Raw genomic sequence first — 56,586 nt, 5'->3', positions numbered from 1 at the left:
GTGGCGCACCCTGATCGCGGAACCGCGCGATTGGCAGGCGGCCGATCCGGCCCTGCTGGGCGCGATGCTGACGCAACTGCACTGGATCCGCGCCTTCGAGGAAACCGTGCTGGACCTGGCCGCCGTCGGGCTGGTGCATGGTCCCGCCCACTCGTCCATCGGCCAGGAGGGCGGCGCCGTGGGTTCGGTGCTGGCGCTGGGCGCGGGCGACCAGGTGAACGGCTCGCACCGCGGCCATCACCAGTTCCTGGCCAAGGCCTTGCAGCACGTGGCGCCTGCCGGGCTGGACCCGGCCGCGCCGCTGACGCCGGAGGTGGATACGGTGCTGCAGCGCACGCTGGCCGAGATCATGGGGCTGTCGCAGGGCTACTGCAAAGGCCGTGGGGGCTCGATGCACCTGCGCTGGCTGGAAGCCGGCGCGCTGGGCACCAACGCCATCGTGGGCGGCGGCGTGCCGCTGGCCGCCGGCGCGGCCTGGGCACACCGCCACGCCGGCACCGGCCGCGTGGCCGTCACGTACTTCGGCGACGGGGCCATCAACATCGGCTCGGTGCTGGAGTCGATGAACCTGGCCGCCGCGTGGAAGCTGCCGCTGTGCTTCTTCGTCGAGAACAACCGCTACGCGGTGTCGACCACGGTGGAAGAGGCCACCGCCGAGCCGCGCCTGTCCGCGCGCGGGCTGGCCTTCAACATCCCGGCGTGGCACGTCGACGGCATGGACCCGCTGGCCGTGCACCTGGCCATGAGCGAGGCCGTCGCGCACATGCGGGCCGGCAACGGTCCCACGCTGATCGAGGTCGACGTCTACCGTTATTTCCACCAGAACGGTCCCTTTCCGGGCAGCGCGTTCGGCTATCGCCCCAAGGACGAGGAAACGGCGTGGCGCGCCCGCGATCCGCTGGACATGCTGGCCGCGCGCATGATCGAGCGCGGCCTGATCGACGCGCCGCGCGTCGATGCCTTGCGCAGGCAGTGCAAACGGGTGATGGAAGAGATCGCGCAGCGCCTGACCGAGCCCCTGGCGGACGGCAAGCGCCGCATCCGGCCCGAGCTGTGGCCCAGCCCGGATTTCCGCGACGTGGGACTGCGCAGCGACATGTCCGAGTTCGATGGCATGCGCGTGCTGGAAGCCGCCGATCACACGGGGCAGACCGTGCCGCGCAAGCTGGTGGATGCCGTGGCCGACGTGCTGGGCCGCCGCATGGAAACCGACCCGGGCGTGGTCGTGCTGGGCGAAGACGTGCACCGCCTGAAGGGCGGCACCAACGGCGCCACGCGTGGCCTGAAGGACCGCTTTCCGGATCGGGTGCTGGGCACGCCGATTTCCGAGAACGCGTTCGCGGGCCTGGGCGGGGGGCTGGCCATGGACGGGCGCTACAAGCCCGTGGTCGAGTTCATGTATCCCGATTTCATGTGGGTGGCGGCCGACCAGATCTTCAACCAGATCGGCAAGGCGCGCCACATGTTCGGCGGCGACATCGACGTGCCGCTGGTGCTGCGCACCAAGGTGGCGATGGGGACGGGCTACGGCTCGCAGCATTCGATGGACCCGGCCGGCATCGTGGCCACGTCGCCCGGCTGGCGCATCGTGGCGCCGTCCACCGCGCACGACTACATCGGGCTGATGAACACGGCCTTGCTGTCGAAGGATCCCGTGCTGGTGATCGAGCATGTGGACCTGTACGCGTCCGTGGACGAGATTCCCGCCGGGGACCTGGATTTCCACATCCCGTTCGGCCGCGCCGCGGTGCGGCGTTCCGGCGGCAAGGTCACCATCCTGACGTATCTCGCCATGGTGGCCAGGACGCTGGCCGCGGTCGGGGCCAGCGGCGTGGACGCCGAGGTGATCGACCTGCGCACGCTGGACCGCGCCAGCCTGGATTGGGACACCATCGGCGCCAGCGTGAAGAAGACCAACAACGTGCTGATCGTGGAGCAGGGCGCGCGCGGCACGTCGTATGGCGCCATGCTGGCCGACGAGATCCAGCGCCGCCTGTTCGACTGGCTCGACCAGCCGGTGAAACGGGTGACGGGCGGCGAGGCTTCGCCCAGCATTTCCAAGGTGCTGGAGCGCGCGGCCTTTGCCGGCGAGGAAGAAGTGATGGCCGGCCTGAGGGACGTGCTGGCGGACCTGGGTGAAGCGGATGCGGGCACTGGCGCGCAAGGAGCGAGTCGTGGCTGAAGTGATCAAGCTGCCCGCCGTGGCGGCCGACAGCGCGGGCGGCGCGTTGTCGCGCTGGCTGAAGCAGGAGGGCGAGGGGGTCCGGACGGGGGACGTGCTGGCCGAGATCGAAACGGACAAGGCGGTGGTCGAGATCGCGGCGGAGCAGGGCGGTGTGCTGGCGCGCATCATCGTGGCCGCGGGGCCGGCGCAATTGAACGTGAATACCGTGCTGGGCGTGATCCGCGCGGAGGGTGAGCAGGACGAGGACGTCGAGCGGGCGCTGGAGGAGGCGGGCGTAGGCAGGGAGGGCGCCAAGGCGGCTTCCGCAGGCCCGTCTCATGGCGCAGCCGCAGCGGCGGCCAACGTGTCCGAGGTGGCATTGGTTGCCTCGTCAGCGCAGAACGCCTCTGCCTCATCATCGGGTGGCGAGGATAGCGGCCAGCGTATCCACGCCAGCCCGCTGGCGCGCCGTTTGGCGCTGGAGCGAGGCATCGAGCTGGCAAGCCTGGCGGGCAGCGGCCCGCGTGGCCGTATCGTGAAGCGCGATGTCGATGCCGCCGGGACGATGGCGGCTACCGGAGACGCTGCGCACACGGCACGGGCCGCAACGGCATCGGCCGGCGCGGCACCGATCACGGCCGCATCGGGCGCGGTATCCCACGCGGGCGCAGTCCCCGCGGGCGCGTCCGTATCCGGTGCGCCAGCCACCCGCATCCCCCACACCAACATGCGCCGCACCATCGCGCGCCGGCTCGGCGAAAGCAAGCAATCCGTCCCGCACTTCTACCTGACAGTCGATTGCCGCATGGACGCCTTGCTGGACCTGCGCGAAGCGGTGAACAGGCAAGCGGCCCGCAAGATCTCGGTCAACGACTTCATCGTCAAGGCCGCCGCGCGGGCCCTGGTCGAAGTGCCGGACGTGAACGTTTCGTGGGAGCCGGACGCGCTGTTGCGCCATGCCTCGGCGGACATCAGCGTGGCCGTGGCCACCGAGGGCGGCCTGACCACGCCCATCGTGCGCGATGCCGGACGCAAGTCGCTGGGCCAGGTGGCCGACGAGATCGCCTCTCTGGCGGCCAGGGCGCGTGAACATCGCCTGCGCCCCGAGGACTACACGGGCGGCTCGATGACCATCAGCAATCTCGGCATGCATGGCGTGCGCGAATTCGCGGCCATCATCAATCCGCCGCAGGCCGCCATCCTGGCGGTGGGCACCGCCGAACGCCGCGCCGTCGTCGGCGAGCAGGGCGCCGTGATCGCCGCGCGTGTGATGACCGTGACGCTGTCCGCCGACCACCGCGCCATCGACGGCGCCGTCGGCGCCCGCTGGCTGGCCACCTTCCGCGGCCTGATCGAAAACCCCTTGCGCATCCTGCTATGAGCCAAGACCGCTACGACGTACTGGTGATCGGGGGCGGCCCGGGCGGCTACGTGGGCGCCATCCGCGCGGCGCAACTGGGGCTGCGCACCGCGCTGGCCGAGCGCGCGGCCCTGGGTGGCATCTGCCTGAACTGGGGCTGCATTCCCACCAAGGCCCTGCTGCACAGCGCGGCCGTGTTGCGCACCTGCCGCGCGGCGGCCGAAGCAGGCGTGTCCATCCAGGGCAGCATCGAGCCCAGGCTCGATGCCATGGTGGCGCGGTCGCGCGCCATCGCCGGGCAATTGGGGCGAGGCGTGGCGCATCTGCTGAAGAAGCATGGCGTCACCGTCATCCAGGGCCGGGCCTCGCTGCTGGGCGAGGGGCTGGTGCAGGTTCAGGACGGCCCGCGAATGCAGGCGCAGCACATCGTGCTGGCCACCGGCGCGCGCGCCCGCGCCTTGCCCGAATTGCCGCCCGGCGAACGGGTGTGGACCTATCGCGAAGCGCTGGCGCCCTCGTCTTTGCCCGCGAGCCTGCTGGTGGTGGGGGCGGGCGCCATCGGCATGGAGTTCGCCTGCTTCTACCGGGCACTGGGCAGCGACGTGACCGTGGTCGAGGCCGCGCCGCAGGTCCTGCCCCAGGAGGATGCCGAGATCGCGGCGGTGGCGCGCAAGGCCTTCGAGGCGCAGGGCATCCGCATCCATACGGGCTGCAGGGTGGCGTCCTCGCGTGTCGACGCGCAGGGCTTGCGCGTGGCCTTCACGGGCGATGCCGCGCCAGCCGCGCTGTATGTCGAACGCGCCATCAGCGCCGCGGGCATCGTCGGCAACGTGGAAGACCTGGGCCTGGAGCACACGCGCGTCGAGGTGCGCAATACGCACATCGTCACCGACGGCCTGGGCCGCACCGCGCAGCCCGGCGTGTACGCCATCGGCGACGTGGCGGGCGCGCCGTGGCTGGCGCACAAGGCCAGCCACGAGGCCGTGCGCTGCATGGAGGCCATTGCGGGCCTGCCCGCGCATGCGCTGGACACGCGCCGCATCCCGGCTTGCACGTATACCTTTCCGCAGGTGGCCAGCCTGGGGTGGACGGAGGCGCGCGCCCGCGAGTGGGCGCGCGAGCATGGCCGCGAACTGCGCGTCGGCCGTTTCCCGTTCGCGGCCAATGGCCGCGCGCTGGCCGCGGGCGAGGGCGCAGGGCTGGCCAAGACGATCTTCGACGCGGCGTCGGGCGAACTGCTGGGCAGCCACATCGTGCATGCCGAGGCATCCGAACTGATTGCGGCGCACGGCGTGGCGATGGGGCTGGAGGCGACCGAGGCGGACCTCATGGAATCGGTCTTCGCGCACCCGACGCTGGGCGAGGCGCTGCATGAGGCCGTGCTGGCCGCGCAAGGAGCGGCGCTGCATGTCTGAGACCGGAATCCGCCGCGACATGCCGGGCGGGCCTCTTGCGAGGGGCATCCTGGCCGGTCGCCTCGCCCGCTTTAGGGAAATTACCAATTCGGTATGGGAAGACCTAATTTAGACTTGGGCGGCTAGGGTCTAAATAAATACATCATATATCATATATTTTAATAAGACCCGCCGTACGAGGGGTATGCCGTTTTCCAAACGAGACAGGAGCGAGACAAATGTTCAAAGTCAAAAAACTGGCACTGGCGATTGGTGCTTGCAGCATGCTGGCCAGTGGGGCCGCGCTGGCCGATATCAAGATCGGGGCGTTGTTCCCCTTCAGCGGCGGGCTGGCCCTGCTGGGCCAGGAAAGCTACCGCGGCCTGGAACTGGCCGTGAATGAAATCAACGCGGCCGGCGGCGTCAACGGGGAGAAGATCCAGATATTGAAGGCCGACGCGGTGGATCCCACCCAGGCCGTGTCGGAAGCCAAGCGCCTGACGTCCTCGGGCGTGATCGGCGTGTTCGGCAGCTATGCGTCGGGCATCTCGTACGCCGCCTCGCCGGTGACCGAACTGGCCGGCATCCCGTACTTCGAGCTGGGCGCCACCGCGCACAAGATCACCACGCGCGGCTACAAGTACCTGTTCCGCACCAACCCCAACACCGCGCTGTATGGCGTGGCGGTGGTGGATGCCCTGCACGACATCATCGCGCCGGGCATGGGCATGGATCCCAAGAGCATCAAGATCGGCATCATCCACGAAGACGGCCCCTACGGCACCGACGTGGCCGCCACCGAGAAGAAGCGCGCGGCGGAACTGGGCTATACCGTGGCCGAAGTGCTGCCGTACTCGGCCAAGACGGTCGACCTGTCCTCGCTCATCCTGCGCCTGAAGGGCGCCGACGTGAACGTGGTGCTGCAGACGGCCTACCAGAACGACGCCATCCTGTACTTCAACCAGGCCAGGTCGGCGGGCTTCGCGCCCAAGATCGTGATCGGCGCGGGCGGCGGCTATTCGCTGGCCGACACCGCGAAGGCCGTGGGCGAGGGCATGAACGGCGTGTTCGACCTGGACTTCCCGCAGTCGTCGATCAATCCGGCCGGCGCGCCCGGCCTGGACAAGTTCCTGGCAGCCTACAAGACCACCTACAAAAGCGATCCCCAGTCGGGCCACAGCCTGACCAACTACGTGGGCGCCAAGGCCATCTTCGAAGCCATCGCCAATGCCAAGTCGACCGATCCGGACAAGATCCGCGCGGCCGTGCTGGCCTACAAGAAGCCCGGCGGCCAGACCGCCAACGGCTGGGGCTTCGAGTTCGGCGAGGACGGCCAGAACAAGGCCTCGACCTTCTACGTCATGCAGTGGCAGGACGGCAAGCTGGTCACCATCGCGCCGAAGGGGCTTGCCCAGGGCAAGCCGGTCTTCAACAAATAAGAACGACAGACAGGTGCGGGTCGGGCGCTGCCGGGGCAGCGTCCCGGCTGCCCATGCTTGCGAGGCAGCACAATGGATATATTCGTTCAATTGCTCATCAACGGGTTGTTGCTGGGCGGTGCCTACATCATCATCAGCCTGGGACTGACGCTGATCTTCGGCGTGGTGCGCGTGGTCAACTTCGCGCACGGCGAGTTCCTGATGGTGGGCATGTATCTCGTCTACCTGATCGCCACGCACCTGGGTGTGCATCCCTATGCCGGCCTGGTGCCGGTGGCGGTCATCCTGTTCGCGCTGGGCGCGCTCACCCAGCGGGTCATCATCCAGCCCCTGCTCAACGCGGATGAGCACATCCAGATCTTCGCCACGGTGGGGCTTTCCACCATCCTGTTCAACCTGGCGCTGGTGGTGTTCGGCGCCAACGTGGTGCGCGCGCCGGCCCAACTGGGCACCTCGGTGCTCTCGGCGGGCGGCTTCACGCTGGTCAGCGGGCAGCTCATCACGTTCCTGGTGGCCATCGTGCTGACGGTGCTGCTGCACCTGTTCATGCATCGCACCTACCTGGGCCGCGCCTTGCGCGCGGTGGCGCAGCACCGCTATGCCGCCTTGCTGATGGGCGTGAACGTGAACGCGGTGTACGTGATCGCGTTCGGCCTGGGCACCGCCTTTGTGGGCGTGGCCGCGGGACTCCTCGCGCCGCAGTATCCGGTGTTCCCCACCGTGGGCACGTACTTCGTGCTGACCGCCTTCGTGATCGTGGTGCTGGGCGGCCTGGGCAGCCTGTACGGCGCCGTGGCCGGCTCGCTGATCATCGGCGTGGTCGACACGCTGGCCGGCTACTACATCGCGCCCGACCTGAAGGAAGTCGTGTACTTCGGCATCTTCCTGTTGATCCTCACCCTGCGGCCGACCGGACTGTTCGGCACCGTCACGGAATAAGGAGACCGACGTGCTACCCGATTTCCGCAGCCCCAAGACCTACGTCGGCCTCATCCTGCTGGCCGTGATGTTCTGCGTGCCCATCGTGCTGGGCTCCGCCTTCTGGCTCAACCTTTTCGTACTGCTGTTCGTCTTCGCCGCGCTGTCCACCGCCTGGAACATCGTGGGCGGCTATGCCGGCCAGCTGTCCCTGGGCCACGCCGTGTTCTATGGCATCGGCGGCTACACCGCCGTGCTGCTGACGCAGAACTTCGCCATCACCCCGTGGATCGGCATGCTGGCGGGCGCCGTCATCTCCGGCCTGGTGGCGGTGGTGATCAGCTACCCGACCATGCGCCTGAAGGGACCGTTCTTCGCGCTGTCCACCATCGCCATCCTGGAAGTGGTGCGCCTGCTGGTCATCCACGAGGAGAGCTGGACCGGCGGCTCCAGCGGCATCAGCCTGCCGCTGAACATAGGCTGGAAGTGGATCGTGTTCCGCGACAAGGTCAACTACCTGATCATCGCGTTCGGGCTGTTCCTGTTCGCGCTGTGGGTGTCGTGGATGATCCGCAAGTCGCGCGCGGGCCACTACCTGATCGCGATCCGCGAACGCGAAGAGGCCGCGCGCGCCGTGGGCGTGCACACCGTCAGGATGAAGATCATGGCGGCGGTGGCCTCGGCGATGCTGACCAGCATCATCGGCACCTTCCACATCACGTATCTCACCTTCGTCGATCCGGCCTCGGCGTTCTCGCTGGAATTGTCGATCCAGCTGGCCATGTTCGCGCTGATCGGCGGGCTGGGCACGGTGGCCGGCCCCATTGCGGGCACGTTCCTGGTGTTGCCGATCGCCGAGCTGGCGCGCGGCTGGCTGAGCAGCGTGGGCAACGGCATGCACGGCGTGGTGTACGGCGTCATCCTGGTGATCGTGGTGCTGACGATTCCGCGCGGCCTGGCCGGCGCGTTCGGCCCGACCGTCGAACGCTGGGTCAACAGCCTGCCGTACCTGGGCACGCGCAAACCCAAGCCAGCCCCGCCGCCCGTTCCCATGGGCATGCACCGCATCGACCTGGAGAAACCGGTGCTGCAGGCCAAGAACCTGTTCAAGAATTTCGGCGGGCTGCGCGCCACCAACGACGTGTCGCTGACGCTGTACCAGAACGAGATCCTGGGCATGATCGGTCCCAACGGCGCCGGCAAGACCACGGTGTTCAACCTGATCTCCGGCTTCATCCCGCAAGACAAGGGCACGGTGACGATGCTGGACCGCGACGGTGCCTGGGTCAGTTGCAGGACGCCCGACGAGCTGGCGCACAAGGGCATGGGGCGCACGTTCCAGATCGCGCGTCCGTTCACCGGCCTGACCGTGCTGGAGAACATCATGCTGGGCGCCTTCATCGGGACGTCCGATCGGGACGAGGCCGAACAGATCGCCTTGCAGGTGGCCGGGCAGACCGACCTGGGCAAGTCGCTGCACATCGAGGCGCGCAACCTGACGGTGGGCGGCATGAAGCGCCTGGAAGTGGCCCGCGCGCTGGCCACCCGGCCGCGCATCCTGCTGCTGGACGAGGTGATGGCGGGCCTGAACCCGGCCGACATCGAACGCGCCATCCAGATGATCCGGCGCATCCGCGATTCCGGCGTGTCCATCCTGCTGATCGAGCACATGATGCAGGCCACCATGGCGCTGTCGGATCGCATCATCGTCATCAACGAGGGGGCTGTGCTGGTCAGCGGGCATCCGAAGGAGGTGGTGGAGAACCCCAAGGTCATCGAGGCCTATCTGGGCAAGGAGTACCAGGATGCTTAAGGTATCGGCATTGAGTTCCGGCTACGGCAAGACGCAGGTGCTGTACGACCTGGACTTCGAAGTCCGCCCCGGCGAGATCGTCACGCTGATCGGCGCCAACGGCGCCGGCAAGACCACCACGCTGAAGACCCTGTGCGGCGTGATTCCCGCCACGCAGGGCAAGGTGGAGTTCAACGGACAGGACCTGACCAACCAGGCGCCGGGCAAGATCGTGGACGCGGGCATCACCATGATTCCCGAGGGCCGCCAACTGTTTCCCAGCTTCACCGTGCGCGACAACCTGGTGATGGGGTCGTACAAGGGCGCCGCGCGCGCCGACGCGGCCAGACGCATGGAAGAGGTGCTGGAGATCTTCCCGCGCGTGCGCGAGCGCCTGGCGCAGCGCGCCGGCTCGCTATCGGGCGGCGAGCAGCAGATGGTGGCCATCGCGCGCGGCATGATGGCCGACCCGCGCCTGCTGGTGTTCGACGAGCCGTCGCTGGGCCTGTCGCCGCTGCTGGTGCAGCAGATGTTCGACGTGATCCGGCGCGTCACCGAGCAGGGCGTGACCGTGCTGCTGGTCGAGCAGAACGTGTTCCGCACGCTGCGGCTGGCTGATCGCGGCTACGTGCTGGAGAACGGTTCCATCGTGTTGAGCGGCACCGGCCAGGAGCTGCTCAACGATCCCCACGTGAAACGGGCCTATCTCGGCCATTGAGCCGGATGCCCAGGAGGTAGCGACGACATGTCCCAGACGTTCAGTTTCATCGATCACGGCAAGGGCGGCGGGCCCGAATGCCTGCATGTGGCGCAGCGCGAGCGCGTTGCGCCAACCGGCCGCCAGGTCGAGATCCAGGTGGCCTATGCCGGCGTCAACCGGCCCGAGGTATTGCAGCGCGCGGACGCGTACCCACCGCCGCCGGGCGCCTCGCCGTACCTGGGGCTGGAAGTCTCGGGCGTCATTTCGGCCGTGGGGCCGGAGGTCCAGGACCGCAAGGTGGGCGAGCCGGTCTGCGCGCTGACGCCGGGCGGCGGCTACGCGCAATTCTGCCTGGCCGACGAACGCCACTGCCTGCCGGTGCCGAAGGGCATGGACCCGCGCGCCGCGGCCTGCCTGCCCGAGAACTACTTCACCGTGTGGACCAATGTGTTCGAGCGCGGTGCCCTGAAGGCGGGCGAGACGCTGCTGGTGCACGGCGGCTCCAGCGGCATCGGCCTGACGGCGATCCAGCTGGCCTCGGCCTTCGGCGCGCGCGTCTGGACCACCGTGGGCAACGCGGCCAAGGCCGAGGCCTGCCGCGCGGCGGGCGCCGAGCGCACCATCCTGTACAGGGAAGCCGACTTCGCCGACGAAGTCCGCACGCTGACCGGCGGCAAGGGCGTGGACGTGATCCTGGACATGGTGGGCGGCGAGTACATCGACCGCAACGTGCGCAGCCTGGCCGTCGATGGGCGCCTGGTGCAGATCGCCTTCCTGGAAGGCAGCAAGGCGACGATCGACGCCATGCCCATCATGGCCAAGCGGCTGACCTTCACGGGCTCGACGCTGCGTCCGCGCTCGGTCGAGGACAAGGGAAAGATCGGGCAGGCGCTGGTGCGGCACGTGTGGCCGCTGCTGGAACAGGGCCGCTGCCTGCCGGTGATCCACGCGGAGTTCCCATTGGAGCGCGCCAGCGAGGCGCACGCGCTGATGGAAAGCAGCACGCACATCGGCAAGATCGTGTTGAAGGTGGCGGCATGAACATGAAGCGCCAATGCCCCTTCAGCGCAGCGGCGGGCGGTGTCGGGGGGACGGCATGAGCGGCTTCGAGGGGCTTTCTGGCAAGACCGTATTGCTGACGGGGGCGGCGGGCGGCATCGGCTCGGCCATCGCCCATGGTTTCGCCCATGCCGGCGCGCGCCTGGGCCTGGTCGACTTCGATGCCGGCCGCGGCAATGCCTTGCGCGATGCGTTGCGCAAGGCCGGCGCCACCGCGCATTTCGCGCAAGCCGACGTGTCCACTTTCGCCGCCTGCGAACGCGCGCATGCCGAACTGACGTCGGAGCTGGGCGGCATCGACATCCTGGTCAACAACGTCGGCATTTCGCCCAAGACCAACGGGAAGGCCCTGCGCGTGTGGGAGATGCCGCCCGCCGAATGGGACGGCGTGGTGGCCGTGAACCTGAACAGCGCGTTCTACATGGCGCGCCTGTGCGCGCCGCACATGGTTCAACAGCGCGGCGGACGCATCGTCAACATGTCCTCGGTGGCCGGCAAGGCCTACTGCGACATCGTGGCGGCGCACTACGCGGCGACCAAGTCGGCGCTGCTGGGCCTGACGCGCCATTGGGCCGCCGAGCTGGGCGAGTTCGACGTGACCGTCAACGGCCTGGCGCCCGGCCGCATCAGCACGCCGCTGCTAAAGAGCGTTCCCACGGAGATCAACGACGCGGTGGCGCGGGTCACCGCGTTGCGCCGCCTGGGCACGCCCGAGGAAGTGGCCGATGCCTGCCTGTTCTTCGCGTCCGACCAGGCGCGTTTCGTGACGGGGCAGGTGCTCGATGTGGCGGGCGGCTGGCTGATGACCTGATGCCGCGGCGGCGCGCCCGGCTGGAAAACAAAGGAGACGAGACCATGTTCGAGGATGTGCAGTTCGCGGGACGCAAGGTGCTGGTCACCGCCGGGGCCGATGGCCTGGGCCTGGAGATGGCGCGCGTGTTCCACGCCGCCGGCGCCACGGTGTTCGTGTGCGACGTGAACGAGGCCCGGCTGGCGGACCTCAGGCAGGCGTTTCCGGATATCCACGGCCTGGTGGCCGACGTGTCGGACGAGGCCAGCGTGGCGGCCCTGTTCCGGCAGGTCGAGCAGCGCATGGGCGGGCTGGACGTGCTGGTCAACAACGCCGGCATCGCGGGTCCGACCGGCGCGGTCGAGACCCTCAGCAAGGCCGACTGGGACCGCACGCTGGCCGTGAACGTGACGGGCCAGTTCCTGTGCGCGCGCCTGGCCATCCCGATGCTGAAGGCCTCGCCGGCCGGCGTGATGATCAATCTGTCTTCCGCCGCCGGCCACCTGGGCTTCGCGGGCCGCTCGGCGTATTCGGCGTCGAAGTGGGCGGTGATCGGCTTCACCAAGTCGCTGGCCATCGAGCTGGGCCAGTTCGGCATCCGCGTCAACGCCATCCTGCCGGGCGCGGTGGAAGGCCCGCGCATCCGTGCCGTGATCGCCGCCAAGGCCGAGGCGCTGGGCGAGCCGGTGGCGGAGGTCGCCGCGCGCTACGAGCACCAGGCCGCGCTGGGCCGCATGGTGACGGCGCGCGACATCGCCAACATGGTGCTGTTCAACGCCAGCGACGCGGCGCGCAGCGTATCCGGCCAGGCCATCGTGGTCGATGGCTTCACGCAGAAACTCTACTGACCGGAGGCGCGATGTCCACCGTTGCCATCATCGGTTGCGGATTGATCGGGCAGGGCTGGGCGATCGTGTTCGCGCGCAGCGGCTGGCAGGTGCGGCTGCATGATCCGGACGCCAACGCGCGCGCCGAGGCTCCCAGGCTGGTGCGCCAGCAATTGCTCGCCCTGGAAAAGCACGGCTTGCTGCAAGACGCCCAGAGCATCGCGCTACGCGTCCACGTGGCGGAGACCCTGGCCGACGCGCTGGCAGGCGTAGACTACGTGCAGGAGAACTCGCCCGAGCGGCTGGAGGTCAAGCAGGCCCTGTTCGCCGAACTGGACCGCCTGGCGCCGCCCGAGGCCGTCATCGGCAGTTCCACGTCCAGCATCCCCACCAGCGCCTTCACGGAAGCGCTGCCCGGACGCGCCCGTTGCCTGGTCGCGCATCCGGTCAATCCGCCGTACCTGGTGCCGGTGGTGGAACTGAGCGGCGCGCCGTGGACGGACGCGGCCGCCATCGAGCGGGCCGGCGAGATCATGCGCGCGGTGGGGCAGAAGCCCGTGACCGTGCGCCGCGAGATCGAGGGCTTCGTGTTGAACCGCCTGCAGGGCGCGCTGCTGCAGGAGGCGTTTCGCCTGGTGCAGGCGGGCATCGCCAGCGCCGAGGACATCGATGTGACGGTCAAGGACGGCCTGGGACTGCGTTGGTCCTTCATGGGCCCGTTCGAGACCATAGACCTGAATGCGCCGGGCGGCATCGCGGATTATTGCGCCCGTTACGGCGGACTGTATGCCTCCATCGGCGCCACGCAGCAGCCATGCGTGCCCTGGGAGGGCGAGCTGGTCGGCGAGCTGCAACGGCAGCGGCGCCAGCAACTGGACGCGTCGGAGCTGCCGGCGCGGCGATTCTGGCGCGACGACGCGCTGATGCGGTTGTTGCGGCATAAACAAGAACGGAGAGACTAATGGCAAAGCCCAGGAACAAGGTCATCATCACCTGCGCCGTGACGGGCGCGATCCACACCCCCAGCATGTCGCCTCACCTGCCCGTGACGGCGGACGAGATCGCCGACGCCGCCATCGGCGCGGCCCAGGCCGGCGCGGCGGTGCTGCACCTGCATGCGCGCGATCCCTTGACCGGCAAGCCGACCCAGGGCCCGGCGTACTTCGAGCCCTTTCTCAAGCGCATCAAGGCCGAGACCGACGCGGTGATCAACATCACCACCGGCGGCAGCCCGCACATGACGGTGGAAGAGCGCATGAAGCCCGCCACCACCTTCGCGCCCGAGGTGTGCTCGTTGAACATGGGATCGATGAACTTCGGCCTGTACCCGATGCTGGACCGCTTCAAGGAGTTCGAGCACGAGTGGGAGCGGGCGCACCTGGAGAACAGCCGCTCGCTGGTGTTCCGCAACACCTACCAGGACATCGAGACCATCCTGAACCTGGGCAATGCCAACGGCACGCGCTTCGAGTTCGAGTGCTACGACATCAGCCACCTGTACAACCTCAAGCACTTCGTCGACCGCGGCCTGGTCAAGTCGCCGCCTTTCATCCAGTCGGTGTTCGGCCTGATGGGCGGCATCGGCCCCCATCCCGAAGACCTGATGCACATGCGCCGCACCGCCGACCGCCTGTTCGGCCACGACTACGAGTGGTCGATCCTGGGCGCCGGGCGCAACCAGATTCCGCTGGCCACCCTTGGCGCGGCCATGGGCTCGAACGTGCGCGTGGGGCTGGAGGATTCGCTGTGGATCGGTCCGGGCGAACTGGCGGCATCCAACCGCCAGCAGGTCGAGAAGATCCGTACGGTGATCGAGGCCTTGAGCCTGGAAGTCGCCACGCCCGCCGAGGCGCGCGAGAAGCTGGGGCTCAAGGGTGGGGACAACGTCAACTTCTAGGCAGATGCCAGGGCCCTGAACGGACCCGCCCGGGCCAGGCTCAGCCCGCGTGCCGCTGCAACGCCCCGGCCAGTTCCGCCACGCCGAGCTTGCGCGGGAAATTGGCGGCATGGCGCGCTTTCAGCGTCAGGTCGGCGCACAGCGTGAGTTCTGCCTGGTCGATGCGCGTGGCGCCCAGTTCGCGCAAGGTGCGCGGCAGGCCCACGCGGCCATACCATTCGAGCAGTTCTTCACGCACGCCGTCATCGCGCGCTTCCAGGTCGAGCTGAACCAACAGGCCCAACGCCACCTGCATGCCATGCAAGGCTTTCTCCACGCCCGCTATCTTCGACAGGCCGCGCGTCAGCGCGTGCGCGATGGACAGGCCGCCGCTCTCGAAGCCCAGGCCGCTCATCAGGATCATGGCTTCCACGGCGCGCTCGAAGGCCGGGCTGGTCTGGCCGGTGCCCGCGGCCGCCAGCGCCGCCTCGCCATCGGCCAGCAGCGTGGCCGCGCAGCCGTCGGCAATCCGTTGCGCCGTGACCGTGGGGGCGGCGTCGTACATGTTCAGTCCGCCGTTGGCGGCGCATTGCGCGGCCTCGAACTTCTTCGAGATGGCATCGCCCAGGCCGGCGCGGAAGAACAGCGGCGGGGCAGTGGCGACCACCGCGGTATCGACCAGCACCAGCGTGGGATTGAAGAGCATGTGCTCCACCGCCAGCAGATTGTGGTGCTCGTCGTACAGCACGTAGTTCTTGCTGGTGGGCGCGTCGTTGGAGGCCACGGTGGGAACGGTGATCAGGTGGCGGTGCAGGTGCCTGGCCACGGCCTTGCCCGCGTCCAGCGCCTTGCCGCCGCCCACCGCGATGACCATGTCGGCGCCCAGCGCGCCGGCCTGGCCACGCAGCCGCGCCACCACGTCCGGCGTCAGGTCGCCTTCCAGCACCAGCGCGTGCAGGGCCACGCCGTTCGCCTGGCACAGCGCCGCGAGCTTGCCGCCCAGCACGCCGTGTACATAACCGTCTATGACCAGCGCCGCATGGCGGCCGAACACCGCCGCCCAGCGGCCGAGTTCATCGATCGCGCCCGGTCCCTGGTAGTACCGGCTGGGCGCGCCAAACGCCTTCAACATCCTGTCGTCTCCTCATTTGCGAGCGGCGCGGGCGGCGGGCTCGGGCCGGGCCTCGCCGTCGGCCTGCTCTTTTTCCCGTGCGATCAGCCAGTCGATCATCATCTTGCCGCCCCAGCGCAGGTCGTCCTGGAGGGCCTGCGAGGCCGCCTGCGAATCGCGCGCGCGCAGCGCCTCGATGACGGCTTCGTGGCGGTGGCGGTCTTCGGAATAGTCCAGGCCCGCCGTCTTCACGTGGAAGACCTTCAACAGCGGGCCGGTGATGACCCAGAACGACTCCACCGTGTTGCGCAGCGTGGGCATGCGCGCGGCTTCCAGGATGGAGAAGTGGAACTTGCGGTTCAGGTAGCTGGCGCGCTTGGGATCGGTGGCCGTGTTGGCCAGGAAGTCGCGCTGCAGCGACACCAGGTTGTCCAGTTGATGCGGCGTGATCTTCTTGGCGGCCTCGGCCGCGCCCAGGCCTTCGAGCTGCAGGCGGATCTGGTAGATCTCCCACAGGCGCTCGGAGTTGACGAAGGGCACGTACACCGCCGTGGCGGCCTGCATTTCCAGGCCCTGTTCGCTGATCAGGCGGAAGATGGCTTCGCGCACGGGCGTGATGGACACCCCCAGTTCAGCCGCCAGTTCGCCGATGATCAGGCGCTCGCCGGGCTCGTACTGCCCGTCGATCAGGGCATTGCGCAGCTCGTTGTAGACCTTGACGGACAGGTTCTCTTTTTTAACGGGCTTCAGAGTGGTCATGGGGGGCGGGCAGGAAGGAAAAGATGCGGCGTGGGCACTGATTCTAGCTTGGCGAACCCCAATTCAAGCCGGGTAGGTATATTATATATGATATATCTTCAACCACAAGGAACAGCGCCATGACGCATGTACCGGCATATCCCACCTCGGAGGAGATCGAGCGGTTGCGGGAAAAAGCCCGCTTCGTCCGGCTGGAGACGATCCGATTGATCGAGATCGCCAAGGTCGGCCACTACAGTTCGGTATTTTCATGCGCGGAGATCTTTGCCGCGCTGTACTACGACGTGATGCGGCTGCGCCAGGGCGAACCCGCCTGGGCCGGCCGCGACCGCTTTCTCATGGGCAAGGGCCATGCCGCCGTGGGCCTGTTTCCCATCCTGGCCGACCTGGGTTTCATCGGCCGCGAACTGCTGGATGGCTATACCCGCCTGGGCAGCCCGCTGGGCGACCACCCCGACATGAGCAAGGTGCCGGGCGTGGACTTCAGTTCGGGGTCCATCGGCCACGCGCTGTCCAACGGCGTGGGCATGGCGATGGGCGGGCGGCTCGACAAACTCGACTACCACACCTTCGTCATGCTGGGCGATGGCGAGATGCAGGAAGGGCAGGTGTGGGAAGCGGCGCTGTTCGCCGCGCACAACAGGCTCAACCGGCTGGTGGCCATCGTCGACCGCAACGGCTATCAACTGGACGGCAAGGTCGACGACGTGATGGGCATCGAATCGCTGGGCGAGAAGTGGCGCGCCTTCGGCTGGGACGTGCACGAGGTCGATGGCCACGACCTGCGCGAGCTGACCGCGCTGCTGCGGCGCCTGCGCGCCGATGCGTCGCGCCAGCGTCCGGCCTGCGTGATCGCGCGCACGCTCAAGGGCAAGGGCGTGTCGTTCATGGAAACCGAGCCGGGCTGGCACCTGGGCTATCTGGCGCCGGCCGATGCCGAGGCCGCCATCGCAGAGATCATGTCGCGGGAAATCTGAAATGAGCCATACCCTTCTTTCTTCCGATTCTTGGCAGTACCGCGCGCTGAACGCCATCAACCCCGGCCTGGACTATCTGTCCAGGGGCCTGATCGCGCTGACCGAAGCCGGCCATCCCGTGGTGGCGGGTTCCGCCGACCTGCAGTATTCCAACGGCCTGAACCGCTACGCCGAGGCCTATCCCGAGCGCTACGTGCAGTTCGGCATCTCCGAACAGAACATGGTGTCGGCCGCCGCCGGCCTGGCGGCCTGCGGCCACATGCCCTTCGTGGCGACGTTCGCCTCCTTCCTGGGGCTGTTGTGCTGCGAGCAGATCCGCATGGACGTGGCCTACACCAGGCTGCCCGTGCGCCTGATCGGCCATCACACGGGCATCAGCCTGGGCTTCTACGGCACCTCGCACCATGCCACCGAAGACATTTCCACCATGCGCGCCATCGCCGGCCTGACCGTGGTGTCGCCCGCCGACGGCCCGCAACTGACGGCCGCCATCGAGGCGTCGGCGGACTGGCCCGAACCGATCTATTTCCGCATCGGCCGTGGCCGCGATCCGCAGGTGTACGCCGACGGCACGCCCTTCGTGTTCGGCCGCGCCATCGTGCACTCGCAGGGCAGCGACCTGAACCTCATCGCCTGCGGCATCACGCTGCATGCCGCGCTGGAGGCCGCCGCGGCACTGAAAGAGCAGGGCTATTCGGTGGGCGTGATCGACATGCCCACCATCAAGCCGCTGGATCGCCAGGCCGTGCTGGCCGCGGCCGGCCAGTCGCGCCTGCTGATGACGGTCGAGGAACACAACGTACTGGGCGGCCTGGGCTCGGCGGTGGCCGAGGTGCTGGCCGACGCCGGCACGGGCACGCGGCTGGTCCGCCATGGCATCCACGACGAATACAGCCTGATCGCGCCGCCCACCACGCTGTACAAGCACTATCAGCTGGATGGCGAAGGCATCCGCCAGGTGGCGTTGCGCCAACTCGAACAATCTTCCTGAGACCGATCATGAGAGAAATCACGGGCTATACCAAGGTGATGGCCATCCTGGCCGATCCCATCGAACACGTGAAAACGCCGCAGCGCATGAACGAGCACCTGGCGCGCCTGGGCTACGACGGCGTGCTGGTGCCGCTGCATGTCCGGCCACAGAACCTGGCCACCGCCCTGCAGGCCATGCGCGGCATGGAGAACCTGGCGGGCAGCATCGTCACCATGCCGCACAAGACCGCCATCCTGGAACTGTGCGACGAGGTCACGCCAGTTGCCCAGAAGATCGGCGCGGCCAACGTGATCCGCCGCGAGGCCTCGGGCCGGCTGGTGGCGCACATGCTGGATGGCGAAGGTTTCGTCACCGGCCTGGCGCAGGCGGGCCTGGACCTGAAGGGCAAGAGCGCCTACCTGGCCGGCGCGGGCGGCGCGGCCAATGCCATCGCCTTCTCGCTGGTGCAGGCGGGCGTCAGCAGCCTGACCGTCTATAACCGCACGGCGTCGCGCGCCGAGGACCTGAAGGCGCGCGTGCTGTCCCTGTATCCCCAGGCCGATGTGCGCATCGGCACCTACGATCCGGCGGGCCTGGACGTGGTGGTCAACGCCACGCCGCTGGGCATGAAGCCGGGCGATGCGCTGCCGGTCGATGTCCAGCGCCTGGACCCGGCGCAATGGGTGTGCGAGGTCATCATGCAGCCGGCCGAGACGGCGCTGATGGCCGAGGCGCGCGCGCGCGGCTGCAAGGTGCAGCCGGGGGGGCCGATGCTGGCCTGCCAGATCGAACTGATGGCGCGCTTCCTGGGCGTCGGCAACGGCGCCGGCGCGGCGTAGCGCGAGGCGACCCATGGACCAGCAAGCCAGCGGGTTCGACTACATCGTCGTCGGCGGCGGCACCGCCGGCGCCATCCTGGCCAACCGCCTGACGGCGGACGGCCGCCACCGCGTCCTGGTGCTGGAGGCGGGCGAGCATGCCTCCAGCATGTGGATCTCGATACCGGCCGGCTTCAGCAAGCTGCTGACCGATCCGCGCTTCAACTGGCGCTTCGCCACCGAGCCCGAGGACAACACGCGCGGCCGCGTGATCTCGGTGCCGCGCGGCAAGGGGCTGGGCGGCTCGACGCTGATCAACGGCATGATCTACGTGCGTGGCCAGCCCGGCGACTACGACGCCTGGGCGCGTGCCGGGGCCACGGGGTGGGGGTGGGCCGATGTGAGGGACGTCTTCCGGCAGATCGAGAACTACGCGCCAGGCGACGCCTCGCGCGGACATGACGGCCCGATGCACCTGGAGCAGGTCGCCGAGCGTTATCCGGTGTCCGATGCTTTCCTGCGGGCCGCGCGGCAGGACGGGCAGACGCTCAACCCCGACTACAACGGCGCCAGCCAGGAGGGCTTCGGCTACTACCAGGTGCTGCAGCATCGCGGCCAGCGCTGGAGCGTGGTCGACGGTTATCTGAAGCCCGCCCTGAAGCGGCCGAACCTGGCCGTGGAGTGCGGCGCGCAGGTCACGCGGCTGCTGTTCGAGGGCACGCGCTGCGTCGGCGTGGAATACACGCAGCGCGGCAAGACGCTGCAGGCGCGCGCGGGCCGCGAGACCCTGCTGTGCCTGGGCGCCGTGCAGACACCGCAACTGCTGGAGCTGTCCGGCGTGGGCAACCCCGAACTGCTGCGCCAGCATGGCATCGGCGTGGTGCTGGCGCGCAGGGGCGTCGGCGAGCACTACATCGACCACTTCGCCACGCGCATGAACTGGCGGGTGCGCAACGCCGTGACGCTGAACGAGATGTCGCGCGGCCTGCGGCTGGCGCGGCAGGTGGCGCGGTACTACGCGATGCGCAAGGGGATCCTGACCCTGGGAACGGGATTGGTGCACGGCTTCGTGCGCACGCGCGTAGACCTGCCCACGCCCGACGTGCAGTACTTCTTCGTGCACGCCAGTTACGCCAACGCGGCCGAGCGCATCCTGGACCGCGAGCCGGGCATGACCATCGGCGTGGCGCAACTGCGGCCCGAATCCATCGGCAGCATCCACATCAAGTCGAAGGATCCCCTGATGGGGCCCTCCATCCGCCCCAACTTCCTGGCGGCCGAAGAAGACCGGCGCAGCCTGGTCGAAGGCATGAAGCTGGCGCGTCGCATCGTGTCGCAGCCCGCCTTGCGGCAGTACGTGGCCCACGAGATGAGCCCGGGCGAAAACGTGCAGGGGGACGACGAATGGCTCGACTTCGCGCGCGCCAACGGCCAGACCATCTACCATCCCATCGGCACCTGCCGCATGGGATCGGATGCGGATGCCGTCACCGATCCGCGCCTGCGGGTCAACGGCATCGCGGGGCTGCGCGTGGTGGACGCTTCGGTGATGCCGTCGATGGTGTCGGGCAATACGCAGGGCGCCGTGATGATGGTGGCGGAGAAGGGCGCGAGGATGATTCTGGAGGACGCCTCGGGATGAGGCGAGAGGGCCCGGCCCATCATCATGGCGGGCCGTGCCATGTCACGCTTTCAGCCGGTGGTTACTGCCACGGCGGATGGGCTTCCCGTCCCGCCGGGAAGCCCATGTCCGCCAGCGAGAGACCGGGTGCGGAAGGAAAGCGTCCGGCAGGCGACAGAGCCTGGCCGGCCACGCTGAATCCGGACCGATCGCTCGCTTAAGATGCGACAGGCCCTAGCTCACGTCGCCCAGCCGCGCCAGCGGCGGATTGGCCGTGAAGTAGCGTCCGATGCCCGTCATGATGGCCTGCGCCAGCTTCTCCTGGTGCGCTTCCGAGCGCAGCAGTTTCTCTTCGCGCGGGTTGCTGATGAAGGCGGTCTCGATCAAGACCGACGGAATGTCCGGCGCTTTCAGCACCGCGAAGCCCGCCTGCTCGACTTCGTTCTTGTGCAGGCGGTTGATCTTGCGCAACTCGTCCAGCAGCGCGGTGCCGACCCGCAGCGAGTCGTTGATCTGCGCGGTGGTCGACAGGTCGAGCAGCACCTTCTGCACCTGGCGGTCGTGCGAGCCCAGGTTGACGCCGCCGATCAGGTCGGCCGCGTTCTCCTTGTTGGCCAGCCAGCGCGCCTGCGTGCTGCTGGCGCCGCGTTCGGACAACGCGAAGACCGAGGTGCCGCTGGCGGTGGGCTTGATGAAGGCGTCGGCGTGGATCGACACGAACAGGTCGGCGCGCACGCGGCGCGCCTTCTGTACCCGCACGTGCAGCGGCACGAAGAAATCGTCGTCCCGGGTCAGGTAGGCGCGCATGTAGGGCTGGGCGTCGATCAGCGTCTTCAGGCGCCGCGCGATGCGCAGCACCACGTCTTTCTCGCGCAGGCCCGAGCCGCCGATGGCGCCCGGGTCCTCGCCGCCATGGCCGGGATCGAGCGCCACGGTCAGCATGCGCTTGCGGCCGGCCGCCGAGCGGGGCGTGGAGGGCGTGACGGGCGGCGCCACGGCCACGGGCGGACGCGGCGTGGGCGTGGGCAATACCGGCGCCGTTTCCTGGCCCTTGGCCAGGGGGACGCCGCCATCGCCGCCGCCCTGGACTGCGCCGTTGCGCGCGATCTCGTCCAGCACGCGCGCCAGCGGATCTTCGACGTCGGGGCCGCCCTGCTTGTTCAGGATCGCCACCAGCGGGTCTTGCGCGATCTTGGGATACAGGTCGAGCACCAGGCGGTACTGGTAGTCGGCGACGGGCTTGAGCGTGAAGACCTGCGGCGCCACGGACTGCTTCAGGTCGAACACGATGCGCACGACGTTGGGGCGGTTCTGCGCCACGCGCAGGCCGCTGATGTAGGGATCGTCGGGGCGGACCTTGCGGACCAAGTCGTTCAGCGCGGCGCTGACGGAAAGGCCTTCGATATCCACCACCAGGCGGTGGGGATTCTCCAGCGTGAAGTGCTCGGCCTTCAGTTCGTGGTCGAGTTCGAGCGTGACGCGGGTGTATTCCTCGGCCGGCCAGGTACGCACCGCCAGGATGGTGGCCGCCTGCGCCAGCTTGGGCAGCACCGGCAGCACCAGCAGCGTGGCGGCGACACTGATGAGGCGCCGCCGCTTGGGGGAGCCTACGTCGAGGGCGGGGTGTTGATCGCGTTCAACCATGTTTGTCCTCGAGCGGTGTAAGCGGTCAGGCCAGCATCACGCCCCTGGCCGGCATACTCCAGGGCGATCAGCAGATCGGGGGGCGGTAACACGTCCCCGGCACGCTCGGGCCATTCGACGAGGACGACCGCATCGTCCCTCAATAAATCCCTGAACCCGGCGTCCAGCCATTCGCGCGGATCGCTAAATCTATAAAAATCAAAGTGATAGAAGTATAAGCTAGAAATTTTATAAGATTCAAGCAATGCATAGCTCGGGCTCTTGATCCGGCCCTGAACGCCGCATGCGCGCAACAGGGCCCGCGCCAGGGCCGTCTTGCCCGCCCCGAGGTCGCCCGACAGGTGGATGCGCCCCCCCGCAGGCATGCCGGCACGGCCGTCCAGAAGGGGGGCCAGTTGCCGCGCCAGGGCTTCGGTGGCGGCTTCGTCGGGCAGGTGCAGCAGGCGCGGGGCGTGCGGAGGGGATGTCATGGCGGAATCCAGGCGCGGTGTTAAAACCGGGAGAGTGCCCGCGATTATAGGAAGCGCGCTTTCTGCTACGCTTCCATTGATATCGATTCTCGTTCTAATTTTCCCGGCAGGGCCGGGATCGCCGCAACGGAGCTGCACCGCCATGAAGACGCGTACCGAGAAAGACACCTTCGGCCCCATCGAGGTCCCCGACGATCATCTGTGGGGCGCGCAGACGCAGCGCTCGCTGCATTTCTTCGCCATTTCCACCGAGAAGATGCCGGTGCCGCTGGTGACCGCCATGGCCCGCCTCAAGCGCGCCGCCGCGCAGGCGAACGCCGGCCTGGGCGAACTGGACGGGCAGATCGCCGGGGCCATCGCGCAGGCCGCCGACGAAGTCATCGCGGGCAAGTGGCCGGACGAGTTCCCGCTGTCCGTGTGGCAGACCGGCTCGGGCACGCAAAGCAACATGAACATGAACGAAGTGCTGGCCAACCGCGCGTCCGAGCTGCTGGGCGGCGAGCGCGGCGAAGGCCGCAAGGTCCATCCCAACGACCACGTCAACCGCGGCCAGTCGTCCAACGACACCTTCCCGACCGCCATGCACGTGGCGGCCGCCGTCGAGGTCGAGCAGACCCTGCTGCCGGCCCTGAAGGCGCTGCGCGCCACGCTGGCCCGGAAGAGCGCGGACTTCTACGACATCGTGAAGATCGGCCGCACCCACCTGCAGGACGCCACGCCGCTGACGCTGGGGCAGGAACTGTCGGGCCACGTGGCCCAACTGGACCTGGCCGAGCAGCAGATCCGCGCCACGCTGCCGGGCCTGCACCAGTTGGCCATCGGCGGCACCGCCGTGGGCACGGGCCTGAACGCCCACCCCGAATTCAGCGCCCGCGTGTCCGCCGAACTGGCCCGCGACACGGGCAGCGCCTTCGTGTCGGCGCCCAACAAGTTCCAGGCCCTGGCCTCGCACGAGGCGCTGCTGTTCTCGCACGGCGCCCTGAAGACCCTGGCCGCGGGCCTGATGAAACTGGCCAACGACGTGCGCTGGCTGTCCAGCGGTCCGCGTTCGGGCCTGGGCGAGATCAGCATTCCCGAGAACGAGCCGGGCAGCTCCATCATGCCGGGCAAGGTCAACCCGACGCAGTGCGAGGCCATCACCATGCTGGCCGCGCAGGTCATGGGCAACGACGTGGCCATCAACATCGGCGGCGCCAGCGGCAATTTCGAGCTGAACGTCTACAAGCCGCTGGTCATCCACAATTTCCTGCAGTCGGTGCGCCTGCTGGCCGACGGCATGGCCAGTTTCGACCGGCACTGCGCCGCGGGCATCGAGCCCAACCGCGAGCGCATCGCCGACCTGGTGGACCGCTCGCTGATGCTGGTGACCGCGCTGAACCCGCACATCGGCTACGACAAGGCCGCGCAGATCGCCAAGAAGGCGCACAAGGAGAACCTGTCGCTGAAGGAATCCGCGCTGGCGCTGGGCTATGTGACCGAAGACGAGTTCGCGCGCTGGGTCGTGCCGGCGGACATGACCAACGCCAGGCGTTGAGGATGTGAAGGGCGGGGCATCGATTGGCGAGGCCCCAGCCTGAACAGGAAAACCGCGCGCTCAGCCCGTCACCATCAGCCAGAACGGGATGGTGGCGGCCGACAGCAGCGTGCCCAGCGAGATCAGCACGGCCACCATGCGGCCGTCGCCGCCCATGCGCATGGCCAGCACGTAGGCCGCCGAGGCCGTGGGCAGGGCCGCGAACAGCAGCAGCATGCGCGATTCCAGCGGCGGCAACCCCAGCAGTGCGGCGGCGCCCAATGCCACCGTTGGCAGCAGCAGCAGCTTGACCACGATCATCCACGCGATCAGCTTCCCTTGGCCGCGTCCGCCCTCCCACGACAGGCTGGCGCCCACGCAGATGATGCCCAGTGCCAGCGCGGCGGCTCCCAGCCGGCTGAACACCGTATCCACCGGGCCGGGCAGCGACAGGCCCGCCAGGTTGCACGCCAGTCCCAGCAGCGTGGCCAGCAGCAGCGGATTGCGCAGCAGTTCCTTGAACACGTTGCCGCCGCCGTGGCGCGCCAGCGCGTACACCGCGGCCACGTTGGCCATCGGCACCGCGAAGCCCACGATCAGCGCCATGGTCGATTGGCCTTGCGGGCCGCCCAGGCTGGCCGCCAGCGCCAGCCCGATATAGGTGTTGAAGCGGTAGCCGCATTGCGCGGCCGAGGCATGGGCCATGGGCGCGCAGCGCAGGGCCGGCAGCGCCAGCCAGGCCAGCAGCACGCCCACCACGATCACCAGCGCCGTGGCCTGCAGCAGCAGCAGGGCGCTGCCGGCCGAGATGGGCGTGCGCAGCACCGACTGGAACAACAGCGCCGGGAACAGCACGAAGTAAACCAGGCGTTCGGTGCCGGCGAAGAAATCGCGCGAGTATCCCAACCTGTGGCGCAAGGCCCAGCCCAGTGCTACCAGAAGAAAATCGGGCAAGACCAGCAAAGCGACCGACATGTGGGGGCCAAAGGGGTTGATTTTCGGGAAAGCAGCGATGTGCGCTGCGGAAATTTGCTGCTATTCTTCGTCGTCCAGGCGCAGCCGCGGACCATGTATCCGCGACGCACGCTCATAAGATCGCACGGCATATCTCAGCACAAAGCGGCTTTTTTTGACCGCAGCCGCATTCTAGGAGGAAACACCCCATGCTTAAAGTCCGCACCCTGGCCCACGCCATCGCCCTGGCCAGCGGCGTCGCCGCTGTCGCCGCCGCGTCCGTCGCCAATGCTGCCGGCTATCCCGAGCGTCCGATCCGCGTGATCGTGCCGTTTGCGCCCGGTGGCTCCACTGACATCATCGCCCGCCTGGTCACCACGCGCATGAGCCAGGAACTGGGCCAGCCCATGGTCGTCGAGAACAAGGGCGGCGCCGGCGGCGCCATCGGCGCGGCGGAAGCCGCCAAGGCCGCCGCCGACGGCTACACGCTGTCGATCGCCACGGTGTCCACCATGGCCGTCAACCCGGCCTGCCGCCCCAACGACCTGCCCTACGATCCGATCAAGGACTTCCAGCCGATCACCAACTTCGCCAACACGGCCAACGTCGTGGCGGTCAACCCGAAGTTCCCGGCCAAGGATTTCAAGGAATTCCTCGAAGTCCTGAAGAAGAACCCCAACAAGTATTCGTACGGCAGCTCGGGCACTTGCGGCGTGCTGCACCTGATGGGTGAATCCTTCCGCATGGCCACCGGCACCGACATCGTGCACGTGCCGTACAAGGGTTCGGGCCCGGCCATCGCCGACGCCGTCGGCGGCCAGATCGAAGTGCTGTTCGACAACCTGCCGTCGTCGATGCCGCAGATCCAGGCCGGCAAGCTGCGCGCCATGGCCATCGCATGGCCCGAGCGCATCGCCGCCATCAAGGACGTGCCCACCTTCGCCGACGTTGGCCAACCGGTGCTGAACCAGCCCGTGTGGTACGGCCTGCTGGCCCCCAAGGGCACGCCGATGGACATCGTGAACAAGCTGCGCGATGCCGCCGTGGTGGCCCTGAAGGACCCGAAGGTCATCAAGGCGCTGGACGACCAGGGCTCGGCGCCGTCGGGCAACACGCCCGAAGCGTTCGCCAAGGAAATCCAGGCGCAGTACGACTGGGCCAAGGACGTCGTGAAGAAGCAGAACATCAAGCTGGACTGATCGCTCGATGCGATGACGCGGTAGCGTCGTCGAGAGAACGCCCCGTCCGGGTTCGTGAACGGATGGGGCGTTTTGCATTTGTGGTTGGCAAAAGGGGTTTGCATACCGTGAAGACCCGGCTCTGGTGCTTGAGGTCATCAACAGCATTCTCGAAGAAGGCGACCAAGGAGAATTGCTTGTGGTATTGCGCCAGTTGGCCCAGGCGTTCGGTGGGGTTCAAGCAGTTGCCGAGCATGCGCAACTCAATCCAACGCAGATCTACCGCACGTTGTCGTCCAGGGGCAATCCAGCAGTGAGCAGTCTGGCGGCCATACTCAAAGCAATGGGTTTACGACTGGCCGTGCTGCCTGTCAGTGCCGGTCAGGCTTCGGCTGCCTGAGGACTGTCCAATTTTATTTCGGCCGGCGCAGCGTCAGGTGTTCTTCCGCCTTGATCTGGTCCACCGAGGTCACCCCCAGCATCGCCATGTCGCGCGACACCTCCTGCGTCAGCAGCCGGATGCCGTGTTCCAGCGCGGGCAGGCCGCCGACGGCAGCGGCGTAGCCGAAGGGCCGGCCCACGAAGGCCATGCGCGCGCCCAGGGCCAGGGCCTTCAGCACGTCGGTGCCGCGCCGCACGCCGCTGTCGATCATCACCGGGATGCCGGGGCAGGCGCGCACCACCTCGGGCAGCGCGCGCAGCGGCGCCACCGCGCCGTCCAGCTGGCGGCCGCCATGGTTCGACACGATGATGCCGTCCGCGCCGCAGTCCTGCGCGCGCCGGGCATCGTCGCCGCGCAGGATGCCCTTGACCACCAGCCGGCCGCGCCACAGCCGGCGGATGTTGCGCAGGTCGTCCCAGTGCAGGTGGCCGCGCTCCGAAAAATCGCGCATCACGGACGGCGAGAGAATGGGGGCGCCGCGCGTGGCGTAGTTGTTCTCGAAGTGCGGCATGCCGTGCTTGACCAGCGTGCGCAGAAAGGTGCCGCACAGCCAGCGCGGATGCGTCAGGCCCTGCCAGGCCAGGCTCAGGCTGGGCCGCAGCGGCGCCGAGAAGCCCATGCGCACGGTGTTCTCGCTGTTGGGCGGCACGGGCGTGTCCACCGTCACCACCAGGGTCTTGAAGGCGGTGCGCGACACCCGGTCTATCAGGGCTTCCAACGCGGCGCGGTCGCCGGGCAGGTACGCCTGGAACCAGGCGCCGGGATGCTGTTCGGCCACGTCCTCCAGGCGGATCAGCGAGGAGCCGCTCATGATCATCGGCAAGCGCGCGGCGCGCGCGGCCTGGGCGATGACGACGTCGCCGCGATAACTGGACAGCGCGGTCAGTCCCAGCGGCGAGAAACCGAAGGGCGCCGCGTAGGTTTCTTCGAACAGCGTGGTGGCGGTGCTGCGCCTGGACACGTCCACCATGACGCCGGGCCGGAAGCCATACTCGGCGTAGGCCGCGCGATTGTCGTCGAACGAGGCGCCCGTTTCCGCCACCGCGCTCATGTAGCCGTACACGGGGCGGGGCAGATGGCGGCGCGCGAGGGTCTCGAAGTCGTCCAGCGACAGCACGCCGCGCAGGCGCCGGGGCGGCCGGGCCGCGGGGGCGGCAATGGGCTTGGGGGCGGCGGACAGGTCCGGCATGGCTGTGCTGGGATGCATACGAGGACTTCCTTCTGTGCGTTTATTCCGGCTTGATGCCGGACTTCTTGATGAGACCGCCCCACTTGACGCTCTCGGCTTGCATGTACTGGCGGAACGCGGCGCTGTCGCGGCCCTCCAGCGTGGCGCCCTGCTCGGCCATCTTGGCGCGCAGGTCGGGATCGGCCAGGGCCTGCTGCACGCCGGCCTCCAGTCTGGACACGGCCGCTTGCGGCGTGCCGGCGGGCGCGTAGAGGCCAAACCACGTCAGGGCCTCGAAGCCTTGCAGGCCGGATTCGCTGACGGTGGGAATCTCGGGCGCGCTGGGCGAGCGCCGCAGGCTGGACACGGCGATGGCGCGCAGCTTGCCGCTGCGGATGTGCGGCAGCAGGGTGGGCAGGTTGCTGAACATCAGCGGCACCTGGTTGCCCAGCACGTCGGTGATGGCGTTGGCCTCGCCCTTGTACGGGATGTGCACCATCCGCGTGCCGGCCATGGCGTTGAACAGCTCCATGGACACGTGCTGCGGGCCGCCCAGGCCCGACGAGGCGTAGCTCAGCTCGCCCTTCCGGTCTTTTGCGTACTGGATGACGTCCTGCACGGTGTGCAGCGGCAGCGAGGGATGTACCACCAGCACCAGCGGCACCGAGGCCACCAGCGACACGGGCACGAAGTCCTTGATCGGATCGAAGCGCAGGTTGGGGTACATGCTGGGCGCGACCACCATGGTCGACTGCGTGCCCAGCAGCAGCGTGTAGCCGTCCGGCTTGGCGCGCGCGGTGGCCTCGGCGGCGATGGTGCCGGTGGCGCCCGGACGGTTCTCGATCACGTAGGGCTGGTTGAACTGCTTGCCCAGCGCCTGGCCCAGCTGGCGCGCCACCAGGTCGACCGCGCCGCCCGCGGAGAAGCCCACCATCAGGGTGGTGGAGCGGCTGGGGTAGGCATCCTGCGCCCAGGCGCCGCCGGCCAGGGTGGCCAGGCCACCCGCCAGCAGGGCGGAAAGGGTGCGTCGGCGTAGGGGATCGATCGTGGTCATGCGTGTCTCCTGTTGGAATAGGTGTCTGCCTGCCGGGACGGATGGGTTCTCCGCCTGTTGTTCTGCGTAGCGCGGGCCAAGTGAATTGTGGATTCGGGATGACTGAAGCACAATTTCGTTTTTGAGCTTTCAAACTGAATTTTTTATTGATTCATGGATACGCGCTTTCTCGATACCTTCGTGATGGTGGCCGAATGCGGCTCGATGGCCGAAGCCGCGCGGCGCAGCAACGTCACGCCCACGGCGCTGGCGCAGCGCCTGCGCGCGCTGGAGCGCGAATTCGGCGTGCCGCTGTTCACGCGCTCGGGGCGCTTCGTGCGCATCACCGAAGGCGGGGCGCGCTTGCTGGACCGCGCGCGCCGCTTCCAGCGCGAGCTGTACGAACTGAAGGCCGCGGTGTCGACCGAGGGTTTTCCGGGCGGCCTGCGCATCGGCACCATCCGCACGGCGCTCACCAACGTCATGCCCGATCTGCTGAAGTACGTCGCCGAGACCTATCCCCGGCTGGACGCCATGCTGGAGATCGGCGTGTCGCACGAGCTGTACCACCAGGTCACCGCGGGCAAGGTCGATGCGGCCCTGGTGGTCGAACCGCCGTTCCGGCTGCCCAAGCCGTTCGCATGGCAGACGCTGCGCGTCGAACCGCTGGTGCTGCTGGCGCCGGCCTTGCGGGTGCGCGGGCGCAAGGTCGACGTGGACCGCCTGCTGGCCACGCAGCCCTTCATCCGCTACGACCGCCGCACCTGGGGCGGCTCGCTGGCCGACCAATACCTGCAGCAGCGCGGCCTGCGCCCGCAGGAGCGCTTCGAGATGGATGCGCCCGACGGCATCCTGATGCTGGTGGGGCGGGGCCTGGGCGTTTCGCTGGTGCCCAACTGTTTCCGGCCCGAGGCCGTGCCCAAGAACGTGGCGGTGCTGCCCTTGCCGCGCAACAAGCTGGAACGCAGGCTGGGCATGCTGTGGCCCGCGCAGTCGCCATACGCACGGCTGTTCCGCGAGATGATAGCCGCGGCCACGGCGCAGAAATAATCAGGCCGCGGGCCGATTGCCCGCGGCCCGTACGGCGCGCGCCTGCGCAGGAAGGATCAGAACGCCGAGCGGATCACGCCGCCGTCGGCGCGCAACGCCGCGCCGTTGGTGGCCGCTGCGGCTTCCGAGCACACGTACACCACCATGTTGGCGATTTCCTCGGGGGTGATGAAGCGCTTGAGCAGCGACGACGGGCGCGCCGTCTCGAAGAATTCCTGCTGGAAGGCCTCGAACGGCTTGCCGCCCGACAGCTTGTCGACGAAGTCCATCACGCCTTCGGACTGCGTGGGACCGGGCAGCACCGAGTTGACCGTGACGCGGGTGCCGGCGCAGCTTTCGGCCAGGCCGCGCGCCAGGCTGATCTGCGCGCTCTTGGTGACGCCGTAGTGGATCATCTCGACGGGGATCTGCACGCCGCTCTCGCTGCTGATGAACACCACGCGGCCCCAGTTTTTCGCCTTCATCTTCGGCAGGTAGGCGCGCGTCAGGCGTACGCCCGACATCACGTTGGTGTCGAAGAAGTGCTGCCAGTCCTCATCGGGGATGTCCTCGAAGGGCTTGGGGTCGAAGATGCCCAGGTTGTTCACCAGCACGTCGACCTCGGGGTACTTGGCCACCAGCGCGGCAACCTGCGTGGGGTCGGACAGATCGCCGGCATGGCCCTCGGCCTGCGCGCCGGGGACGGTCTTGAACAGGGCTTGCAGTGCGGCGTCGACCGAAGGCTGCGAACGGCCGTTGACGATGACGCGCGCGCCCTCGCGGGCCAGGCCCACGGCGATGGCGTGGCCGATGCCCTTGGTCGAACCGGTGACCAGGGCGAGCTTGTCTTTCAGATGCATGTCCATGGGTGTTGCTCCAGGGAGATGGGTGAAGGGAGCCGGGCGTTGTGCGCACCGGTCGGGTCAGGATAGCGGATGCGGGGTTTAAGCTGTGGCGATATCAGGACGCGCCGTGGGGTTGTTGGCAAGGTGCGGCCTGCAAGGTGCGGCCTGCAAGGCGCGGCCTGCAAGGCGTGTCCCGGTCTTCATGCCGATGTCAGCGATAAGGTCCATGACGATGATGTCCGATTCCAGTTTCGACGCACTGCCGCAGGGCCAGGCGGCCGATGAGCGCCCGCCCTGGGCCGAGCGCGATGAAGACGCCATCGATGCGTTCTACCGCCGCGTCTGTTCGCGGATCGAACGCGAGACCCGCACGCTGTCGCGCATCGAGTGGGATCACTATGGATCGGGCTACGCGTCGTTCGTGGACGCCTGGTTCTATCGCGACGAGCCGGGATTCCGTCTGCCGCCCTTCAAGCGGCTGGGCCTGCGCAAGGAATTCCGCTACACGGGACTGGCCGTGCTGCTGTGCCGGATGGCGCCCGTGTTCGTGTTCATCGAAGGCGAGAAGTCCTGGCACCGGCGGGGCGGCAGCGGCTATCTGCCCAGCGGCAGCGAAGTGGACCAGTTGAGGACGGATGCGGTGCGGGAACTGGCCGCGCAGGTGCAGGGCGTGCTGGAAGCGGAAGGGCTGACGCGCCTGTCGCGCCGGCAGTTGAGCGTGCCGCTGCCCACGGGGACGCAGGTGCCCACGATGCTGGAGAACGGCGCCTACACGCGGTTCGACGCCCTGTTCCATTGGGAAGACTGAGTGCGCGCCGGCGCGGCGCGTATCAACTGCTTTCCAGTCCGCAGTAGACGTTGGAAAAATCCCGCTTCGCCAGATCGCTCTTGTGGATCACGAAGTAGATCTCGCCCGCATCCCAGAAGCAGAAGCCCGGCCGGTCATCCGACGAGACCCGCAGCAGCACCATGAAGTCCTCGGGCCGGCCGCGCAGCTTGTGGGCGGCTTCGATCTGCGGCGTGTCATGCTGCTTGAAGACGTAGCTGTTGATCGCGTGCGCGGGCTTCACGCCGCATGCCGCGGACAGCGATTCCCGCAGGGCTTCCGTCTGGTCGAACAATTCGTGCAAGGGCTCCAGCGATTCCGCTTCGCCGGTGCAGTAAGCCTCGTCCGAATAGAAATGCGGCACGCTGACCAGCCGGGCGGCCTGCGCCCGATACGGAAGGTAGATGCCGCGCTCGTCACCGATGAAATCGTCCGCGATGTCCAGTTCGGCGGCGCCGCGCAGCGACGAGGCCGGACCGTCGTGGTACAGCACCCGCGCGCCGAAGCTTTCCTGGTCGTCGATGAAGAAGTACAGGAAGCCTGTGCGCGGCAGGTAGTCCTGATAGGGCGCCAGGGCCGCGCAATCCAATTGGGCGATGAACTGCCAGCCCCTGGTTTCGTCTTGGCAGGTCGTCAGGGTGGGATAGTCCATGCCGGCGGGCAGGTCGGGCAGGCCGCCGAAACGTGTATTGCCCGGCGTGCCATAGTCGTCGGGATCGGTGGTGCACAGGGCCACGGCATGCAGGGCAATGGCGTCCAGGCCAGCCCGATAGGCCTGCCATTGCGGGTCCGCCAGCGTCTGCCGAAGCATGGCCGCCAGGGTTTGGTCGTGGCGCGCCAGGAAGATCGCTTCGTCCACGGGCACGGTGCCGCTGCCGTCCGCGCCGCGATACGTGTAGTCCAGCAGCGCGAGTTTCTTGTCCAGTTCCAGTTGCAGTCTTTCGATGCGTTGCAGGCCGTCCGGCAGCGAGGCCAGCGGGTTTGATTGCAGGTCGAGCGTGCGCAGGCCGGGCAGGTGCGCCAGCGTTTCGGGCACCGTCCGCAATCGATTGTTCGACAGCGACAGGCTTTTCAGCACCGGCGACCACGCCGCGCCTGGCAGCGACTGCAAGGCGTTCCCCGACAGCGTGCAGAGCGTGAGTTTCGGCAGCGCCAGCAGCCCGTCCGGCACCGATGTGGCCTGCGAGCCGGTGATGAACAGCCATTGCAGTTCCTTCAGCGCGCACAGCGAATCAGGAAGCGTGTCCACCGCTCCGATCCCCGTCAGCGCAAGCCACCGTAGCCGGCTCAGCTCGGACAAGGCATCGGGAATGGCGGGCAGCGCCTGCGCGGCCTCGGTCGTGGTGTAGCGCAGGGTCAGCGATTCCAGCGAGGTATACCCGTACAGCGCATCGGGCAGTGGGCCGGGATCGACCAGTTGCGCATGGCGTGGCAGCTCCGCCGGCGCGCGCAGCAATTCCTCCAGCGACCCGAACGCGTAGTGCGACCAGTCGATGTCCGCGACCGGCAGGCGCAGGCCGAATCCCACGGGATAGCGCTTGTCCGGGGAGAAACCCTGGAGATGCCCGCTGAACCCCGCCCAGCCGTCTTTCAGCATCAGTTCGCCGTGCAGCGACAGGCTGTAGTGGAAGCCGCCTTTCCACACCGACACCGTATAAGTGGGCTCGCTGTCGTCCTCGATGGCGTAGCGGCCGGCGGGCGCGTCGGGATGGTAGACGCCCTTCATGGTGAAGCGCAGGTAGACCTCGCCGTCCTGGTAGTCGTTCAGGATGTGTGCGCAGGCCTGGGCGTCGTAGCCGATGGCGCGGGCCTTCAGGTCGAGGGTCAGGCCATCGCCGGTGTCGCCGTGGGTGTGCACGCCGCAGGCCGTGTCCGCCAGGATGTCGAAGCGCGTGCCGTCCACGAACAGGTAGTCCTGGCCGTCCGGCGGGATCTCGAACGGCGGGGGGAGTTCGGCGGCGGTGTCGTCTTCCTCTTCCTCTTCGTCGTCGTCGGCAAACATCGCGTCGATGGCGCGCCGCTGCGCGGCCAGCGCGGGCACGGGATCGCCGAAGCAGCGCAGCGTCAGCAGGGTCTGCTCGAACAGCGGGAAATAAGTGTCCTGCTGGCTGGCCTGGCAATCGCCCGTCAGCTCGTAGTGGTAGCCGCCCTCGATCGGCACGATGGCGAAATAGAAGGCATAGCCGGTCTCGGCGATGGCCGTGATGGCGTGGCCGGCGTGGTCGCCGACCTGTATGGGCCTGTCGCCGGTGAAGGACGCCGGGCCGCGGCGGTCCGCGCAGAAGGCGCGGAAACGGTCGATCAGGGTGGCGCCGGGATACTTGCGCAGGTGGGTCTGGTCGGCCAGGCCGGCGCTGATCATGACGACGTCGTCGCCGGTCTCGTGCTCGGCGCGGACACTTTCCCACATGGGGCGGACGGCTTCGAAGACGTCGGGGATGTCCAGGGAAAAGGTTTCGGTCTTGACACTGCGCATGGAAAGGCCGGCGGGGAAAAAGACGGCCCAGGATAGCAGCGAGGGCCTGCAATAAATGAAAGCACCTGTACCGAATCGGCGGCGCGGCAAGGTCTTGAGAGACAATCGTGCGGTCTCGCGTTTCGTGCCCCACGACCTTCCGGCCCGATGCCCGCATCGCCCCTGCTCGAACAGATCCTGCGCAATGTCGCGCGCCGTTACCGTCTGCCGGCGCTGGATGCGGCAGCCCCCTGCCCGCGCGATGCGCATCCCGCCACCGTCATCGCCCTGGCGATCGAGCGGGCCCGGCAGGCCCATGAGCGCGGCCACCCGCCGGATGCGGCGTTGAAACGGACATTCGTCGAGGCGCTGGGGCGCCTGATCCAGGAGGCGATGCGCGCGGAACAGGGCGACCCCGGCGTCCAGGCCATGGCGCTGCGGCACCAGTACGCGCCAGTGCGCGAATATGCCCTGCTGGCAGGCCAGGCCGAGGCGGATCGCCGTGCCGTTCACGCCGTGGTCAATGCGATCGCCCATCCCGCCAAGCTGGCACGCCTGCCGCCAGGACCGGTGCGCGAGGGCCTGCATGGCCTGCAACAGGCCCTGGCGGAGAGCCGCTGGACCGGTTTACACGAGGCCGCGCAGCGTCTGGCCGGCCTGCCGGACTTGCCGGAAGCGGTGTCGCGCGGCGTGGACCGCCTGCGGCAGGCGCCCGCCTTGGGACATCTGCGCCGTCAGGATGTGCTGGCCGGCCAGGCCGAGGTGCACGCGTATCTGGCCTTGAGCGCGCGCAGCGGCCCCCGGCCGGGCAGCGAAGCCGCGATGGCGGAAGGCCGGGCGTCACGGCGGCGGGGCGACGCGGTCGAGGCCGCCACGGCGCGCGCCATGCAGGCGCTGGCCGGATGCCTGGGTCATGAGGCGGGCCTGCCCGCTTCGTATCGCGTGGTGACCTCCATGCGCGTGCCCGCGTCGATTCCCGCCAGCCAAGAGCGCGCCAAGACGGAATGGGACGCGGTGCTGCTGCGGCAGGCCGGCCTGCAGGGCGATACGCCGCTGTGGGACGTCTGCCTGCTGGCCGAGGCCAAGGCGTCGGCGGATGCCGCGCCCACCGATCTGCCACGCCTGGTCCGCGGGCTGCGCCTGCTGGCGCACGCCGATGCGGCCATGGCGTACGGCTTCGAGGCCCGGGAGGGCCGGGTGCTGCTGCGCGGCGCTTCGCTGGCCGCGTTGCGCACGGACCCGCGGGAACTGGCCCGGCAGGTGCTGTACTGCTGCCAGGCGCCGGTGGAGCCGGCTCCCCGCCTGCTGGGCGCCGCCAGCCGCATGCAACTGCTGTGCGCGCCGCCCAGTCTCGAGGTCGCGGCGGCGATGGCGTCCGGCCAGCCCGCCGACCTTGGCCTGCTGGAGGCGATCTGGGACCAGTTGCCGGCATCGCCGCATTGGGCGGGGGTGTTTCACCAGTATCCAGCCCTGGAGCAGGTACGAAACTTGATGGTGCATCCGGACGATCTGCGGGCGGCGGCCGCGCCCGGCCGCATCGGATGATTGCCGCCGAATTGACACCCTGGGTCCGGTTCAAATGTCCGGCAGATTTCCCCTCCGGGCGTGGGCGGGACGCGAAATCGCTGTAATAATCGGCTTCATTTTGTAGGCAAGCTTTCAACGTAGAATCGGCTTCGGATGCGAAGTCCCGCCGCAACACCAACACGTCCGGGATGCACGTGGATCTGCTCACCCTTTACCTCCTCGCCACCGGAACGCTGGCCGTCAGCGCGGGCCTGCTTTTCTGGGAGCAAAGGGCCAATCCCAAGCGCGCCACGACGCTCAAGCGGCTGGCGCTGGGGTTCGGAATACTGGCAGTGGGCTGCGTCGCCGCGCTGTACCGGGGCAGCCTGCCCAGCCCGCTGGGGTCGGCCCTCGGCAACCTCATCATCCTGTCCGGCTACCTGCTGGTGCTCGCCGGCGTGGGCTCGTTCAGCGGCAGGCGCTATCGCGCGTTTTCCGGGATCGTTCTCATCGGTACGGCGGCCATGTGGGCACTGGTCGGAGCCGCCGGCGAGGCGGCCGGCTGGAGCTACTACAGTTCGGTCCCGATCGCGCTGATCAGCGGCATGACGGCCTGGGCGATGTGGCGTTGCCAGGCAATGAAAGCCTTTCCGGCCCGGCACATCGTCGTGGCCGTGGCGGCCATCCACACGCTGCTGTACGCGGGCCGGGCCACGATCCTGCCCTGGTTCGTGGCGCACGGCGGGCTGGCCATTCAGGCCATCGCCAGCAAGATCACGATCTACGAGGGCGTGCTGTATTCGGTGGCGCTGCCCATGGCGCTCCTGAAGGTGATCCGCGACGAGACGCACGGGCAACTGCTGCGGGAGTCCCTGACCGATTACCTGACCCGGCTGGGCAATCGCCGCTGGTTCTTCGAAGAGGGTCCGCGCCGGCTGCACGCCTGTGCCGGACGCGGGCCGGCCGCGCTGCTGGCCTTCGACCTGGACCAGTTCAAGGCCATCAACGACGCCCATGGCCATTCGACCGGCGACCGGGTGTTGAAGACCTTTGCCGAAGTGGCCCGCGATGTGCTCGGGCCGCAGGCCGTGCTGGCGCGTATCGGCGGGGAAGAGTTCGCCGCGTTGCTGGTGGGCGACGATGCCCGCCGCGCCCGGCAACTGGGCGAGAAGATCGCCCGGTGCTTGCCCGAGACGATCGCGCAGCGTATCGAAGGCCTGGCCATCGCCACGACCGTCAGCATCGGCATGTCGGTCTACCAGGAAAACCTGCCCACGCTGCCCGAAGGCCTGTCCGCGGCCGACCAGGCGCTGTACCGCGCCAAATCGTTGGGCGGCAACCGCCTGGAAGAGGCGGTCTGACGGCCCGCGGGGCCTCAGGCACTCAGTACCGTCTCACCCGCGTACGGCACCATGTGGATCTCGTCGCCCACCACGGTGATCGTCCCCACGGTCCATTCGTAGTCGCGCGGATGGCCGGGCTTGAGCACCCAGGTGGCGCCGCCCTGGATCCGTACCCGGCAGGCGACCGTGTCCAGCGCCAGGGCGCCCGTCTGCGAGAAATTGCGCACGCTGATCAGATAGCTGGCATTGCCCCAGCGGGAAATCTCGATCACTTCCTGGCCCGGTCCGGTCACGACGTCCTGCACCAGTTGCGCATAGGGGGCTTCGGCCAGGCTGCCGGTGCGGTCGTACGCCACGGTCTGCGGATGCTTGTCGTCGTTGATCAGGACCAGGCGCAGGTCGACATCCTGCAGGGCGCCCGTCCATTCCAGCAGGACGGTGGCGGCGAGGTCCGGGCGCAGGGCGTCGGACAGTGGCGCGGCGGCGCGGCGCTGCGCCGGCGGTGCGGCGGCCTGGGCGGCTTCCTGCCTGGCGGCCCTGGCGGGCGCCCCCTGGAACAGCAGGTCGCGGATGCTGTCGTGCAGGGCGGGATGTTGCCGTTCGCGGCCGGCCGTGGCGTGCCCGAGCAGGCGCAGACGCGCCGCGCCGGCCGCCGCCGCCAGGGCGGTCCGGGCGGCCGGGTCCCACGGGCTGTCGTCCACCAGCAGCGTATCGGCATGGGGACAGCCCCGCGCGTAGTCCTCGGCGGCTTGCATCACCTGCGCGGTACTCCGGATCAGTCGATGCCGGCACTCCAGCGCGAAGCGCGTGGCGGCATTGCGACGGCCGTCCGGCGTGGCGCGCACGACGCGGAAATCCGGTTGGATGCCGCGTTTGCGTCTGCCGCCGCCGGCAAGGGCGCAGCGCGGTTCGGCCCAGACGTCGAATTGCTCGCCACCGTATTCGTAGGTGGCCAGACGGCAGCCGTCCATGAACGCGAGGGCGCCGCCCCGCGTATGGAAATGGAAGCTGTCGGCATGGGCGTGCGCGGCGCATAGCAAGCGGGTGCCCACCCAGACGGGATACAGCGCATGCCGGTCCCGCCAGAGCGGTGCCGCCAGGACGCGCAGCAGGCGGGCGCCGGTGTCGGCCAGCCAGAGGTCCCGCGCGCGCGGATCGGCGGGGGCGATGGGCGTGTCCAGCAACTGCCGGACGGTATCCGCCTGTTGCCGAAGCTCGGGCAGTGTCCTTTCGATGGCCGAGCCATCGGCGGCAAGCCGCCAGGCCAGGCGCAGCGGTTGCGCGCCGCGCTGCGCCTGCGCGCGCGCCAGCACGTCGAGCAGGTCTTCCAGCAGGTCGGCGAAGTCCCGCAGGACGGTCCGGGCCGTTTCCAGAAAGTGGACCGCCGCGATCGCCGGCGCACCGGCGCGGGCGTCCGCGCGCAGTACGTCGCGCAGCCTCGCCTGGATCTTGGGCGGGGCGACGGGCTGCGTGGCCCGCAGCGCCGCCAGCAACGCTTCCTCGAAGTCGGTATCGCGGCCGGGCTTGTTCCTGCCCTGCCGCAGTTCCAGCCCGGCCTGCGTGCAAAACCTGTCCCACCATTCGAGCGCCGTATCGGTTGCCGCCATGCCTGTCTCGCTGTTCCGCTTTGGCGGCAGCATATCCCAGGCCATCTGAACAGCACCGTAAAGCCCGCGGAGCAGTGGAAATCGTAGTGGAGCGCCCACTGGCCCGTGGTCTTGTGCTTCCCGAACATCAGGCTGCCTGATCGGCAACGTTTATGCTACCGGGTGATCGAGATCCCCATAAGGCGACCCCCATGCGCAATCTCGCCCGCCTGGCCATGCTGCTGGCCAGCATGTGGCTGGCGCCCGTACAGTCCCAGCCCGTCACGCAGGACATCAATCCCGAAGCCGCCACCGGCCGTGCCGACAAGCCGCTGGCGCATGCGCGCCATTTCATGCTGGCGTCCGCCAATCCCGTGGCGACGCAGGCCGGCTACGGCATCCTGAAGCAGGGCGGCAGCGCCACCGATGCCGTGATCGCCACGCAACTGGTGCTGGCGGTGGTCGAGCCGCAGTCGTCCGGGCTGGGCGGCGGCGCCTTCCTGGTGCATTACGAAGCCGAGGGCGGCGCGGTGCAGGTGTACGACAGCCGCGAGACGGCGCCGGCGGCCGCGCGCGCGGACCGCTTCCTTGTGGACGGCAAGCCGATTCCATTCCAGGAGGCCGTGAACAATGGCCGTTCGGTGGGCACGCCGGGCCTGTTGCGCGGCCTGGAGCTGGCCCACCGGCAGCACGGCAGACTGTCGTGGAAGACCCTGTTCGAGCCTGCCATCCAGGTGGCGTCGCAGGGTTTTGCCGTGTCGCCGCGCCTGCATGCGTTGCTGGCGGACACGCCGGAGCTGGCCCGGCAGCCCGCGGCGGCGCGCTATTTCTACGCGCCCGACGGGCGGGCATGGCCCGTGGGCCATGTGCTGAAGAATCCCGACCTGGCGCGGGTGCTGCGCCGGGTGGCCGACGAAGGCCCCGACGCGTTCTATCGCGGCGACATCGCGCGCGACATCGTGGCGGCGGTGCAAGGCCACGCCAGGCCGGGCGACCTGACCGAGGCGGACCTGGCAGGCTATCGCGCGCAGGTACGCATGCCGGTGTGCGGGCGTTATCGCGCCTATCTGCTGTGCGGTCCGCCGCCGCCCAGCAGCGGGCCGCTGGCCGTGCTGCAGATGCTGGGCGCGCTGCAGCAGCATCCCATGGGCCGCATGAAGCCGGATACCGCGCAGGCGGTGCATTATTTCTCGGAGGCGGGCCGGCTGGCCTATGCCGACCGGGATTTCTACGTGGGCGACCCCGACTTTGTCGACGTGCCGGTGGCGGCGCTGCTGGATCCGCGCTACCTGGAGGCGCGCGGCGCGCTGATTCGCCCGGACCGCAGCATGGGCACCGCGCTGCCGGGCGATCCCGCGGGCTTGCTGCAGGCCCGCGCGCGCGACGATGCCTTCGAGGTGCCGTCGACCACGCACATTTCAGCGGTGGACGCCCAGGGCAACGTGGTGTCGATGACCTCGACCATCGAGTCCGCCTTCGGCAGCAAGATCCTGGTGCATGGTTTCCTGCTGAACAACGAGATGACGGATTTCTCTTCGTCGTACCGCGATGCCGAGGGCCGGCTGGTGGCCAACCGCGTCGAACCGGGCAAGCGGCCGCGCAGCGCCATGGCGCCGATGATCGTGTTCCGCGCCGGCAAGCCCTATCTCGCGGTGGGCTCGCCGGGCGGCAGCGCCATCATCAACTACGTGGCCAAGACGCTGGTGGGCGTGCTGGACTGGAACCTGGATATTCAGGAAGCCATCGCGCTGCCCAACATGGGCAGCCGCAACCGCGCGACCGAGCTGGAGCGCGGCACGTCGCTGGTGAAGCTGGCGCCCGCGCTGCGGAAATTGGGGCACGAGGTCAGGGAAGAGGAATTCCCCAGCGGGTTGCAGGGAATCGTGATCGGACCGTCGGGGCTGTCCGGCGGCGCGGACCCGCGCAGGGAAGGGCTGGCGCTGGGGGATTGAGCGCCGTACCAGAGGACCGGCAGCGGATACGCCGACGCCAGCATGGGGCGGGTGCGGCGCGAGCCGTCGCCCAGCGAGGGCTCGGCGGGGTCCAGTCCGGCCGCCTGCCGGGCGGCCGCCACGATGGCCGCGGGCTCGGCGGCTGGCACGGCATAGTTTTCGATGCGGGTGTCGACGCGGGCCTCGCTCCAGGCGCCGACCAGCGTGCCGGTGCTGGCGGCCAGGGCCAGCAGGGCCGCGGCGGCCAATCCCGTCAGCAATCCCCAGGGCATCATCGTCAGGGCTTGTTTCATGATCAGGGGCTCCTCGAAATGGGTGCGGGCGTAGTGTGCCAAGGACTTATGAGGATGGGATGAAGGCGATGGGTCGCAGTCTGACGATGCGGCGGGAGGGCCGGACGACGTTTGTGTCGTCTCAGTGCCGCGCGTGCCGCCTGAAGAACTGCCACAGCAGCACCGAGGCATCCGGTCCCGTATCCGCGTGGTATTCGACGGCGCCGTCGCCGCCGCTCCAGGCATGCGTCAACCGGGGAATCTCGCACAGCCGCACCACCGGCGTGCGGCCGCGCAGCGTATCCACGCGGCGGTACTCGCGCTTCGTGCCCCCGGCCAGCACGCGTGCAACGGTGTCGCCGGGCGGCAGGCCATTCAGGTGGCGGAACTGCTCGGCCAGTTGCTGCGCGTTGCGCACGGAGACCGCGTTGTCGCGCTGGCCATGCAGGATCAGCGCGGGCATGCCCAGCCGGAGCAAGTCGGGATGCGCGACGCTGCCGAAGATGGCGTCGGGGTTGCGCAAGGTGCCGCGCCGCATCACGCTCAGGCCGTCCACCGCGTTGCGCGCGCTGCCCACCACCACGCCGGAATGCAGGGCCACGGCGGCGATCAGGCCGGGATGGCGCAACGCGATCAGCGCGGCCATGCCCGCGCCAGCCGACAGCCCGGCGAGGTACACGCGGCGCGCGTCCAGGCCGTGGCTCGCGATCTCTGCGCGTATCAGCGCGGCGATGGCATCGGCGTCCTCGCGTCCGCCGCGCTCGGGTTCGAACCAGCGCCAGCAGCGCTGCGATTGCCTGGACTGGGCCTGCTGGGGGTACAGCACCGCGAAGCCCGCGTGGTCGGCCTGCAGGTTCATGCGCGTGCCGCGCGCGAAGTCGGCGGCGGTCTGGCGGCAGCCGTGCAGCATCACCAGCAAGGGCCGCCCCTGGACCCGGCCGGCAGGCTGATAGCGCGCGTAGGCCAGCCGGCGTCCCCCGGGCGCGGCGTACTGCAGCGAGGGTTGCCATGTGCCCAGGCCGGACGCCCAGGATGCGGGGCCTGGCGTGGCCGGCGCCTTGCGCGGCGCGTCCTTGGCCCGCTTGGCGCCGGCCTTGGCCTGGGCCGCCAGCGTACGCGTGCCTGCGCGCACCATCTTGTTCTGCAGCCGCGTCATGTTGCGCGCGGCCTTGAAGAACAGGCTGGCGAAGCCGCGCTTCATCGGCATGTGCAGGAAAAGCGGAGGGGATTGCGGTGCCGCATCGGGGGAAGAGTTCCGCTGAGATCCTGGATACCGGCCAGTGTACGCGCCGATGGTGCATTGCGGCAGGATAGGGCGCGCTCGGAAAACTATCGAATCACACGGCAAACAACCGATGGGAAACTTCTCTTGCCATCGTGGTCTTATCCATGAGTGGCTCATGAAACGGCGGCTGCCTGAAGGTTCAGCGGCATGTCAGTGCATGGGCGTCATGCCAAGGAGGCAGCATGTCCCAGACGCAGGAACTTGCGGGCCGCGTGGCCCTGGTCACCGGCGCCACGTCCGGCATCGGCCGTGCGGTGGCCATTTCACTGGCGGGCGCGGGGGCGCGGGTGGCCGTCAATTATCGCGATGCGAAAGACGGCCGGCAACGCGCCGATGAAGTCGTGGCCGAGATCGTCGGGGCGGGCGGCCAGGCCGTGCCCGTGCTGGGAGACGTCAGCCGCGAGGACGAGGTCGGGCAGATGTTCGCCGAGGTGCGGAGCCAACTGGGCGAGCTGGACATCCTGGTGAACAACGCGGGCATCGAGCAGCCCGCGCCCATCCAGGACATGACGCTGGCGCAGTGGCAGGCCGTCATCGACGTCAACCTGACCGGCCAGTTCCTGTGCGCGCGCGCCGCCGCGCGCGCCTATCTGGCGCGCTGGCCCGAGCCGCCGCCCAAGGGCGCGTCGGCGGGCAAGATCCTGTTCATCAGTTCGGTGCACGAGGTGATCCCGTGGGCCTTCCAGGCGAACTATGCGGCTTCGAAAGGCGGCGTGTCGCTGCTGATGCGCTCGCTGGCGCAGGAACTGGCGCCGCGCAAGATACGCGTGAACAGCATCGCCCCGGGCGCGATCCGCACGCCCATCAACCATGCGGCCTGGGGCACCAGCCAGGCCATGGCGGAGCTGTTGAAACTGATCCCGTACGACCGCATCGGCGAGCCCGAGGACATCGGACGCGCGGCGGTGTGGCTGGCTTCCGATGCCTCGGATTACGTGACGGGCGCGACGCTGTTCGTCGATGGCGGCATGACGCTGTATCCGGAGTTCCGTGGCGCGGGTTGATGGCGCGGCGTCGCCATTTCCGAGTCCCTGACTAACGCTTGCAGCCAGAAGGAGTGCCCGCTTCCATGTCCAAACCCCTGGAAGACTATGGCCTGATCGGCAACATGCTGTCCGCCGCGCTGGTGTCGCGCGACGGTTCCATCGACTGGTTGTGCCTGCCGCATTTCGATTCGCCCGCCTGCTTCGCCGCGCTGCTGGGCGACGAGCGCCACGGCCATTGGCGGCTGGCGCCCGCCGGATGCGATCAATGCCGCATCACGCGCCGCTACCTCCCGGACACGGCCGTGCTGGAAACCCGCTACGAAAACGCCACCGGCACGGTCACGGTCTGCGACTTCATGCCCATCAGCGACGACGAATCGCGCGTGGACGTGGTGCGCATCGTGTGCGGCGTGGCAGGCAAGGTCGACATGGACATGGAACTGGTGCTGCGCTTCAACTACGGCCAGGCGGTGCCGTGGGTGCGCCGGCGCGACTACGGCCTGAGCGCCATCTCCGGTCCCGACGCGGTCGAGCTGCATGCCTCGGTGGACCTGAAGGGCGAGGACATGCGCAGCATGGCGCATTTCACGGTGCGGGAAGGGCAGTCGGTGCCGTTCACGCTGTCGTACCACCGTTCGCACCAGACGCCGCATTTCGTGCCCGACCGGCTGGAGAGCAAGGACCGCACGGTGTCGTGGTGGCAGCAATGGGCGCGCCGCTGCCATTGGGAAGGCCCGGACGAGCGCCGCGAGGCGGTGGTACGGTCGCTGATCACGCTGAAACTGCTGACCTTCCAGCCCACCGGCGGCATCATCGCCGCGCCGACGATGGGACTGCCCGAGGAACTGGGCGGCAGCCGCAACTGGGACTACCGCTATTGCTGGCTGCGCGACTCCTCGCTGACCCTCTACGCGCTGCTGAACGCCGGCTATCGCGAAGAGGCCGAGGCGTGGCGGCAGTGGCTGCTGCGCGCCGTGGCGGGCCATCCCAAGCAGATGCAGATCATGTATGGCATTGCCGGCGAGCGCTGGCTGCCGGAGCACGATGTGCAATGGCTGCCCGGCTACGAGGGCAGCCTGCCGGTGCGCGTGGGCAATGCCGCTGCGGACCAGTTGCAGCTGGACGTATATGGCGAGCTGATCGAGACCTTGCATGCGGCGCGGGCCGCGGACCTGGCGCCGCTGGCCGAAGCCTGGCGGTTGCAGAACGTGCTGATCCAGCCGCTGGAAGAACTGTGGAAAAGCCTGGACCACGGCATCTGGGAAGTGCGCGGCCCCAAGCGCGCCTTCACGCATTCGCGCCTGATGTGCTGGGTGGCCTTCGACCGCGCCATCAAGTCATGCGAGCAGTTCGGCCTGGAAGGCCCGGTGGCGCGCTGGACCCGCGTGCGCGACGAGATCCGCGACGACATCTGCGCCCATGGCTACGATGCCCAGCGCAATACGTTCGTGCAGTACTACGGCGGCACGGGGCTGGACGCCAGCCTGCTGCTGATTCCGCTGGTGGGATTCCTGCCGCCCGACGATCCGCGCGTGCAGGGCACGATCCGCGCGGTCGAACAGGAATTGCTGCGTGACGGCCTGCTGCTGCGCTATTCCAACGGCCATACCGATGATGGGCTGCCCGGCGACGAAGGCGTGTTCCTGGCGTGCAGCTTCTGGCTGGCCGACGCCTACGTGCTGCAAGGCCGGCTGGCCGACGCCGAGAAGCTGTTCCAGCGCCTGCTGGGCATGCGCAACGACCTGGGCCTGCTGGCCGAGGAATACGACGTGGCGCGGCGCCGGCTGGTGGGCAACTTCCCGCAGGGTTTCTCGCACATCGGGCTGGTGAACACCGCGTACAACCTGAGCCGCGCGAACGGACCGGCGAAGCAGCGGTCTTCGCGCAAGGCGCCGAAGGCGTGACCGGTCCCCCGCTGCGTTCCGCAGTACGGGGCCATCGGCAATGCCGGCGGGCGCCTCGCGGCCGGGGGGTCAGCGGAACACGACAGTCTTGTTGCGGTTGAGCAAGATGCGGTGCTCGACATGGCTGCGCACGGCGCGCGACAGCACCAGCGATTCGACGTCGCTGCCCACCTGGGTGAGCTGCTGCGCCGTCATGCCGTGGTCGACGCGCTCGATGTCCTGCTCGATGATCGGGCCTTCGTCCAGGTCGGACGTGACGTAGTGCGCCGTGGCGCCGATGATCTTCACGCCGCGCGCGTGCGCCTGGTGATAGGGGCGAGCGCCCTTGAAGCTGGGCAGGAAGCTGTGGTGGATGTTGATGGCGCGGCCTTCCAGCGCGCGGCACAGGTCGGCCGACAGGATCTGCATGTAGCGCGCCAGCACGACCAGGTCGATGCGTTCGCTGGCCACCAGGTCCAGCACCTGCTGCTCTTGCCGCGCCTTGGTGTCCGCCGTGACCGGCAGGTGATGGAACGGGATGCCGTAGGAGGCGGCCAAAGCGGCGTAGTCGTTGTGGTTCGAGACGATGGCCGCGATCTCGGCATGCAGCTGGCCGCTTTGCACGCGGAACAGCAGGTCGTTCAGGCAGTGGCCCTGCTTGCTGACCATGATGAGCAGGCGCGGCTTGTAGCGGGCGTCATGGATCTGCCAGTCCATCGAATGGCCCTCGGCCATCGCGGCGAAGCGCTCGCGCAGCGATTCCTGCGTGATGGCCTGCGGCAGGTCGAAGTGCACGCGCAGGAAGAAGCGGCCCGTCTCTTCGTCGCCGTACTGCTGCGAATCCAGGATGTTGCAGCCCAGTTCGAACAGCAGGCCGCTGACGCGATAGACGATGCCGGTGCGGTCGGGGCAGGACAGGGTCAGGATGTAGTCGTTGTGCTGCATGGCGAGAAGGGCGAGGTCAGGGGTTGAGTCGTTGCAGGGTTTCTTCGGCGATGGCCAGGCTGGCCGTCAGTCCGGGGGATTCGATGCCGTACAGATTGACCAGGCCGGGCACGCCGTGGGCGGCGGGGCCGGCGATGGCGAAATCCGCGGCGGGGTCGCGCGGGCCCGAGATCTTGGGCCGGATGCCCGTGTACCCGGGGGCCAGCGCGCCGTCGGGCAGGGCAGGCCAGTAGCGGCGCACCGCATCGTAGAACACCTCGGCGCGCCGGGGATCCAGCGTGTAGTCCTCGGTCTCGATCCATTCGGTGTCGGGACCGAACTTGGCCTGGCCGCCCATGTCCAGCGTCAGGTGCACGCCCAGGCCGGCATGGTTGGGCGCGGGCGCGGGGTAGATCAGGCGCGAGAACGGCGCGCGGCCCGCCAGCGTGAAATAGCTGCCCTTGCACAGGTACTCGCGCGGGACGGTGTCCACCGGCAGGCCTTCGATGCGGCGCGCCAGCGTGGGCGCCTGCAGGCCGGCCGCGTTGATCAGCACATTGCAGGTCAGCGTCATGGCTTCGGCGCCGCCGAAGCGCGCCTCGAAGCCGCCGCCGGGCAGCACGCGGGCCGACTGCATGGGGGTGTGGAACACGCATTGCGCGCCCGCGTTCTCGGCATCGCCCTGGTAGGCCAGCATCAGCGCATGGCTGTCGACGATGCCGGTGGAAGGCGACACCAGCGCAGCCGTGCAGCGCAGCGCGGGCTCGAGCCGGCCGGCCTCGGCGCCGTCGATCTGGCGCATGTCGTCCACGCCGTTGGCCCGCGCGCGCGCCGCGATGCCTTCCAACTGGCCGGCCTCTTCGTCGGACGTGGCCACGATCAGCTTGCCCAGGCGCCGGTACGGCACGCCACGCGCATCGCAGTATTCGTACAGCAGGTGCTTGCCGCGCACGCACAGGCGCGCCTTCAGGCTGTTGGCGGCGTAATAGATGCCGGCGTGGATGACTTCGGAATTGCGCGAGCTGGTGCCGGTGCCGATGCCTTCGGAGGCTTCGGCCACCAGCACTTCACGGCCCTGCAGGGCGAGCCCGCGGGCCACGGCCAGGCCGACGACGCCGGCGCCGATGACGATGCAGTCGATGTCCATGTTCGTATTGTCCTGTCAGTCCTGGCGCTGCGCGGCCGGGGTCAGGTCGAAGCCGCCGGCATGGAACACCAGCGGCGCGGCGTCGGTATGGCCGCAATGCAGCACGCGGCCGACCATGATCAGGTGGTCGCCCTCCGCATATTGCGCGCGGTTGCCGCATTCGAACCAGGCGGCGCAACCGGTCAGCATGGGCGTGCCGTCCGGGGCGTGCGTCATGGGCAGGCCCTTGAAGCGCTCGGTGGTGATGCCGGTGGCGAAGCGCCTCGCCAGCGCGATCTGCCCCGCCGACAGCACATTGACCACATAGCGCTCGCATGCGCGAAACAGCTCCAGCGACGATGACTTCTGCGCCAGGCTCCACAGCACCAGGGGCGGATCGAGCGAGACCGAGTTGAACGAGCTGACCGTCACGCCGATAGGCGTGCCGTCGGGCATCGCCATGCTGACCACGGTGACGCCGGTGGCGAAACGGCCCAGGGCATGGCGGAAGTAGGGCGCGTCGAAACTTGGAGAAGGAACGGAAGACATCGGTGCGGCGGGCTGCGGCGTGGCGGGCTCAGGGGGCGAGTCGGTCGATCTGCCAGCCGGACTTGCCATCGGGCCGGTAGCGCAGGCGGTCATGCAGGCGCGACGGACGGCCCTGCCAGAACTCGAAGGCGGTCGGCACCAGGCGGTAACCGCCCCAGTGCGGCGGACGCGGCGGCTGGTCGCCGTAGCGTTCGCGGTAGTCGCGCTCGCGCGCTTCCAGCACCTCGCGCGTGACGGGACGGCTTTGCTCTGACGCCCAGGCGCCCAGGCGCGACCCTACCGGACGGCTGGCGTAGTAGGCGTCGGACTCCTCGGCCGAGGTGAATTCCATGCGGCCCTCGATGCGCACCTGGCGCTCCAGCGGCTGCCAGAAGAACAGCAGCGCGGCGCGCGGATTGGCGGCGATCTCGCGGCCCTTGCGCGATTCGTAGTTCGTGAAGAACACGAAGCCGCGTTCGTCGTAGCCCTTGATGAGCACGATGCGCGCCGAGGGCTGGCCATCGGCGTCGACCGTGGCCAGCGTCATGGCGTTGGGCTCGGGTACGCGGGCGGCCAGCGCCTGGTCGAACCAGAGGCTGAATTGATCGAACGGCGAGGCGGCGGCCTCGTCTTCCAGCAGCACGCCTTTGTCGTAACTCTGGCGCAGATCGGAGACGGACATGGGGTAAACACCGGGTGGACGGGAATGTTCCAGTGTACCGCTTGGGCCCCGGCGCGCCGGGGGATGTCCCTGGGGGCGGAGTTACTTTGCCGCCGCGCTGGCCGCCGCATCCTCCTGCATGGCGGTTTTCAGGCGGGCCGCGACCATTTCCAGGCGCGCGTCGCGGATGCCCGAGCCGCGCAGCGCGTGCACGGTTTCCATGATGTAGTCGGTGCAGGGACCGTAGCGGCCCGAGGCGCGCCGCACCACGGCGACCAGTTCTTCCTCGGGCAACGCGCTGACGTAGGCGGGATTGGCGCGGTTCATGACAAATACCAGCGCTTTCACGTCGCCTTCCGGGGTGTTGCAGTTCAGCCAGCGCGGCAGGTAGGCGCCGGTGGACATTTCGCGGTTCCAGAGGGCGGGAAAGAATTTGGGCACTTGGTTGCCGTCCACGCGGTACACCACGCCACGGCACGAGCCGCCCCGGTCCAGGCCGAACACCAGGCCCGGGCATTCCGGCGTGCCACGGTTGACCCGCGACCACAGGCACAGCGCCCGGTGATGGCCGCGCAAAGTGGCCAGGCGGCGTTCCAGGTAGTCGAATTCGGGACGCCAGATCAGCGAGCCGTATCCATAGATCCAGACGTCCTGGCCGGGCTGCCAGTCTTTCAGGGCGGCCTGCATCGAGGCCTGTTTCTCGTCGGCCGTCCACAGCCGGAAGGGCAGGGCGGCGGGGTTGCTGATGTCCGAGGCGGGAGGGGAGGCGGGTTTCACGGCGAGGGGTCTGCGGATTCTTGCGGAGGGTGGCGGTTGAACCAGCCCCCGAGCGCCAGCGCGGCGGCATAGGCCCAGAAAAGCGGCGCCACCCCGATTAAGGCACCGAGCGCGCCGAAGGTCAACGGCAGCGACACCTGGGAACAGTTGATCAGCGCCAGGCGCAGGCCCATGGCTTCGGCCGCGCGTCCGGGCGGACTGAATTGATGCACCAGGGCCAGCACGCTGGGCTGGCAGGCGCCCAGCGCCAGCCCCAGCACGAAAGACAGGCCGATCAACACGTTAACGTCTTCGAACAGCGGATAAATCATGAAATCCAGGGCGGTCGTGACGATGGCGGCCCGCACCATCGTCCAGCCGCGCACGCGCCGCTGGATGATGGGGAGAAAGAGGCGGATGATGAACGTTGCCGCCGAGAACGCGGCGAGAATCAGGCCGATGGTGGTAGCGGACAGCCCGATCCGGATGCCGTAGATGGGCACCACGAACAGGTGCGTGTCCCAGGCCCCGGACAGGATGGTATTCACCAGCATGACCCGCCGCAGCGCCGGCACCGCCAGGATCTCGCCCAGCCTGGGGCGCGTGTCCGGGACGCGGTGGCTGGCCACCAGCGCGGCGCTGAAGGCCCGCAACGGCCGGCGCATCAGGTACAGACCGCCGACCGACAGCAGCGGGCAGAGCGCCAGGATGCCGAAGGCCAGCCGTGATCCCAAGTGGTCGATGGACAGGCCGGCGATCAGCGGCCCGCTGAAGCCCGACGCGGCCAGCGCCAGCGACAGGACCGAGAAATTCCGCAGGCGCCGCTGCTGGCCGGCGTGGCCCAGGATGTCCTGGGTGGCGACCTGGTGCAGCATGAAACCGATGCCGATGCAGCAGGCCGCCGCCAGCAGCGCGGGCTGGCTCTGCCAGATGAACGGCAGGAACGTGCCGATACAGGTCAGGGCGGTGCCGAGGGCCAGCGGCCGCATGACGCCGATCTTGTCCACCCATCGGCCGGTATGCACCGAGGCCAGCATGGGCAGGACGGCAAAGACCGCCACCAGCATGCCCACCTGCAGGGTGGACAGGCCCAGCTTCAGCGCGGTCAGCGAGACGGTGATGCGTCCCCCCGTCAGCGCCACATGGTTCAGCATGGACAGCAGGCACAGGCCGACCGTCCCCGAATATTCGGGGCCGGAAGCGGTACGGGAGGGAAGTGGGCGGGGAGCGTCGGGCACGGCGTAGTCTTCTGTGCCCATTCTGTGCCTATCGTCTGGCTAAGTCGATGTTGCGCCGCCGCAGGCATCATGACGAGGGACTGAAAACTTAGCGGCATGATCGCGGCCTGCTATCGGCGGATTTGGCGCGAAATCGGCGCAGATCGCTGCAACCGTCGTTTGTGGCGTCAACGATTTCACCGACAAGCATTGTCGCGTCCACGCAACGAGGCCGAGGGCCGGCGTGCTCGAACGTCCTTAACGAGGGCCACGTAGAATGCAACGTTGTTGCTTTTTTCTCTCCTTCCATGAAACCCAAGACCAAGCGCTATCTATGGATTGCCGTGGGGCTGCTGCTGGCGGCCGTTGCCGTCAAATGGGCGTTCTTCTCAAAACCCCCCTTGCCCGCCTACACGACGGCCGAGGTGCGCCGCGCCGACCTGGAAGACAGCGTGCTGGCCAGCGGTACGCTGGAGGCCGTGCGGCAGGTCAGCGTGGGCGCGCAGGCCACCGGCCAGTTGAAATCACTGAAGGTGCAGTTGGGCGATCAGGTCAAGCGCGGCCAGTTGGTGGCCGAGATCGACGACCTGACCCAGCAGAACGACCTGCGCACCGCCCAGGCCACGATCAATGCCCGCCGCGCGGATCTGCGCGCCAAGCAGGCCAGCCTGCGGCAGGCCGAACTGTCGTTCCGCCGCCAGCGCGAGATGCTGGCCGCCGACGCCAGCTCGCGCGAGGACTATGAAACCGCCGAGGCCACCCTTAATGTGACCCGCGCCGAGATCGCCTCGCTGCAGGCGCAGATCGTGCAGGCCGAGGTCGAGGTCGATACCGCCAAGGTCAACCTGGGCTACACGCGCATCGTCTCGCCGATCGACGGCACCGTGGTCGCCGTGGTGACCAAGGAAGGGCAGACCATCAACTCGTTCCAGTCGGCGCCCACCGTCATCAAGGTGGCGCAGGTGGAAACCATGACGGTGAAGGCGCAGATTTCCGAGGCCGACGTCACGCGGGTGAAGGCGGGCCAGAAGGCCTACTTCATCATCCTGGGCGAACCGGACACGCGCCACTACGGCACGCTGCGGGCCATCGAGCCGGCGCCGGATTCCATCCAGAAGGACGACTCCAGCGCCCTGATGAGCAGTTCGTCTTCGTCGTCCAGCACCTCGTCGGCGGTGTACTACAACGGCCTGTTCGACGTGCCCAACCCCGACGGCAAGCTGCGCATCTCGATGACGGCGCAGGTCTTCATCGTGCTGGGCGAGGCCAAGGGCGCGCTGGTGGCGCCGTCCGCCGCGCTGGGCAAGACCCATCCCGACGGCACCCGCACGGTGCGCGTGCTGGACGCGGACGGCCGGGCCGTCGAGCGGCAGGTCAGGGTCGGCCTGAACAACAACGTCGACGCGCAGATACTCGAAGGCCTGAAGGAAGGCGACAAGGTCGTCACGGGCGAGGGGGCCGGGGCGGCGCCGGCGCCCGCCGCCCCGGGGAGCTGACGTGGCCGAGGCGTTGATCAGGCTGGAAGGGGTACGGCGCGAGTTCGTATCCGGCGAGCAGACCATCGCGGTGCTCAAGGATGTAAACCTGGAGATCGCCGCGGGCGAGATGGTGGCCATCGTGGGGTCGTCCGGTTCGGGCAAGTCCACGCTGATGAACATCCTGGGCTGCCTGGACCGGCCCACGCGCGGCACGTACCGCATCGGCGGGCGTCCCACGGGCGAACTGTCGCCGGATGAACTGGCCGAGCTGCGCCGCGAGCACTTCGGCTTCATCTTCCAGCGCTATCACCTGATGGGCGACCTGACGGCGCGCGGCAACGTCGAGATGCCCGCGGTCTACGCCTGCCGCGCCAGCGGGCCACGCCGCGAGCGCGCCCAGGCGTTGCTCGAACGCCTGGGCCTGGGCGAACGCGTGGACCACCGCCCCAGCCAGCTGTCGGGCGGGCAGCAGCAGCGCGTCAGCATCGCGCGCGCCCTGATGAACGGCGGGCAGGTGATCCTGGCCGACGAGCCCACCGGCGCGCTGGACACGCATACCGGGCAAGAGGTGCTGCGCATCCTGGAAGAGCTGAACGCCGCTGGCCACACCGTCATCATCGTCACCCACGACCTGGAAGTGGCGCGGCATGCGCGCCGCATCATCGAGATCCGCGATGGCGACATCGTGGCCGACCGGGTCAACGGCGACCGGCCGGCCGTGACGCCGCCTGCCGCCGAGGAACCGCCGCAGGCGCGCGCCCGGCCCCGCTGGCAGGGCGCTGTCGAACGCACCGGCGAAGCGCTGCGCATGGCGCTGGTGGCCATGAACGCGCATCGCCTGCGCACCGCGCTGACCATGCTGGGCATCGTGATCGGCATCGCGGCCGTGGTGTCCGTGGTCGCGCTGGGCGAGGGCTCCCGGCAGAAGATCCTGAACGACATCAGCCAGATGGGCACCAATACGGTGGACGTGTATCCGGGCGAGAACTTCGGCGACGAGAAGGCCGCCCGCATCCGCACACTGGTGCCGGCCGACGCGGATGCGCTGGCGCGCCAGCATTTCGCCGACAGCGTCACGCCGCAGGTCTCGACCAGCGTGTCGCTGCGCTATCGCAACGTGTCGGTGAACGGCACCGTGCAGGGCGTGGGCGAACAGTTCTTCCGCGTGCGCGGGCTGAAGCTGGCGCAGGGCCAGTTCTTCGACGCCACCGCCGTGACGCGCCGCAGCCAGGACGTGGTGATCGACGAGAACACGCGCAACCGGCTGTTCGGGGCCAACGTCGATCCCATCGGCCAGGTCATCCTGCTGGGCAGCGTGCCCAGCCGCGTGGTGGGCGTCACGCGGAAGCAAGAGGCGCTGTTCGGCGCCGCCGACACCCTGAATGTGTACATCCCCTACACCACCGCGCTGAGCCGCGTGCTGGGCCAGCAGCATCTGCGCAGCATCACGGTGCGGGTGTCCGACGACACGCCGACCAAGACGGCGGAGACGGCCATCGTCAAGCTGCTGACGCAGCGCCATGGCACCAAGGACTTCTTCGTCTTCAACACCGATTCGGTGCGCCAGACCATCGAGCGCACCACGGCCACCATGACGCTGCTGGTGTCGATGATCGCGCTGATCTCGCTGGTGGTGGGCGGCATCGGCGTGATGAACATCATGCTGGTGTCGGTCACCGAGCGCACGCGCGAGATCGGCGTGCGCATGGCCGTGGGCGCGCGGCGCGCGGACATCATGCAGCAGTTCCTGATCGAGGCGGTGCTGGTCTGCCTGATCGGCGGCCTGGCCGGCATCGGTCTGTCGCTGGGGCTGGGCGTGCTGGTGTCGCAGGCCACGGGCGGCTCGTTCCAGATGGTGTATTCGGTCAACTCCATGGTGGCGGCGTTCGTGTGTTCCACATTGATCGGGGTGGCCTTCGGCTATCTGCCGGCGCGCAACGCGGCGCGCCTGGACCCCATTGAATCCTTGGCCCGGGAATGAAGATGCCCTTACCGTTTTCGCGCGCGTCGTTGCCGAAGATTTGTCCGAAAGGCCGGACACGCGGGTTGCGGCCCGCCGGCGTGGCTTTGGCGGCGTCGCTGCTGCTGGGCGGCTGCGGCCTGCTGGACAGCCGCTACGAGCGGCCCGCCGTGCAGGTGCCCATGCAATGGAACCAGGGCCAGCCGGCCGACGCCGCCGCGTTGTCCGGCCCGTGGTGGCAGGCCTTCGACGACGCCGAGCTGAACCTGCTGATCGAGCAGGCCCTGGCGCGCAACAACGACCTGGCCGCGGCCGGCGTGCGGGTGCGCCGCGCGCAGCTGACGGCCGGGCTGGCGCGCGCCGACATGTTCCCGCTGTTCGGCGGCAATGTCGACGTGAACCGCTCGCGCAACCTGTATGGCGACCGGCTGATCACGCGCAGCAACCAGGCGCAGCTGACCGTCAGCTACGAGCTGGATCTGTGGGGGCGCCTGTCGCGCGCCCGCGATGCCGCGCAATGGGAGGCCGAAGCCACCGAGCAGGACCGCCTGAGCACCGCGCTGAGCCTGACCGGCACCACCGCGCAGCTGTACTGGCAGATCGGCTTCATCAACCAGCGCCTGGCCACCAGCACCGAAAGCATCGCCTACGCGCAACGCACGCTGGATCTGGTGCGCGCGCAGTACGCGGCCGGCGGCGCCTCGGCGCTGGAAGTGGCCGAGGCCGAACAGAACCTGTCCAACCAGCAGGCCGCGCATACCGACCTGCTGCAGCAGCGCGTGGAATACCGCAATGCGCTGGCAATCCTGTTCGACGGCCCGCCGGGCCGCATCATGACCGACCCGCAGTCCTTGCCCCAGATCGAGCCGCCGCCCGTGCGCGCCGGCCTGCCCGCCGACCTGCTGGGCCGCCGTCCCGACCTGCGGGCGGCCGAACTGCGGCTGCGCGGCGCCCTGGCCAATGTCGACGCCACGCGCTACAGCTATTACCCGCCCATCACGCTGACCGGCGCCCTGGGTTCGGCCAGCGCCGCGCTGGGCAACCTGCTGCGCAATCCCGTGGCCACGCTGGGCGCGGGACTCAGCTTCCCGTTCCTGCAGTTGAATTCGATGCAGTTGAACATCGACATCTCGCGCACCGATTTCGAAGAGCGCGCGATCACCTTCCGCCAGGCGCTGTACCAGGCCATGGCAGACGTGGAGAACGCCCTGTCGGCGCGCACGCAGTTGGCCGAGCGTGCGCGGCTGCTGGCCCTGTCGCTGGAGTCGGCGCGCCGCGCCGAGCGCCTGTACGAAGTGCGCTACCGCTCGGGCGCGGTGTCGCTGCGGTTCTGGCTGGATGCGCAGGAACAGCGCCGCAATGCCGAGATCGCGGTGGCCGAGAACGGGTTGAACCGGCTGGTGAACCAGGTGTCGCTGTATCAGGCGCTGGGCGGCAGCGACGCGGCGACGGTGCCTGAGATGCCGCCGCGCTAAGCGGGCGGATGCCGCGCGGCGGGAATGGCCGAAGCGCCGCCGCCGAGGAAGTGGGAAAATACCGCCCATCATGACGATCACCCCGCCCGACCTCACGCCTTCCCGCGACATCGATGCCGAACGCCGTTTCGGCGGCCTGGCCCGTCTTTACGGGCCAGGCGCGCCCGCGCGCCTGTATGGCGCGCACGTGGCCGTCGTCGGGCTGGGCGGCGTGGGCTCCTGGACGGCCGAGGCGCTGGCGCGCTGCGGCGTCGGCGCGCTGACGCTGATCGACCTGGACCACATCGCCGAGTCCAACGTCAACCGCCAGATCCACGCCCTGACGCCCACGCTGGGCCAGTCCAAGATCGAGGCCATGGCCGCGCGCATCCGCGACATCAATCCGGGCTGCGTCGTCACCTGCGTGGATGAATTCGTCGATCCCGACAATGTCGGCCAGTTGCTGGCCGGACGCTATGCCGCCATCGTCGACTGCACGGACCAGGCCGCCGCCAAGATCGCGATGATCCTGCACGCGCGCGAACGCGGCGTGCCGCTGCTGCTGTGTGGCGGAGCCGGCGGCAAGACCGACCCGCTGTCGCTGCGCGCGGGCGATCTATCCGATGCGGCCAACGACGCCCTGCTGTCCAAGCTGCGCAACAAGCTGCGCCGCGAACATGGCTTCCCGCGCGCGTCGGATGCGCAGGGCAGGGCGCTCAAGCGCGTGCCGCGCATGGGCGTGCGGGCCTTGTGGTTCGATCAGGCGGCGATGCTTCCGCAGGCCTGGGCGCAGGCGGCCGAGATGGATGACGACATGGGCGCGCAAGGGTTGGCCGCCGCCGCGCCGCAGGGCCTGTCGTGCGCGGGGTATGGATCGGTGGTGATGGTGACCGCGGCGATGGGCATGGCGGCCGCCAACGAGGCCGTGCGGCTGGCGCTGGCGGATTGACGTGCGCGGCGCGGCGGGCGCGCGTTTGAACCGGCTGGCGCGTTTGCCGTCACGCGGGCCGAAGCACGGATAGCCACGGCGCGGCCACAGGCGTGGTCCATCGACGGGCGCCTGCCTCATTCCGGCAGATACGCGTCACCGCCGATCTCGATGATCTGCTCTTCGCTCAGTGCGCGATGCCAGTGCGAATACAGCACCTGCTGCCTGGGCGAAAGACCGACCTCCTGCTTCAGATGGCGATGGATGTCCCGGAAGGCACGGTGCTCGCAGCCGCCCCACACGAATACCTCTTGCCGATCCGCGGGCCACGCCAGGCCGCGCACGGCATCCGGCAGCAGCGAAGTCGTGCCGGCTGGCGCGCCCTGGCGATGCAGCCAGTTCAACCCAATGCCGGGCGGCCGGGCCAGCGGCAGTTCCTCCGCGCCGTCGCGCACTTCGATGAAGGCATGGCCGCGCGCATCGTCCGGCAGCGATTCGAGAATGCGCGCGATCCCGGGCAGGCCGGTTTCATCCCCTACGAAGACATACCAGGACGCCGGCCTGGGGCCGCCCGCCGCGGGGCCAACCACGCCCACCTGATCGCCG

At 68.6% G+C, this 56,586-nt stretch carries 48 protein-coding genes (2 of these 48 cut by a window edge); 30 read left to right on the top strand and 18 right to left on the bottom strand.

Features of this window, described 5'->3' with window-relative positions; all coding sequences use genetic code 11:
• The 12 genes from A6745_RS02765 to A6745_RS02710 all read left to right on the top strand — a co-directional run.
• A protein-coding gene (locus tag A6745_RS02765) for an alpha-ketoacid dehydrogenase subunit alpha/beta (RefSeq protein ID WP_066123203.1) crosses the window boundary here: on the top strand, nt 1-2,182 show its 3' portion. The gene continues 35 nt to the left of window position 1, outside the view; 2,182 of the gene's 2,217 nt are visible here — the last part of the coding sequence; its start codon lies beyond the left edge, outside the window; its stop codon occupies nt 2,180-2,182.
• A complete protein-coding gene (locus tag A6745_RS02760) occupies nt 2,175-3,545 on the top strand; it encodes a pyruvate dehydrogenase complex dihydrolipoamide acetyltransferase (RefSeq protein ID WP_156513257.1) in 1,371 nt (456 codons plus the stop codon). The genes A6745_RS02765 and A6745_RS02760 overlap by 8 nt, the downstream gene beginning before the upstream one ends.
• Nucleotides 3,542-4,939 carry a dihydrolipoyl dehydrogenase gene (gene lpdA / locus A6745_RS02755; protein ID WP_066123199.1) on the top strand — a complete coding sequence of 466 codons (1,398 nt, stop codon included), beginning with the start codon at nt 3,542-3,544 and terminating at the stop codon, nt 4,937-4,939. The genes A6745_RS02760 and lpdA overlap by 4 nt, the downstream gene beginning before the upstream one ends.
• 218 nt (nt 4,940-5,157) lie before the next feature.
• Nucleotides 5,158-6,357, top strand: a complete 1,200-nt coding sequence (locus A6745_RS02750; RefSeq protein ID WP_066123197.1) for an ABC transporter substrate-binding protein — start codon at nt 5,158-5,160, stop codon at nt 6,355-6,357.
• Between the two features lie 72 nt (nt 6,358-6,429).
• Nucleotides 6,430-7,296, top strand: a complete 867-nt coding sequence (locus A6745_RS02745; protein ID WP_066123195.1) for a branched-chain amino acid ABC transporter permease — start codon at nt 6,430-6,432, stop codon at nt 7,294-7,296.
• Between the two features lie 10 nt (nt 7,297-7,306).
• Complete coding sequence (locus A6745_RS02740; RefSeq protein WP_066123193.1) at nt 7,307-9,088, top strand: branched-chain amino acid ABC transporter ATP-binding protein/permease; 1,782 nt, start codon at nt 7,307-7,309, stop codon at nt 9,086-9,088.
• Nucleotides 9,081-9,785 carry an ABC transporter ATP-binding protein gene (locus A6745_RS02735; RefSeq protein ID WP_066123189.1) on the top strand — a complete coding sequence of 235 codons (705 nt, stop codon included), beginning with the start codon at nt 9,081-9,083 and terminating at the stop codon, nt 9,783-9,785. Before A6745_RS02740 ends, A6745_RS02735 begins: the two co-directional genes overlap by 8 nt.
• A 27-nt stretch (nt 9,786-9,812) precedes the next feature.
• Nucleotides 9,813-10,808, top strand: coding sequence for an NAD(P)H-quinone oxidoreductase (locus A6745_RS02730; RefSeq protein ID WP_066123188.1), 996 nt, complete (start codon nt 9,813-9,815; stop codon nt 10,806-10,808).
• Nucleotides 10,809-10,863: 55 nt separating this feature from the next.
• Complete coding sequence (locus tag A6745_RS02725) at nt 10,864-11,637, top strand: SDR family oxidoreductase (RefSeq protein ID WP_066123186.1); 774 nt, start codon at nt 10,864-10,866, stop codon at nt 11,635-11,637.
• 44 nt (nt 11,638-11,681) lie between these two features.
• Nucleotides 11,682-12,464: an SDR family oxidoreductase gene (locus A6745_RS02720; protein WP_066123182.1), complete on the top strand. Its 783-nt coding sequence runs from the start codon at nt 11,682-11,684 to the stop codon at nt 12,462-12,464.
• An 11-nt stretch (nt 12,465-12,475) separates the two neighbouring features.
• Entirely contained in the window at nt 12,476-13,405 is a 930-nt protein-coding gene (locus A6745_RS02715) for a 3-hydroxyacyl-CoA dehydrogenase (RefSeq protein WP_066123181.1), read from the top strand.
• On the top strand, nt 13,405-14,340 hold the full coding sequence (locus tag A6745_RS02710) for a BKACE family enzyme (RefSeq protein WP_066123178.1): 936 nt from the start codon (nt 13,405-13,407) through the stop codon (nt 14,338-14,340). The genes A6745_RS02715 and A6745_RS02710 overlap by 1 nt, the downstream gene beginning before the upstream one ends.
• Nucleotides 14,341-14,380: 40 nt before the next feature.
• Here A6745_RS02710 and A6745_RS02705 read toward each other — a convergent pair whose 3' ends face one another.
• Together A6745_RS02705 and A6745_RS02700 are read right to left on the bottom strand one after the other, a co-directional pair.
• Complete coding sequence (locus A6745_RS02705; protein WP_066123176.1) at nt 14,381-15,451, bottom strand: glycerol dehydrogenase; 1,071 nt, start codon at nt 15,449-15,451, stop codon at nt 14,381-14,383.
• Nucleotides 15,452-15,463: 12 nt separating this feature from the next.
• Nucleotides 15,464-16,189, bottom strand: a complete 726-nt coding sequence (locus A6745_RS02700) for a GntR family transcriptional regulator (RefSeq protein ID WP_066123174.1) — start codon at nt 16,187-16,189, stop codon at nt 15,464-15,466.
• 119 nt (nt 16,190-16,308) lie between these two features.
• On the opposite strand from A6745_RS02700, the gene A6745_RS02695 reads away from it, so the two are divergent.
• Genes A6745_RS02695 through A6745_RS02680 form a run of 4 tightly spaced genes read left to right on the top strand, consistent with a single transcriptional unit; the run spans nt 16,309 to nt 20,599 of the window.
• A complete protein-coding gene (locus tag A6745_RS02695; RefSeq protein ID WP_066123170.1) occupies nt 16,309-17,166 on the top strand; it encodes a transketolase in 858 nt (285 codons plus the stop codon).
• Between the two features lies 1 nt (nt 17,167).
• On the top strand, nt 17,168-18,157 hold the full coding sequence (locus tag A6745_RS02690) for a transketolase family protein (RefSeq protein ID WP_066123169.1): 990 nt from the start codon (nt 17,168-17,170) through the stop codon (nt 18,155-18,157).
• Between the two features lie 8 nt (nt 18,158-18,165).
• Complete coding sequence (locus A6745_RS02685; protein WP_066123167.1) at nt 18,166-18,978, top strand: shikimate dehydrogenase family protein; 813 nt, start codon at nt 18,166-18,168, stop codon at nt 18,976-18,978.
• 13 nt (nt 18,979-18,991) lie between these two features.
• On the top strand, nt 18,992-20,599 hold the full coding sequence (locus A6745_RS02680) for a GMC family oxidoreductase (protein ID WP_066123165.1): 1,608 nt from the start codon (nt 18,992-18,994) through the stop codon (nt 20,597-20,599).
• Nucleotides 20,600-20,812: 213 nt separating this feature from the next.
• On the opposite strand, the gene A6745_RS02675 is transcribed toward A6745_RS02680, so the two are convergent.
• Nucleotides 20,813-22,222, bottom strand: coding sequence for an N-acetylmuramoyl-L-alanine amidase (locus tag A6745_RS02675; protein ID WP_066123164.1), 1,410 nt, complete (start codon nt 22,220-22,222; stop codon nt 20,813-20,815).
• Nucleotides 22,186-22,692 (bottom strand): tRNA (adenosine(37)-N6)-threonylcarbamoyltransferase complex ATPase subunit type 1 TsaE, encoded by a 507-nt coding sequence (gene tsaE / locus A6745_RS02670; RefSeq protein WP_066123162.1) that lies wholly within the window; start codon nt 22,690-22,692, stop codon nt 22,186-22,188. The genes A6745_RS02675 and tsaE overlap by 37 nt, the downstream gene beginning before the upstream one ends.
• 142 nt (nt 22,693-22,834) lie before the next feature.
• Between tsaE and fumC the strand changes: the two genes are divergently transcribed.
• The gene (gene fumC / locus A6745_RS02665) at nt 22,835-24,226 is read left to right on the top strand and encodes a class II fumarate hydratase (RefSeq protein ID WP_066123158.1); all 1,392 of its coding nucleotides are present in this window, start codon (nt 22,835-22,837) and stop codon (nt 24,224-24,226) included.
• A 60-nt stretch (nt 24,227-24,286) separates the two neighbouring features.
• On the opposite strand, the gene A6745_RS02660 is transcribed toward fumC, so the two are convergent.
• A complete protein-coding gene (locus A6745_RS02660) occupies nt 24,287-25,180 on the bottom strand; it encodes an AEC family transporter (protein WP_082852859.1) in 894 nt (297 codons plus the stop codon).
• Nucleotides 25,181-25,368: 188 nt separating this feature from the next.
• On the opposite strand from A6745_RS02660, the gene A6745_RS02655 reads away from it, so the two are divergent.
• A complete protein-coding gene (locus A6745_RS02655) occupies nt 25,369-26,358 on the top strand; it encodes a tripartite tricarboxylate transporter substrate binding protein BugE (protein WP_066123154.1) in 990 nt (329 codons plus the stop codon).
• Between the two features lie 76 nt (nt 26,359-26,434).
• Complete coding sequence (locus A6745_RS27595; RefSeq protein WP_082852858.1) at nt 26,435-26,737, top strand: helix-turn-helix domain-containing transcriptional regulator; 303 nt, start codon at nt 26,435-26,437, stop codon at nt 26,735-26,737.
• A gap of 13 nt (nt 26,738-26,750) precedes the next feature.
• Here the strand turns inward: A6745_RS27595 and A6745_RS02650 are convergent, their stop codons facing one another.
• Complete coding sequence (locus A6745_RS02650; protein ID WP_066123152.1) at nt 26,751-27,986, bottom strand: alpha-hydroxy acid oxidase; 1,236 nt, start codon at nt 27,984-27,986, stop codon at nt 26,751-26,753.
• 22 nt (nt 27,987-28,008) lie between these two features.
• Entirely contained in the window at nt 28,009-29,001 is a 993-nt protein-coding gene (locus tag A6745_RS02645) for a Bug family tripartite tricarboxylate transporter substrate binding protein (protein ID WP_066123150.1), read from the bottom strand.
• 153 nt (nt 29,002-29,154) lie between these two features.
• Here A6745_RS02645 and A6745_RS02640 point away from each other — a divergent pair, with 153 nt between their 5' ends.
• Nucleotides 29,155-30,030 carry a LysR family transcriptional regulator gene (locus A6745_RS02640; RefSeq protein ID WP_066123148.1) on the top strand — a complete coding sequence of 292 codons (876 nt, stop codon included), beginning with the start codon at nt 29,155-29,157 and terminating at the stop codon, nt 30,028-30,030.
• A gap of 56 nt (nt 30,031-30,086) precedes the next feature.
• On the opposite strand, the gene A6745_RS02635 is transcribed toward A6745_RS02640, so the two are convergent.
• On the bottom strand, nt 30,087-30,875 hold the full coding sequence (locus A6745_RS02635) for an SDR family NAD(P)-dependent oxidoreductase (RefSeq protein ID WP_066123146.1): 789 nt from the start codon (nt 30,873-30,875) through the stop codon (nt 30,087-30,089).
• Between the two features lie 205 nt (nt 30,876-31,080).
• Here A6745_RS02635 and A6745_RS02630 point away from each other — a divergent pair, with 205 nt between their 5' ends.
• The gene (locus tag A6745_RS02630) at nt 31,081-31,662 is read left to right on the top strand and encodes a hypothetical protein (protein WP_066123144.1); all 582 of its coding nucleotides are present in this window, start codon (nt 31,081-31,083) and stop codon (nt 31,660-31,662) included.
• 22 nt (nt 31,663-31,684) lie between these two features.
• Here A6745_RS02630 and A6745_RS02625 read toward each other — a convergent pair whose 3' ends face one another.
• Nucleotides 31,685-34,156, bottom strand: coding sequence for a YwqG family protein (locus A6745_RS02625; RefSeq protein WP_066123141.1), 2,472 nt, complete (start codon nt 34,154-34,156; stop codon nt 31,685-31,687).
• A 147-nt stretch (nt 34,157-34,303) separates the two neighbouring features.
• Here A6745_RS02625 and A6745_RS02620 point away from each other — a divergent pair, with 147 nt between their 5' ends.
• Complete coding sequence (locus tag A6745_RS02620; protein ID WP_066123140.1) at nt 34,304-35,680, top strand: 3-deoxy-D-arabino-heptulosonate 7-phosphate synthase; 1,377 nt, start codon at nt 34,304-34,306, stop codon at nt 35,678-35,680.
• Between the two features lie 170 nt (nt 35,681-35,850).
• On the top strand, nt 35,851-37,002 hold the full coding sequence (locus A6745_RS02615; protein WP_066123139.1) for a GGDEF domain-containing protein: 1,152 nt from the start codon (nt 35,851-35,853) through the stop codon (nt 37,000-37,002).
• A gap of 14 nt (nt 37,003-37,016) precedes the next feature.
• Here the strand turns inward: A6745_RS02615 and A6745_RS02610 are convergent, their stop codons facing one another.
• Complete coding sequence (locus A6745_RS02610; protein ID WP_066123137.1) at nt 37,017-38,591, bottom strand: hypothetical protein; 1,575 nt, start codon at nt 38,589-38,591, stop codon at nt 37,017-37,019.
• A 191-nt stretch (nt 38,592-38,782) separates the two neighbouring features.
• On the opposite strand from A6745_RS02610, the gene ggt reads away from it, so the two are divergent.
• Nucleotides 38,783-40,522, top strand: a complete 1,740-nt coding sequence (ggt, locus tag A6745_RS02605; protein WP_066123135.1) for a gamma-glutamyltransferase — start codon at nt 38,783-38,785, stop codon at nt 40,520-40,522.
• Nucleotides 40,523-40,936: 414 nt separating this feature from the next.
• On the opposite strand, the gene A6745_RS02600 is transcribed toward ggt, so the two are convergent.
• Nucleotides 40,937-42,001, bottom strand: coding sequence for an extracellular catalytic domain type 1 short-chain-length polyhydroxyalkanoate depolymerase (locus A6745_RS02600; RefSeq protein ID WP_231885890.1), 1,065 nt, complete (start codon nt 41,999-42,001; stop codon nt 40,937-40,939).
• Between the two features lie 260 nt (nt 42,002-42,261).
• Here A6745_RS02600 and A6745_RS02595 point away from each other — a divergent pair, with 260 nt between their 5' ends.
• Nucleotides 42,262-43,083 (top strand): glucose 1-dehydrogenase, encoded by an 822-nt coding sequence (locus A6745_RS02595; protein ID WP_066123132.1) that lies wholly within the window; start codon nt 42,262-42,264, stop codon nt 43,081-43,083.
• 65 nt (nt 43,084-43,148) lie between these two features.
• On the top strand, nt 43,149-44,969 hold the full coding sequence (locus tag A6745_RS02590; protein WP_066123129.1) for a glycoside hydrolase family 15 protein: 1,821 nt from the start codon (nt 43,149-43,151) through the stop codon (nt 44,967-44,969).
• A 69-nt stretch (nt 44,970-45,038) separates the two neighbouring features.
• Here A6745_RS02590 and purU read toward each other — a convergent pair whose 3' ends face one another.
• From purU to A6745_RS02560, 6 genes are all read right to left on the bottom strand, one after another.
• Complete coding sequence (gene purU, locus A6745_RS02585) at nt 45,039-45,893, bottom strand: formyltetrahydrofolate deformylase (RefSeq protein ID WP_066123128.1); 855 nt, start codon at nt 45,891-45,893, stop codon at nt 45,039-45,041.
• Between the two features lie 16 nt (nt 45,894-45,909).
• A complete protein-coding gene (locus A6745_RS02580) occupies nt 45,910-47,019 on the bottom strand; it encodes an NAD(P)/FAD-dependent oxidoreductase (protein WP_066123126.1) in 1,110 nt (369 codons plus the stop codon).
• A gap of 15 nt (nt 47,020-47,034) precedes the next feature.
• On the bottom strand, nt 47,035-47,547 hold the full coding sequence (locus A6745_RS02575; protein WP_066123124.1) for a flavin reductase family protein: 513 nt from the start codon (nt 47,545-47,547) through the stop codon (nt 47,035-47,037).
• A 28-nt stretch (nt 47,548-47,575) separates the two neighbouring features.
• Complete coding sequence (gene pdxH / locus A6745_RS02570; RefSeq protein ID WP_066123122.1) at nt 47,576-48,208, bottom strand: pyridoxamine 5'-phosphate oxidase; 633 nt, start codon at nt 48,206-48,208, stop codon at nt 47,576-47,578.
• A gap of 81 nt (nt 48,209-48,289) precedes the next feature.
• Nucleotides 48,290-48,964, bottom strand: a complete 675-nt coding sequence (locus tag A6745_RS02565) for a gamma-glutamylcyclotransferase (protein ID WP_066123121.1) — start codon at nt 48,962-48,964, stop codon at nt 48,290-48,292.
• The gene (locus A6745_RS02560; RefSeq protein WP_231885889.1) at nt 48,961-50,202 is read right to left on the bottom strand and encodes an MFS transporter; all 1,242 of its coding nucleotides are present in this window, start codon (nt 50,200-50,202) and stop codon (nt 48,961-48,963) included. Before A6745_RS02560 ends, A6745_RS02565 begins: the two co-directional genes overlap by 4 nt.
• Before the next feature lie 266 nt (nt 50,203-50,468).
• On the opposite strand from A6745_RS02560, the gene A6745_RS02555 reads away from it, so the two are divergent.
• From A6745_RS02555 to A6745_RS02540, 4 genes are all read left to right on the top strand, one after another.
• Complete coding sequence (locus A6745_RS02555; protein WP_066123117.1) at nt 50,469-51,656, top strand: efflux RND transporter periplasmic adaptor subunit; 1,188 nt, start codon at nt 50,469-50,471, stop codon at nt 51,654-51,656.
• Nucleotide 51,657: 1 nt separating this feature from the next.
• The gene (locus A6745_RS02550; protein WP_066123115.1) at nt 51,658-53,619 is read left to right on the top strand and encodes a MacB family efflux pump subunit; all 1,962 of its coding nucleotides are present in this window, start codon (nt 51,658-51,660) and stop codon (nt 53,617-53,619) included.
• Between the two features lie 65 nt (nt 53,620-53,684).
• Nucleotides 53,685-55,073, top strand: coding sequence for an efflux transporter outer membrane subunit (locus tag A6745_RS02545; RefSeq protein ID WP_066123114.1), 1,389 nt, complete (start codon nt 53,685-53,687; stop codon nt 55,071-55,073).
• Nucleotides 55,074-55,143: 70 nt separating this feature from the next.
• Nucleotides 55,144-56,001, top strand: a complete 858-nt coding sequence (locus A6745_RS02540) for a tRNA threonylcarbamoyladenosine dehydratase (protein WP_066123112.1) — start codon at nt 55,144-55,146, stop codon at nt 55,999-56,001.
• A 116-nt stretch (nt 56,002-56,117) separates the two neighbouring features.
• On the opposite strand, the gene A6745_RS02535 is transcribed toward A6745_RS02540, so the two are convergent.
• Nucleotides 56,118-56,586, bottom strand: the 3' end of a protein-coding gene (locus tag A6745_RS02535) for a siderophore-interacting protein (RefSeq protein ID WP_066123108.1). It continues 650 nt past the right edge of the window; the window shows 469 of its 1,119 coding nt (coding positions 651-1,119); its start codon lies off the right edge, out of view; the stop codon is at nt 56,118-56,120.

It is taken from the genome of Bordetella ansorpii (assembly GCF_900078705.1).
Taxonomy (GTDB): domain Bacteria; phylum Pseudomonadota; class Gammaproteobacteria; order Burkholderiales; family Burkholderiaceae_B; genus Bordetella; species Bordetella ansorpii_A.
This window is presented reverse-complemented; position numbering and strand designations above follow the sequence as displayed.

What these genes read in the sequence shown, in the direction of transcription:
- A6745_RS02705 (WP_066123176.1), bottom strand. Translation starts at nt 15,451, where the DNA reads ATGTTGAAGGCGTTTGGCGCGCCCAGCCGGTACTACCAGGGACCGGGC.
- A6745_RS02595 (WP_066123132.1), top strand. Translation starts at nt 42,262, where the DNA reads ATGTCCCAGACGCAGGAACTTGCGGGCCGCGTGGCCCTGGTCACCGGC.
- A6745_RS02560 (WP_231885889.1), bottom strand. Translation starts at nt 50,202, where the DNA reads ATGGGCACAGAAGACTACGCCGTGCCCGACGCTCCCCGCCCACTTCCC.
- A6745_RS02540 (WP_066123112.1), top strand. Translation starts at nt 55,144, where the DNA reads ATGACGATCACCCCGCCCGACCTCACGCCTTCCCGCGACATCGATGCC.
- A6745_RS02720 (WP_066123182.1), top strand. Translation starts at nt 11,682, where the DNA reads ATGTTCGAGGATGTGCAGTTCGCGGGACGCAAGGTGCTGGTCACCGCC.
- A6745_RS02725 (WP_066123186.1), top strand. Translation starts at nt 10,864, where the DNA reads ATGAGCGGCTTCGAGGGGCTTTCTGGCAAGACCGTATTGCTGACGGGG.
- A6745_RS02600 (WP_231885890.1), bottom strand. Translation starts at nt 42,001, where the DNA reads ATGCCGATGAAGCGCGGCTTCGCCAGCCTGTTCTTCAAGGCCGCGCGC.
- fumC (WP_066123158.1), top strand. Translation starts at nt 22,835, where the DNA reads ATGAAGACGCGTACCGAGAAAGACACCTTCGGCCCCATCGAGGTCCCC.
- A6745_RS02625 (WP_066123141.1), bottom strand. Translation starts at nt 34,156, where the DNA reads ATGCGCAGTGTCAAGACCGAAACCTTTTCCCTGGACATCCCCGACGTC.
- A6745_RS02650 (WP_066123152.1), bottom strand. Translation starts at nt 27,986, where the DNA reads ATGCATCCCAGCACAGCCATGCCGGACCTGTCCGCCGCCCCCAAGCCC.
- A6745_RS02580 (WP_066123126.1), bottom strand. Translation starts at nt 47,019, where the DNA reads ATGGACATCGACTGCATCGTCATCGGCGCCGGCGTCGTCGGCCTGGCC.
- A6745_RS02590 (WP_066123129.1), top strand. Translation starts at nt 43,149, where the DNA reads ATGTCCAAACCCCTGGAAGACTATGGCCTGATCGGCAACATGCTGTCC.
- tsaE (WP_066123162.1), bottom strand. Translation starts at nt 22,692, where the DNA reads ATGACATCCCCTCCGCACGCCCCGCGCCTGCTGCACCTGCCCGACGAA.
- A6745_RS02635 (WP_066123146.1), bottom strand. Translation starts at nt 30,875, where the DNA reads ATGGACATGCATCTGAAAGACAAGCTCGCCCTGGTCACCGGTTCGACC.
- A6745_RS02750 (WP_066123197.1), top strand. Translation starts at nt 5,158, where the DNA reads ATGTTCAAAGTCAAAAAACTGGCACTGGCGATTGGTGCTTGCAGCATG.
- A6745_RS02745 (WP_066123195.1), top strand. Translation starts at nt 6,430, where the DNA reads ATGGATATATTCGTTCAATTGCTCATCAACGGGTTGTTGCTGGGCGGT.
- A6745_RS02615 (WP_066123139.1), top strand. Translation starts at nt 35,851, where the DNA reads ATGCACGTGGATCTGCTCACCCTTTACCTCCTCGCCACCGGAACGCTG.
- A6745_RS02555 (WP_066123117.1), top strand. Translation starts at nt 50,469, where the DNA reads ATGAAACCCAAGACCAAGCGCTATCTATGGATTGCCGTGGGGCTGCTG.
- A6745_RS02630 (WP_066123144.1), top strand. Translation starts at nt 31,081, where the DNA reads ATGACGATGATGTCCGATTCCAGTTTCGACGCACTGCCGCAGGGCCAG.
- A6745_RS02735 (WP_066123189.1), top strand. Translation starts at nt 9,081, where the DNA reads ATGCTTAAGGTATCGGCATTGAGTTCCGGCTACGGCAAGACGCAGGTG.
- A6745_RS02685 (WP_066123167.1), top strand. Translation starts at nt 18,166, where the DNA reads ATGAGAGAAATCACGGGCTATACCAAGGTGATGGCCATCCTGGCCGAT.
- ggt (WP_066123135.1), top strand. Translation starts at nt 38,783, where the DNA reads ATGCGCAATCTCGCCCGCCTGGCCATGCTGCTGGCCAGCATGTGGCTG.
- purU (WP_066123128.1), bottom strand. Translation starts at nt 45,893, where the DNA reads ATGCAGCACAACGACTACATCCTGACCCTGTCCTGCCCCGACCGCACC.
- A6745_RS02640 (WP_066123148.1), top strand. Translation starts at nt 29,155, where the DNA reads ATGGATACGCGCTTTCTCGATACCTTCGTGATGGTGGCCGAATGCGGC.
- A6745_RS02610 (WP_066123137.1), bottom strand. Translation starts at nt 38,591, where the DNA reads ATGGCGGCAACCGATACGGCGCTCGAATGGTGGGACAGGTTTTGCACG.
- A6745_RS02645 (WP_066123150.1), bottom strand. Translation starts at nt 29,001, where the DNA reads ATGACCACGATCGATCCCCTACGCCGACGCACCCTTTCCGCCCTGCTG.
- A6745_RS02575 (WP_066123124.1), bottom strand. Translation starts at nt 47,547, where the DNA reads ATGTCTTCCGTTCCTTCTCCAAGTTTCGACGCGCCCTACTTCCGCCAT.
- A6745_RS02730 (WP_066123188.1), top strand. Translation starts at nt 9,813, where the DNA reads ATGTCCCAGACGTTCAGTTTCATCGATCACGGCAAGGGCGGCGGGCCC.
- A6745_RS02660 (WP_082852859.1), bottom strand. Translation starts at nt 25,180, where the DNA reads ATGTCGGTCGCTTTGCTGGTCTTGCCCGATTTTCTTCTGGTAGCACTG.
- A6745_RS02675 (WP_066123164.1), bottom strand. Translation starts at nt 22,222, where the DNA reads ATGGTTGAACGCGATCAACACCCCGCCCTCGACGTAGGCTCCCCCAAG.
- A6745_RS02620 (WP_066123140.1), top strand. Translation starts at nt 34,304, where the DNA reads ATGCCCGCATCGCCCCTGCTCGAACAGATCCTGCGCAATGTCGCGCGC.
- A6745_RS02655 (WP_066123154.1), top strand. Translation starts at nt 25,369, where the DNA reads ATGCTTAAAGTCCGCACCCTGGCCCACGCCATCGCCCTGGCCAGCGGC.
- A6745_RS02715 (WP_066123181.1), top strand. Translation starts at nt 12,476, where the DNA reads ATGTCCACCGTTGCCATCATCGGTTGCGGATTGATCGGGCAGGGCTGG.
- A6745_RS02710 (WP_066123178.1), top strand. Translation starts at nt 13,405, where the DNA reads ATGGCAAAGCCCAGGAACAAGGTCATCATCACCTGCGCCGTGACGGGC.
- pdxH (WP_066123122.1), bottom strand. Translation starts at nt 48,208, where the DNA reads ATGTCCGTCTCCGATCTGCGCCAGAGTTACGACAAAGGCGTGCTGCTG.
- A6745_RS02680 (WP_066123165.1), top strand. Translation starts at nt 18,992, where the DNA reads ATGGACCAGCAAGCCAGCGGGTTCGACTACATCGTCGTCGGCGGCGGC.
- A6745_RS02690 (WP_066123169.1), top strand. Translation starts at nt 17,168, where the DNA reads ATGAGCCATACCCTTCTTTCTTCCGATTCTTGGCAGTACCGCGCGCTG.
- A6745_RS02700 (WP_066123174.1), bottom strand. Translation starts at nt 16,189, where the DNA reads ATGACCACTCTGAAGCCCGTTAAAAAAGAGAACCTGTCCGTCAAGGTC.
- lpdA (WP_066123199.1), top strand. Translation starts at nt 3,542, where the DNA reads ATGAGCCAAGACCGCTACGACGTACTGGTGATCGGGGGCGGCCCGGGC.
- A6745_RS02695 (WP_066123170.1), top strand. Translation starts at nt 16,309, where the DNA reads ATGACGCATGTACCGGCATATCCCACCTCGGAGGAGATCGAGCGGTTG.